General features: G+C 73.0%; 43 protein-coding genes and 2 pseudogenes (1 of these 45 running past the window's edge). 24 read left to right on the top strand and 21 right to left on the bottom strand.

Annotation, left to right across the window (positions count from 1 at the left end; all coding sequences use genetic code 11):
- Window positions 1-66: 66 nt before the first annotated feature.
- On the bottom strand, window positions 67-999 hold the full coding sequence (locus tag AB0D94_RS11595) for an NAD(P)-binding domain-containing protein (RefSeq protein ID WP_362049507.1): 933 nt from the start codon (window positions 997-999) through the stop codon (window positions 67-69).
- On the opposite strand from AB0D94_RS11595, the pseudogene AB0D94_RS11600 reads away from it, so the two are divergent.
- Window positions 886-1200: pseudogene (locus AB0D94_RS11600) on the top strand (winged helix-turn-helix transcriptional regulator); the annotation flags it as partial. The gene AB0D94_RS11595 and the pseudogene AB0D94_RS11600 overlap by 114 nt on opposite strands.
- A gap of 19 nt (window positions 1201-1219) precedes the next feature.
- On the opposite strand, the gene AB0D94_RS11605 reads toward AB0D94_RS11600, so the two are convergent.
- Window positions 1220-2221 (bottom strand): serine/threonine-protein kinase, encoded by a 1002-nt coding sequence (locus AB0D94_RS11605; RefSeq protein ID WP_362049358.1) that lies wholly within the window; start codon window positions 2219-2221, stop codon window positions 1220-1222.
- 300 nt (window positions 2222-2521) lie between these two features.
- On the opposite strand from AB0D94_RS11605, the gene AB0D94_RS11610 reads away from it, so the two are divergent.
- On the top strand, window positions 2522-4126 hold the full coding sequence (locus AB0D94_RS11610) for an FAD-dependent monooxygenase (RefSeq protein WP_362049361.1): 1605 nt from the start codon (window positions 2522-2524) through the stop codon (window positions 4124-4126).
- A gap of 34 nt (window positions 4127-4160) precedes the next feature.
- On the opposite strand, the gene AB0D94_RS11615 is transcribed toward AB0D94_RS11610, so the two are convergent.
- Window positions 4161-5642: an AMP-binding protein gene (locus AB0D94_RS11615; RefSeq protein WP_362049364.1), complete on the bottom strand. Its 1482-nt coding sequence runs from the start codon at window positions 5640-5642 to the stop codon at window positions 4161-4163.
- Between the two features lie 270 nt (window positions 5643-5912).
- Between AB0D94_RS11615 and AB0D94_RS11620 the strand changes: the two genes are divergently transcribed.
- Window positions 5913-6431: a M23 family metallopeptidase gene (locus tag AB0D94_RS11620; RefSeq protein ID WP_362049367.1), complete on the top strand. Its 519-nt coding sequence runs from the start codon at window positions 5913-5915 to the stop codon at window positions 6429-6431.
- Between the two features lie 32 nt (window positions 6432-6463).
- On the opposite strand, the gene AB0D94_RS11625 is transcribed toward AB0D94_RS11620, so the two are convergent.
- Entirely contained in the window at window positions 6464-7471 is a 1008-nt protein-coding gene (locus AB0D94_RS11625; protein ID WP_362049370.1) for a GNAT family N-acetyltransferase, read from the bottom strand.
- Between the two features lie 291 nt (window positions 7472-7762).
- Here AB0D94_RS11625 and AB0D94_RS11630 point away from each other — a divergent pair, with 291 nt between their 5' ends.
- From AB0D94_RS11630 to AB0D94_RS11650, 5 genes are read left to right on the top strand one after another with little or no spacing between them, the layout of a single operon-like run.
- Window positions 7763-9046: an AMP-binding protein gene (locus tag AB0D94_RS11630; protein ID WP_362049373.1), complete on the top strand. Its 1284-nt coding sequence runs from the start codon at window positions 7763-7765 to the stop codon at window positions 9044-9046.
- Window positions 9043-10437 carry an MFS transporter gene (locus AB0D94_RS11635; RefSeq protein ID WP_362049376.1) on the top strand — a complete coding sequence of 465 codons (1395 nt, stop codon included), beginning with the start codon at window positions 9043-9045 and terminating at the stop codon, window positions 10435-10437. Before AB0D94_RS11630 ends, AB0D94_RS11635 begins: the two co-directional genes overlap by 4 nt.
- Entirely contained in the window at window positions 10434-11579 is a 1146-nt protein-coding gene (locus tag AB0D94_RS11640) for a GNAT family N-acetyltransferase (protein ID WP_362049379.1), read from the top strand. Before AB0D94_RS11635 ends, AB0D94_RS11640 begins: the two co-directional genes overlap by 4 nt.
- Window positions 11580-11584: 5 nt before the next feature.
- A complete protein-coding gene (locus AB0D94_RS11645) occupies window positions 11585-12733 on the top strand; it encodes an acyl-protein synthase (RefSeq protein ID WP_362049510.1) in 1149 nt (382 codons plus the stop codon).
- The gene (locus tag AB0D94_RS11650) at window positions 12730-15297 is read left to right on the top strand and encodes an acyl-CoA reductase (RefSeq protein ID WP_362049382.1); all 2568 of its coding nucleotides are present in this window, start codon (window positions 12730-12732) and stop codon (window positions 15295-15297) included. Before AB0D94_RS11645 ends, AB0D94_RS11650 begins: the two co-directional genes overlap by 4 nt.
- Before the next feature lie 63 nt (window positions 15298-15360).
- On the opposite strand, the gene AB0D94_RS11655 is transcribed toward AB0D94_RS11650, so the two are convergent.
- Window positions 15361-16287, bottom strand: a complete 927-nt coding sequence (locus tag AB0D94_RS11655; RefSeq protein ID WP_362049385.1) for a hypothetical protein — start codon at window positions 16285-16287, stop codon at window positions 15361-15363.
- Between the two features lie 95 nt (window positions 16288-16382).
- Window positions 16383-16871, bottom strand: coding sequence for a GNAT family N-acetyltransferase (locus AB0D94_RS11660; RefSeq protein WP_362049388.1), 489 nt, complete (start codon window positions 16869-16871; stop codon window positions 16383-16385).
- A gap of 352 nt (window positions 16872-17223) precedes the next feature.
- Here AB0D94_RS11660 and AB0D94_RS11665 point away from each other — a divergent pair, with 352 nt between their 5' ends.
- The 5 genes from AB0D94_RS11665 to AB0D94_RS11685 all read left to right on the top strand — a co-directional run bounded on the left by AB0D94_RS11665 (window position 17224) and on the right by AB0D94_RS11685 (window position 25069).
- Window positions 17224-18207 (top strand): cyclase family protein, encoded by a 984-nt coding sequence (locus AB0D94_RS11665; protein WP_362049392.1) that lies wholly within the window; start codon window positions 17224-17226, stop codon window positions 18205-18207.
- Window positions 18208-18308: 101 nt separating this feature from the next.
- Window positions 18309-21038 carry a SpoIIE family protein phosphatase gene (locus tag AB0D94_RS11670; RefSeq protein ID WP_362049395.1) on the top strand — a complete coding sequence of 910 codons (2730 nt, stop codon included), beginning with the start codon at window positions 18309-18311 and terminating at the stop codon, window positions 21036-21038.
- A 192-nt stretch (window positions 21039-21230) separates the two neighbouring features.
- A complete protein-coding gene (locus tag AB0D94_RS11675; RefSeq protein ID WP_362049398.1) occupies window positions 21231-22781 on the top strand; it encodes a sugar ABC transporter ATP-binding protein in 1551 nt (516 codons plus the stop codon).
- A complete protein-coding gene (locus AB0D94_RS11680; protein WP_362049401.1) occupies window positions 22778-23839 on the top strand; it encodes an ABC transporter permease in 1062 nt (353 codons plus the stop codon). Before AB0D94_RS11675 ends, AB0D94_RS11680 begins: the two co-directional genes overlap by 4 nt.
- A 132-nt stretch (window positions 23840-23971) precedes the next feature.
- Complete coding sequence (locus tag AB0D94_RS11685; RefSeq protein WP_362049513.1) at window positions 23972-25069, top strand: substrate-binding domain-containing protein; 1098 nt, start codon at window positions 23972-23974, stop codon at window positions 25067-25069.
- Between the two features lie 25 nt (window positions 25070-25094).
- On the opposite strand, the gene AB0D94_RS11690 is transcribed toward AB0D94_RS11685, so the two are convergent.
- Window positions 25095-25601: a hypothetical protein gene (locus AB0D94_RS11690; protein WP_362049404.1), complete on the bottom strand. Its 507-nt coding sequence runs from the start codon at window positions 25599-25601 to the stop codon at window positions 25095-25097.
- A gap of 315 nt (window positions 25602-25916) precedes the next feature.
- On the opposite strand from AB0D94_RS11690, the gene AB0D94_RS11695 reads away from it, so the two are divergent.
- The 3 genes from AB0D94_RS11695 to AB0D94_RS11705 all read left to right on the top strand — a co-directional run bounded on the left by AB0D94_RS11695 (window position 25917) and on the right by AB0D94_RS11705 (window position 29447).
- The gene (locus AB0D94_RS11695) at window positions 25917-27269 is read left to right on the top strand and encodes a hypothetical protein (RefSeq protein WP_362049407.1); all 1353 of its coding nucleotides are present in this window, start codon (window positions 25917-25919) and stop codon (window positions 27267-27269) included.
- Window positions 27270-27567: 298 nt separating this feature from the next.
- Window positions 27568-28809 (top strand): globin domain-containing protein, encoded by a 1242-nt coding sequence (locus AB0D94_RS11700; RefSeq protein ID WP_362049410.1) that lies wholly within the window; start codon window positions 27568-27570, stop codon window positions 28807-28809.
- A 35-nt stretch (window positions 28810-28844) separates the two neighbouring features.
- Complete coding sequence (locus AB0D94_RS11705) at window positions 28845-29447, top strand: pyridoxamine 5'-phosphate oxidase family protein (RefSeq protein WP_362049414.1); 603 nt, start codon at window positions 28845-28847, stop codon at window positions 29445-29447.
- A 116-nt stretch (window positions 29448-29563) separates the two neighbouring features.
- Here AB0D94_RS11705 and AB0D94_RS11710 read toward each other — a convergent pair whose 3' ends face one another.
- The 4 genes from AB0D94_RS11710 to AB0D94_RS11725 all read right to left on the bottom strand — a co-directional run bounded on the left by AB0D94_RS11710 (window position 29564) and on the right by AB0D94_RS11725 (window position 34552).
- Entirely contained in the window at window positions 29564-30718 is a 1155-nt protein-coding gene (locus AB0D94_RS11710; RefSeq protein ID WP_362049417.1) for an oxygenase MpaB family protein, read from the bottom strand.
- A gap of 186 nt (window positions 30719-30904) precedes the next feature.
- Complete coding sequence (locus AB0D94_RS11715) at window positions 30905-32992, bottom strand: xanthine dehydrogenase family protein molybdopterin-binding subunit (RefSeq protein WP_362049420.1); 2088 nt, start codon at window positions 32990-32992, stop codon at window positions 30905-30907.
- 34 nt (window positions 32993-33026) lie between these two features.
- Complete coding sequence (locus AB0D94_RS11720) at window positions 33027-34034, bottom strand: xanthine dehydrogenase family protein subunit M (protein ID WP_362049423.1); 1008 nt, start codon at window positions 34032-34034, stop codon at window positions 33027-33029.
- On the bottom strand, window positions 34031-34552 hold the full coding sequence (locus AB0D94_RS11725; RefSeq protein ID WP_362049516.1) for a 2Fe-2S iron-sulfur cluster-binding protein: 522 nt from the start codon (window positions 34550-34552) through the stop codon (window positions 34031-34033). Before AB0D94_RS11725 ends, AB0D94_RS11720 begins: the two co-directional genes overlap by 4 nt.
- 303 nt (window positions 34553-34855) lie before the next feature.
- On the opposite strand from AB0D94_RS11725, the gene AB0D94_RS11730 reads away from it, so the two are divergent.
- The 3 genes from AB0D94_RS11730 to AB0D94_RS11740 all read left to right on the top strand — a co-directional run bounded on the left by AB0D94_RS11730 (window position 34856) and on the right by AB0D94_RS11740 (window position 40799).
- On the top strand, window positions 34856-37021 hold the full coding sequence (locus tag AB0D94_RS11730) for a hypothetical protein (RefSeq protein ID WP_362049426.1): 2166 nt from the start codon (window positions 34856-34858) through the stop codon (window positions 37019-37021).
- 80 nt (window positions 37022-37101) lie between these two features.
- Entirely contained in the window at window positions 37102-39231 is a 2130-nt protein-coding gene (locus tag AB0D94_RS11735) for a DUF4139 domain-containing protein (RefSeq protein ID WP_362049429.1), read from the top strand.
- Between the two features lie 5 nt (window positions 39232-39236).
- A complete protein-coding gene (locus AB0D94_RS11740; protein WP_362049432.1) occupies window positions 39237-40799 on the top strand; it encodes a mucoidy inhibitor MuiA family protein in 1563 nt (520 codons plus the stop codon).
- A gap of 65 nt (window positions 40800-40864) precedes the next feature.
- Here AB0D94_RS11740 and AB0D94_RS11745 read toward each other — a convergent pair whose 3' ends face one another.
- Window positions 40865-41299: a transcriptional repressor gene (locus tag AB0D94_RS11745; protein WP_362049435.1), complete on the bottom strand. Its 435-nt coding sequence runs from the start codon at window positions 41297-41299 to the stop codon at window positions 40865-40867.
- 241 nt (window positions 41300-41540) lie between these two features.
- On the opposite strand from AB0D94_RS11745, the gene katG reads away from it, so the two are divergent.
- Window positions 41541-43730, top strand: a complete 2190-nt coding sequence (gene katG, locus AB0D94_RS11750) for a catalase/peroxidase HPI (RefSeq protein WP_362049438.1) — start codon at window positions 41541-41543, stop codon at window positions 43728-43730.
- 74 nt (window positions 43731-43804) lie between these two features.
- Here katG and AB0D94_RS11755 read toward each other — a convergent pair whose 3' ends face one another.
- The 3 genes from AB0D94_RS11755 to AB0D94_RS11765 are packed head-to-tail and all read right to left on the bottom strand — an operon-like array spanning window position 43805 to window position 50936.
- Window positions 43805-44731, bottom strand: a complete 927-nt coding sequence (locus tag AB0D94_RS11755; RefSeq protein WP_362049519.1) for an ABC transporter ATP-binding protein — start codon at window positions 44729-44731, stop codon at window positions 43805-43807.
- Window positions 44732-44757: 26 nt separating this feature from the next.
- A complete protein-coding gene (locus AB0D94_RS11760) occupies window positions 44758-47625 on the bottom strand; it encodes a hypothetical protein (protein ID WP_362049441.1) in 2868 nt (955 codons plus the stop codon).
- Window positions 47622-50936, bottom strand: coding sequence for an ABC transporter permease (locus tag AB0D94_RS11765; protein ID WP_362049444.1), 3315 nt, complete (start codon window positions 50934-50936; stop codon window positions 47622-47624). Before AB0D94_RS11765 ends, AB0D94_RS11760 begins: the two co-directional genes overlap by 4 nt.
- Window positions 50937-51137: 201 nt before the next feature.
- Between AB0D94_RS11765 and AB0D94_RS11770 the strand changes: the two genes are divergently transcribed.
- Window positions 51138-51917 (top strand): ABC transporter ATP-binding protein, encoded by a 780-nt coding sequence (locus AB0D94_RS11770; RefSeq protein ID WP_362049447.1) that lies wholly within the window; start codon window positions 51138-51140, stop codon window positions 51915-51917.
- Between the two features lie 27 nt (window positions 51918-51944).
- On the opposite strand, the gene AB0D94_RS11775 is transcribed toward AB0D94_RS11770, so the two are convergent.
- From AB0D94_RS11775 to AB0D94_RS11790, 4 genes are all read right to left on the bottom strand, one after another.
- A complete protein-coding gene (locus tag AB0D94_RS11775) occupies window positions 51945-52541 on the bottom strand; it encodes a YceI family protein (protein WP_362049450.1) in 597 nt (198 codons plus the stop codon).
- A 21-nt stretch (window positions 52542-52562) separates the two neighbouring features.
- Window positions 52563-53042 carry a hypothetical protein gene (locus AB0D94_RS11780; protein WP_362049453.1) on the bottom strand — a complete coding sequence of 160 codons (480 nt, stop codon included), beginning with the start codon at window positions 53040-53042 and terminating at the stop codon, window positions 52563-52565.
- 115 nt (window positions 53043-53157) lie between these two features.
- The gene (locus AB0D94_RS11785; RefSeq protein ID WP_362049456.1) at window positions 53158-53517 is read right to left on the bottom strand and encodes a UBP-type zinc finger domain-containing protein; all 360 of its coding nucleotides are present in this window, start codon (window positions 53515-53517) and stop codon (window positions 53158-53160) included.
- 81 nt (window positions 53518-53598) lie between these two features.
- Entirely contained in the window at window positions 53599-54243 is a 645-nt protein-coding gene (locus tag AB0D94_RS11790) for a DNA alkylation repair protein (protein ID WP_362049522.1), read from the bottom strand.
- 248 nt (window positions 54244-54491) lie between these two features.
- Here AB0D94_RS11790 and AB0D94_RS11795 point away from each other — a divergent pair.
- Window positions 54492-54938: pseudogene (locus AB0D94_RS11795) on the top strand (lytic polysaccharide monooxygenase); the annotation flags it as partial.
- 159 nt (window positions 54939-55097) lie between these two features.
- Here the strand turns inward: AB0D94_RS11795 and AB0D94_RS11800 are convergent.
- Entirely contained in the window at window positions 55098-55640 is a 543-nt protein-coding gene (locus tag AB0D94_RS11800) for a DM13 domain-containing protein (RefSeq protein ID WP_362049459.1), read from the bottom strand.
- Between the two features lie 142 nt (window positions 55641-55782).
- Between AB0D94_RS11800 and AB0D94_RS11805 the strand changes: the two genes are divergently transcribed.
- Both AB0D94_RS11805 and AB0D94_RS11810 read left to right on the top strand, forming a co-directional pair.
- Entirely contained in the window at window positions 55783-56499 is a 717-nt protein-coding gene (locus AB0D94_RS11805; RefSeq protein ID WP_362049462.1) for a response regulator transcription factor, read from the top strand.
- Between the two features lie 5 nt (window positions 56500-56504).
- Complete coding sequence (locus AB0D94_RS11810; RefSeq protein WP_362049465.1) at window positions 56505-57626, top strand: HAMP domain-containing sensor histidine kinase; 1122 nt, start codon at window positions 56505-56507, stop codon at window positions 57624-57626.
- Window positions 57627-57649: 23 nt separating this feature from the next.
- Here AB0D94_RS11810 and AB0D94_RS11815 read toward each other — a convergent pair whose 3' ends face one another.
- Window positions 57650-57671: the 3' portion of an NAD(P)-binding domain-containing protein gene (locus AB0D94_RS11815; protein WP_362049468.1), read on the bottom strand. It continues 638 nt past the right edge of the window; only the last 22 of its 660 coding nucleotides appear in the window; its start codon lies off the right edge, out of view; it ends in the stop codon at window positions 57650-57652.

The raw sequence follows: 57671 nt of genomic DNA on the forward strand, positions 1-57671 counted from the left end.
GCAGCGGCGGAGACGGAGGCAGCGGTGGAGGCGGAGGCTGAGTAGTCCGCTGGACGGTACCGGCAACTATGAGTTCGCGTGCCTGATGCTCTCGAAGATCCGGGCGAAGCCTTCCTCTCCATGGCCCGCATCGATCTGACGTCGGATGAGCCGCTGGACCATGTCGACCACCTCGGTGCTGATGCCCTGGTCCGAACTGGCGGCCAGGAAGTCACCGAGGTCGGAGAACTCCAGGCTCTGCTGCCCTTCGACGGTGTAGTCCCCGCCATCGATGACCGCGGCGAACCCTTCGAAGCCGCCGGTCATGGCGGTCAGCCAAGGGGTGGCCATGGCGGCGAACTCGCCCGCCGTCACACCGGCCGGCGCGACCATGGCGGCGCCGTGCAGGAATCCGGCGTACATGACGTACATGCCCGCGAGCAGGGCGAGGTCGTACAGGGACGCCAGCCCGGCATCTTCACCGAAGTAGGTACTGGTTCCCCACAGGTCGAGCAGCGGCTTGTACTGATGGAAGACTTCGGCCGATCCGCTGTAGAGGATCGATGACCCAGGCCGGCCGATCATCGGCGGAACGGCCATGATGCCGCCGTCCAGATACGCGACCCCGGCCCGGGCGGCCCAGGCGGCCAGCTCCCGAGACTGAGCCGGTGACGTCGTGGTGACGTTGATCAAGGTTCGTCCGGCCAGGTCGTCGGAGAGCGGATCGAGCACCTCGTGGACCGACGCGTGGTCCAGCAGGCATGCGATCACCAACCCGCCGGCCCGGACCGCGTCGCCGGCCGTGGCAGCGGCCTCCGCGCCCTGCGCGACGAGGTCTTCCGCCTTCCCCGGTGAGCGGTTCCAGACCGTTGTCGCGTATCCGGCCTTCACCAGTGCGCTCGCGAGAGCGGTAAATGGAAGCCGCTGATTCTCTGGGAGCTGCAGCACCACGGGATCCGCCGGTTCGCCGAGCTCCGGCGCGGTCTGCCGGGCGTCAGCGAGAAGATGCTGATCCAGCATCTGCGGGAAATGGAAGAAGACGGGCTCGTGCATCGTGAGGTGTACCGCGAGGTGCCACCGAAGGTCGAGTACTCCCTGACGGAGCACGGCGTCTCCCTCAACGCGGCCCTGGCCTCATTGGGAGAATGGGGCGGCGAACGCATGCGGCGGATCGGGGCCGAGAAGGTCTCCGTCGACGTTGCCGGGACAGCTTCGCGGTAGAAGCGCGCGATGTTCTCGGTCAGCTCGGTGATCCGCGCCACGAGGACGCCGCGGCCGAGCTCGACCTCGTACCCGGTGACGGCGGGCCCCCGACAGAAGCCGGTGCCGGTCGGGAGGAGCGGCCCAGCAGGCGCTGGGCCAGCCCTTGGAGCAGGCCCGGCCCGGGCAGGCCGCTCGTGGACGTGGCCAGGGCGAGGAGCCGGTCCCGTACGTTCGCGGCGCCCTCCGGACGCCCTGCGGGGTCCTTCGCCAGGAGCGCGAGGATCAGCTCCTCCAATGCCGCGGGAAGCCGGGGGTTGTACCGGCTCGGCGGCACCGGGGGTTCGGAGACGTGTTTGACGAGCAGGGCGACCCCGCTCGCGGCCATGAAGGGAGGGTGGCCGGTGACCAGGTTGTAGAGGACGCAGCCCAGGGAGTACAGGTCGCTGCGGTGGTCGACGGTGAGCGCCTGGGCCTGTTCCGGGGACATGAAGGCGGGGGTGCCGAGCGCCGCTCCGGTCGCGGTCAGTGCCGTCGCGGGCGCCGGGTCGTCGAGGAAGGAGGCGATGCCGAAGTCCAGCACCTTGGCCGTGCCGTCGGCCGTGACCATCACGTTCGCCGGTTTGAGGTCGCGGTGCAGGACGCCGGCGGCGTGGACCGTCGCCAGGGCGTCGCACACCTGCGCCGCCCAGCGCATGACGTCGTCCAGGCCGGGAGGGCCGTTGCTGATCACGAGGTCCAGGGGGTGCCCGGTGACCAGCTCCATCACGATGAACAGCAGGGGGTGGTCGTCGTCGACGCGGGTGGACCCGATGTCGTGGACGGTCACGATGTGCCGGCTCTGGAGTCCGGCGACGACCCTGGCCTCGTGCTCGAACCGGGCCGCGGCGTGCGCGTACCCTTCCCGCTGCCCGCCGGCCAGCGTCTTGACGGCGACCTCGCGGCCCAGTCTCTCGTCGTAGGCGCGCCAGACCTGGCCCATCCCGCCCGCGCCGATCAGACCGGCCACGCGGTAGCGACCGGCGATCCGTGTTCCCTGCACTTTCCCCCCTCTGAGGCGTACCCCTCACGGGAATCGCCTCGGGGATCTTATGTGGGCCCGGCGGCCCGTGCCGGGGTGGGGCGAGCCTCCTGGAACGGGTGCTCGTGCCGCGACGAGGGCGTTACGGACGGTGGTGCGGAGGCGATGGCGCCAGGGGGTGTCCGCGCGCTCGCGCCGGCGTTTGCGGCGGGCTGCCAGGAGCGGAAGATTGATCTCGTGACGGCTCAGCGCCGGGTGCGGCCACCGGTCAGCGGGGGCGGGCCCGCTCCCCGGGCCCGGAACGAGCGGGAGGAGCGCGACATGTCCGTGGCGGACACCGAGGTGGAGGTGCTGATCGTCGGCGGTGGGCCGGTCGGGCTCACCGCCCGGGCGCTGCTGGAACGCTGGGGCGTACGGACCTTGCTGGTCGAGAAGCACCGCGAGCTGTCGCCCTTCCCCCGGTCCCGGCTGGTCAACGCGCGCTCGATGGAGATCTTCCGCCAGCTCGGCCTCGCTGCCGAGATCACGGCCGGCGCCTTCGCACCGGAGTTCGGTCGCGTCCGTTTCCGCGACACGCTCCACGACAGCGACTTCGCCACCGCGGCGATGGTGGGGGTCGACGCGCCGATCCCCGACAGTCCGGTGATCGGCGTGGTCACCTCGCAGGATCGGCTGGAACCCATCCTGCTCGGTGCGGCGGACGCACGGGTGCGGTTCGAGGCCGAACTCGTCGACCTGGCCGAGGATTCCGCGGGCGTCGTGGCCCTGCTCGTCGACCGCCGCAGTGGTGAGGAGACGCGCGTGCGTGCCCGCTACCTCCTGGGCGCCGACGGCGCGAACTCCACCGTCCGGCAGCGGCTGGGAATCGACACCACCGGTCCCGGAGCGATGGCGGGCTTCACCACCGTCGTGTTCGACGCCGACCTCGGCCGCTGGTGCGCCGACCAGCCCGCCGGGGTCTACTTCACCGCTCACGGATCGCTGGCGCCGCTCTATCCCGAGGGCGGCTGGGCCTGGTTCGGTCCCACACCCGACGACGCCGAGCGCGTCGACTGGTCCGCGCTCGTCTCGCAGGCCCTCGGCCCGAGCGCCGGCGTACGGGCCGACGTGCTGCGCGTTCAGCACTGGGTGATGAACGCGTTCGTGGCCGAACGCTTCGGCCACGGCCGGGTCCTGCTGGCCGGGGACGCCGCGCACGCGATCCCCGTCTTCGGCGGCATGGGCATGAACGCCGGCCTCGCCGATGTGCACAACCTGTGCTGGAAGCTGGCGGGTGTCCTCCACGGGTGGGCCGGACCAGCCATGTTGGAAACCTACGAGACGGAACGACGGCCCGTGGCCCATCTGACGCTCCGCCGAGCGGTGGCCAACACCCAACTCGCGCTCCAGGTACTGAGCCGGCGCCACGAGCAGCGCCAGGCCGGCGAAGCAGTACCTACCCAGGTCGAACTGCCCTGGTCCGACCGGTACTTCGCCCAGCTCGGCCTGGTCCTGGGCGTCGCCTACCGCTCCGGCGCCGTCCTCACCGACGGCGGCGCCCCGGGGGAGCCGACCGAGCCGACCGAGGTGGGAACGGACTACGTCCCCACCGCGGAGCCCGGTCACCGCATGCCGCACCTCTGGCTCACGCCCGGCCGCTCCACGCTCGACGCCTTCGGCGAATGGTTCACCCTGTTCACCCCGGACCCCGCCCACAGGGAGCGCCGAGCCGCCGCGGCATGGCCGCTGCGCGTCGAGACCCTCACCGGCGAGCAGAGCGACCTCTGCGGCCTCCCCCTGCACGGGGCGCTGCTCGTGCGGCCCGACGGCCACATCGGCGCCCGCTGGCGCGACCGTCCACCGGGCGATTCCGAACTCCGCCAGGCGCTCACCGCCATCACCGGCATCACCGGCATCACCGGCATCACCGGCACGGTATCCGCATAAGCGTCGCAGGCCTGCCCCTCCCCCGTCCGCTTCCTCACACCAGGCGGGCCCGCAGCTGGTTCTTGTCCGGCTTGCCCGCGGCCGTGAGGGGCATCCGGTCGATCCAGTGGACGGCGACCGGTTCGTGGACCGGAGTCAGCTCCCGCACCACCAGGCGCAAGGCTTCGGCCGCCACCGAATCGCCGGCCGTGCTTGCGGCGGCGGGGACGAGGAAGGCGTGGATCTCCTCGCCGGTGCGCTCACTGCCGCGGCCGACCACGGCAGCCTGGCCCACAGCCGGGTGGCGGGTGAGGGCGGCCTCGATGGGGGCGCTGTAGCAGTCGTGGCCGTTGACGGTGACCACGTCGTTCAGGCGGTCGACCAGGTACAGGTAGCCGTCGTCGTCCACATAGCCGAGGTCGCCGGTGCGCAGCCAGCCGTTGCACAGGGTCCGCGCGGTCAGTTCGGGGCGGCGCCAGTAGCCGGCCATCATGCCGGTCGAGCGCACGTTCACCTCGCCGACCCGGCCGGGCGGCAGTGAAGTGCCGGACGGGTCCTGGATGTCGACCGCGGTGCCGGGACGGGGCCGGCCGACCGAGCCGAGCAGGTGGGGCCGGCTCCGCAGCGCGGTGGTGTGGTCCTCGGGGCTGAGCACGGTGACCGGCCCGGACTCGATCGATCCGTAGCCCTGCCGGAGGATCGGACCGAACCGGTCGGCCGCCTCGCGCAGGCGGGCCGGGGAGGTCCGTGAGGTCCCGTAGCCGAGGGAGACCAGGCCCGGTACTCCGCGGCTGGTCGCGGGGTGGTCCAGCAACGCGTAGAGCATGTGCGGGGAGAGGTAGGTCGCGACCGGGGCGGATCGCGCACACGCGTCCAGCAGCGCCTCGGGGGAGAACTCTTCGAGCATCTCCACGCGGACCCCTTTGTAGAGGTATTCCAGGGCCAGCCAGCCGGACCAGGTCACGGACAGGTAGGTGAGGCCCGCAGGGGTGGTGCGGTCCCACTCGTGCCACCACGACCCCCGCAGGGCCTGGAGCGCACCGTACGTCCCGGCCGCACCCTTGTGCCGGCCGGTGGTCCCGCCGGTGTAGGTGATACGGGCGATGTCCTCGTCCCGTGCCCGCACCGGCAGGGGGTCGGCGGACAGTGCGCCTGCCAGGTCCATCAGGTCGTCGATGGACAGGGCCAACGGGGCTGCGATCATGGGCAGTTCGGACTCGGAGACCACCAGAGCCGGTTCGGCGTCGTGCACGATGTGAGCGAGAACGTGGTCGACGAGCCCGCTCCGCACCGGGGTGAACCGGGCGCCGAGCACGTACGCGGCCAGCCGGACGAAGAGCGCCTCCGGTCGGTCGCCGGCCACGCAGACGACCCCGCTGCCCCGGCCGACACCGAGTCCGTCCAGCGCGCGGGCGATCCGGTGGACGGAGTCCAGACCGCGGCGGAAGGTGAGCGTGCCGCCCCTGAAGGTGGTGGCGGGTCGGTCCCCGAAGCGTTCGAACGCATCGAGCGTGTCGACGACGAAGCGGGCCGGCATGGTGCGCCTCCTGGGAGCGGATCGAACAGCTCCCCTCCTTCCCTTCGGCGACGGGGGCAGAACTCAGCCAGTCGGGTGCAATGGGGTCTTCCAGACGGGCAGGGAGCCGCTTGATCTCGACCGGGCCGCGGAAGAGATCGAGCCGGAACCAGAAACACCGACCATCCGGACATCGCGCAACGCGAAGGGCGGCTCATGCCTGATCGGCTTTCCCCGGAGGAGCCCGCTCCCCACCGGCGTGTCCCGGACCTCTGTTTTCCCCTCAGGTGCGTGGCCTGGTCCGCTTATGCGGGCGACCGCGATCTGATCGGGGAGGACGACGGGGAGACCGGCCGTGGCGGCTGGCACTTCCGACGGGGCCCGAACCACGTCCACCGTGGGATCGACCTGCGGAGCGCCGTCGGGCACGAGGTGGTCGCGGTCGAGGACGGGATCGCGGAGTACCGCTCGGCCACCGTCCTGCCGGGGGTCCGCGGCTGGAACGCGGCGGGCCACCGCGTCCGGCTGAGCGGTCGCAGTGGAGCCGGGTACCAGTACTTCCATCTGGGCTCGCACATGGCGTCCACCGTCGATGCCTTTCCCCCTGGCGTCCGCAGCGGGGACGTCCACGCCGTGCGCGCCGGCGAGGTGTTGGGCTACGCGGGCCATACCGGCGGCTCGGTGGCGACCGGGCTCCTCATCCCCGCCTCCGCGGTACACCTGCACTTCCAGTACCACCCGTGGGGAGTCGACGGTGAGGACCGCAACCCCGCGCGGCTGTTCGAACGGTTGGGCGCTCCGAAGGACTGACCTCTCCTTCAGTCTCTCCTTGAGCCTCTCCTTCACCTGCCGCCGGTGACCTCACGCTCCCATTTGCTCCACGGCACGTCCGGGGTGAATTCGATCATCCGGTTGACCCGGACCATGGCCTCGTTGGCGTCCGCGTTCGACGTGTGGACCATCGTCAGGCGCGGCTCCCGCTGTCGCGCCCAGAGCAGGTTCTCGATCTTGAGGAGGAGACCCAGGCGCCGGCCCCGGTGCTCCGGCAGCACGAACGTGTCCCACTGCTCCGCGGTCCCCGGCGGGATGTCCGTGGGCTGAGCCAGACAGGTGTAGCCGACCAGGGTGTCACCGGCGTCCACCGCGGCCGTGGTGTAGCGGCGGAGGCCCAGGGCGTCGAGCACCCCCTCCAGGTCGCGGACCCGCTGGACGTCGTAGCCGGCTTGCCCCCAGGCGAGGGCGTCATGGGGCACATCGGTGGACATGCGGCCGAACGCCCGCGCGAAGTCCCGCACGTACCGCTCGGGAGTGGCGTCGACCCAGCTCACCAGCGAGTAGCCACGCGCTCGGGCACGCACCTCGCCCAGCAGCGGGGCGTAGCGGGTACGGAGGTCCTGCCCCGCCGGCAGATCGAGCCGCCAACGGCGTTCCCGGGTGACCCGGCGAAACCCCAGAGCGGCGAGGAACGCGTGGCCCGGCCCGGGCTCCGGATTCTCGATCACGATCCTGGTGCGCCCGGCCCTGTGGGATTCGTCGCTCAGGTACCGCAGCAGGGTCCGCCCCACGCCGAGCCGGCGGCTCCCGGGCAGCACCCACCCCCAGGCACAGGCCACATCCCGGTTCTCGTGGTGGAAGAGCTTCAGCCGGGCCGCACCCACGGCACGCGGTCCGTCAATCGCCAGGTAGACCCGCTCCTCACAACCCGGCCACGGAGTGCGCGGCCGACCGGTCCACACCCGCGCGGAAGGCGGCGGGGCGTCCGGGGAATCGTGCTTCTCCACGGCGTCGACCACCTCGAACCACCGCCGCAACCCGGCGCCGTCCGAGGACCCGATACGCAGAATTTCCATGTCCGTCACTCAACCCGCCTTCTTCGCCGATCACCACCGGAGCTGCCCCGTCAGCAGGGGAAGCAAAAATACTGACCAGTACAGCCGCACTGGCCGGAAATCCTGGGTCAATTTGGTGACTAGCCCGCTGATGTTTCATCATCGTGACTGCACGTCAGTTCGACGTGCGTCGAGGAGGCGGGGGCGCCGGGGGGTCCCCCGTTCACACCGGTCGATCCCGCAGGCGAGTCCTCGCTCTCGCCGCGCCCCGCCGTGGCTCCCGTCCCATTACCGTCACCTAGGCAAAGGCCCATGTCCGCCCAGCAACTCTCGGACCTCATACGTTTCGCCCGTCACAACTCGCCCTTCTACCGGGACCTCTACGCGTCCCTGCCACCGCACGCCGACCGCCTCACCGACCTGCCGGTGGTCGACCAGCAGGAGTTCTGGGAAGCCAACTCCCTGCACGAGAGCCGCGTGTTGACCGGCCCGCTCAGCGAGGCCACGGTCTACAAGACCGGCGGCACCACCGGGGCCCCCAAGTTCTCCGTCTACACCCGCGACGAGTGGCGCACCTTCGTCACCTCCTTCGGCCAGGGTCTCGTGGACGCCGGTCTGCGCCCGGGACACCGCGTCGCCGACCTCTTCTACGCCGGGGAGCTGTACGCCAGCTTCCTCTTCGTCCTCGACTCGCTCGCCCACGCGCCCGTGGACAACGTCCGCCTGCCCATCGGCGGCGGCGCGCCGCTGGAGTCGACGATCCCCACCCTGCGCGACCTCTCCGCCCAGGTGGTGGCCGGCACGCCCACCACCCTGTGCAGGCTCGCCGAACAGGTCGTCTCATCCGGTGTCCGGCTCGACTCGGTGGAGTTGCTGCTGTTCGGCGGCGAGGCCCTCTTCGACGACCAACGGCGCCTGCTGGCCAGCGCGTTCCCGCGCGCCGAGGCCCGTTCCGTCGGCTACGCCAGCGTCGACGCCGGCCTGCTCGGCCGCCCCGTCCCCGGCTCCGACGCCCGGGTGCACCGGGCCTTCACCCCGTACTCGGTCGTCGAGATCCTCGACGACTCCACCGGCGAGCCCGTCACCGAGCCGGGGCGGCCCGGCCGGGTCGTCGTCACCAGCCTCTTCCGCCGCCTCATGCCGATCATCCGCTACCCCGCCGGCGACCGGGCCGAGTGGACCGGCACCGGGCCCGGACACTTCAGGATCCTCGGCCGCGCCGAGGAGGGCGTACGGGTCGGCCCCGTCTCCCTCTACACCCAGGACGCCCAGGACGCCGTGGCCGCGGCGGACACCGCCGGGCAGGTGGTCGGCATGCAGCTCGTCGTCCGCCGCTGGGACGGCCGCGACGGGCTCGTCCTGCGGCTGGCGACGGCCCCCGGCGAAGATGCCCGCGGCGAGGCCGCGGGAGGCCGGGAAGCGCTGGCCGAGGCCGTGGTCACGGAGCTGGAGACCGTACGGCCGCTGTATCCGGACAGTGTGCGCGCCGGGTTCGTGCACCCGCTGTCCGTGGAGTGGGCACGCCACCGTGACCTCGCCGTCAACCCGCGCTCGGGCAAGCTCGTCCGGGTCCTCGACGAGAGGCCGACCGCATGACCGCCGCTCCCGCACCCGAGGCCGTGGACGAGACCGAGGCCGAAGCCGGAACCGGGGCCGCCGGGTCCGAAGCCCGCGCCGCGGCCGACGGCCGGCGCGCTCCGCTGATCCTGCGCAACCGCGCCTTCGCCGCCGTGTGGCTCGGCCAGGTCCTCACCCAGGCCGCCGTCCGCATGTTCCAGGTCGGCGTGTCCTGGTGGATCGTCGCCTACGCCGTGCGCGAGGCCCCCGGTCTGGCCTCCGGGCTGTTCATGGCGGCCTGCACGCTGCCCGCCGTGGCGCTGGCGCCCGTCGTGGCCGGGGCCGTCGCCCGGTTCGCCCACCGTTCGGTCCTGCGGACCGCCGCCGGCCTGGCCGGGGCCGCCTCCTGCGTCCTCGCGCTGTGGGCCTACGGCGGCGGCCTGCCGGTCGCCGCCGTGTACGCCGCGGCTCTCGCCCTGGCCACCTGCCAGGCGTTCTTCGACCCCTGCCTGACCACCTCGGTGCCCGAGCTGGTCGACGACGCCGACATCGAGACGGCCACCGGCTTCGAGCTGTCCACCCAGTCCCTGGCCGGGCTCGGCGGAGCGCTGCTCGGCGCCCTGACCGTGGACCGGGCCGGTGTGGCCGGGCTGGCCGTCGGCTGCGCGGCCGCCTACCTCGGCGCCGCCGTCCTCGTCGCGAGCGCCCGCTTCCGCACCGCCGCGACCTCGACGACCACCCCCTCCGCCCCGTCCGACCCGTCCGACCCGTCCGACCCGTCGGCCGCCGTGCCCCAGCGGCGCACGCTCCGCCGCATCCTCGGCGAACTGCCCTACGTACGGCGGATCCTGATCTGCTTCACCGCGGCGAACCTCTTCACCACCGCTGTGTTCGTCGTCATCCCCCTCTACACCCGCTCGGTCCTCCAGGGCGGCGGCGGCACCGTGGCGCTGCTGGAGGCCTCCCTGGGCGCCGGTGCGCTCGTCGGCGCCTTCACCGGCACCCGCGTGCCGGGGCGCCCCACGGTCGCCGGCGCCTACTGCCTGGGCCTGATGGCCCTCGCCCTGGCGCTGCCCGGGCTGGTCACGCACCGCCTGGCCGTCGCGGGCTGCCTGGCCGTGGCCGGCTGGTGCGCCGGGGCCGTCAGCGTCCGCTTCGTGGCCCTCTTCCAGAGGCTGGTGCCGACGGCGGACAAGCCCGGCTTCTTCGCCGTGATGCAGGCCGTACTGGGCGCCTCCCTGCCGGTGGCGTCCCTCCTGTTCGGCTCCGCAGGGGACTTCCTCTCGCCCCAGACGCTGTGCCTGGTGCAGGGCCTCGGCCTGGTCCCCGCCGCCTGCGCGCTGGCCCTGCTGGGGTCCCGTACCCCCGAGCCCCCGGCCGCGGACGCGGCGGCCGACCCCGGCGCCGGACCCGTAGGAGGCCAGCGGTGAATCCCGTCATCACCCCGGCCGCCCCCGCGGACATCGCCGAACTGCGCCAGCTCTACTACGCCGTCTACGGGCCGCACTACCCCGTGGCCCTCGGCACCGACCCGGCCGAGATGGCCCGGCTCATCGCGGACCCGTACTCCCTGTGGCTCGTCGGCCGCTGCGCCGACACCGGCGCCCTGACCGCGTCCGCCGCCATCCACGGCGAGGCGGGCAGCCGCATCGGCCGCCTGGAAGGCATCGCCGTCCACCCCGGGCACCGCTCGGCGGGCCTGGCAGCCGCCCTGACCGAGGCGCTGTGCGCCGGGATGCTGGACTCGGGGCGGCTGGACTCGGTGTACGCGACCGTACGCACCGTCAGCGCCGGTCCGCAGCGCGTCGTCGCGCGCAACGGCTTCCGCCCGCTGGGCGTCCTGCCCAACGCGGTGGATCTGCGCAGCCGCGAAAGCCTCGCGCTCTACGCGCGTCACTCCGCGGGTGTGCTCGACCGCCGGATCCCCGTCACCGAAGTGCCCGCCCCGCTGCTGCCGTTGCTGCGTACGGCCGAGGCCGCGCTCGGCATCGGCTACCCGGGGGTCCGCGCCGCCGCTGCCCCGCTCCCGGCGCCCGCGCCGCAAGGGGCCGTCGAGCGGCTGGAGATGATCGAGGCGCCGGCCTTCGTACGCCGCCGCTTCCGCGAGCGGTTCCCGGGCGCCGAGGGCTGGTTCTACCCGCTGCACACCCCGAACGTCCTGCTCACCCCCGAGGACGGCCGGTTCGAGGTCTACGCCTACCTCAACCGGGCCGGCGGGTACTGCTCCCTGCTGACCGCCCACCCCGACCCGGCCGCCGCGGCCGCCTACCTCGAACCCGTGACCCGGGCCCTGGCCCGTGCGGGCGCCGGCTACGTCGAGGCCCTGGTACCGCTCGCCCACCAGGAGGCCCTCTCGGCCTTCCTGGCCCAGGGGTTCGTGGCCGGCGCCCTCTACCCGGCGATGCGCGCGGACGGCGACGGCTTCCACGACTACGCCGTCCTGTCCCGTTCCAGCGAGCGCATCGACTTCCGCGGCGTCGCCGTCGAACCGCCCCTCCAGCCCTATCTGGACTGCTACGTGTCGGCCTGGGCGTCGACGCACCTGCCCACATCATCCGAGGTTGCCTCATGAGCCCCATGAACCCCCATCTCGCGCCGGTCGCCGTACCAGACCCGGCCCTCCTGCCGCACGTACAACAGCTGTGCGACCTGACCGATCCGTACGCCTGCGGCCCCGCGGAGGACGAACTGTTCGCCGCCGCCATGGCGGAGACCAACGCCTGGCACACCGAACGCTCCCCGTTCTTCCGCTCCCTGCACGAGGCCACTCCCCCGGCGCAGCCGTACCGCGCCCCGCTCGTCCACGCGAACTTCTTCAAACGGCACGAGGTGCTCTCCATCCCGCGCGAGGACGTCGAGCTGCACCTGACCTCCTCCGGCACCACCGGCCAGAAGTCGCAGATGTTCTTCGACCACTGGACCATCCGCTCCGCGCAGCGCATGGTCGCCCGGATCTTCGAGCGCAACGGCTGGATCACCCCCGAACAGGAGGTCAACTACCTCCTGTACAGCTACGAGCCGGCCCCGTCCCTGAATCTCGGGACCGCCTTCACCGACAACTACCTGTGCGATTTCGCCCCGGCGCGCAGCGTCGAGTACGCGCTGCGCAACACCGGCGGCGACCACGAGTTCGACCCCTTCGGCTGCATCGCGGCGCTGCGCCGCTTCGAGCGGGAGGACGCCCCGGTCCGCATCCTCGGCTTCCCCGCCTTCCTCTTCTTCACCCTGGAGCGGATGCGGGCCATGGGACTGCCCCCGCTGCGCCTGCCCGAGGGCTCCCTCGTCGTCCTCGGCGGCGGCTGGAAGGGGCACGCCGACCGGCGCATCGGCAAGGAGGAGCTGTACGCCCGCGTCACCGAGCAGCTCGGCATCCCGGGTGAGCGGATCCGGGACACCTTCGGGTCGGTGGAGCACTGCATCCCGTACATCGAGTGCGACCACCACCGGCTGCACGCACCCGTCTGGTCCCGGGTGACGATCCGCTCCACCCGCACGCTCGAACCCCTGCCGTACGGGGAGCGGGGCTACCTGCACCTCGTGTCGCCGTACATCACCTCGGTGCCGGCACAGAGCGTGGTCATGGGCGACCTCGCCTCCCTCCAGCCGGGCGACGCCTGCGGGTGCGAGCTCCAGACCCCCTGGTTCACCGTGCACGGCCGTGCCGGGGTGAGCCGCAACCGCAGCTGCGCGGTGGCCGCAGCGGAACTGATGAAGGGCATGGCGTGACCGTGACGGAGACCAAGGCCGCGTACGAGCACCACGACGACGGCGCGGGCGCCGCGCACCACTACTGGCAGGGCGCCTTCATCGGCGACGAGGAGGCCGGGCGCCGCCTCGCCGAGCTGCCGGCCGCCGTCGAGGCGGCGCTGGCCACGGTGCTGGAGACCGAGACAGTGCTCGCCGCCTGCGACGCCCTCGCCACCGCCCTGCGCGACCCGGCCCACCCGGTGCGCGCCCGGCTCGCGGCGCACCTGCCCGAGGGGGAGGACCCGGCCGTCCTGGCCGAGCTCGGGGGGCTCCTCGGCCGGCGCGAGCTGACCCGCAAGCTGCGCCGGGAACTCGGCAGCGCGACGCCCGGGCGGCTGGACCGGGCGGATCCGCGCGAGACGGTCTACGAGGCGTGGGCGCCCGTCGGCCTGGTCGCCCACATCGCGCCGGGCAACGCCGCGACGGTCGCCCCGCTGAGCATCGTCGAGGGCCTGCTGGCCGGGAACGTCAACATCCTCAAGACCAGCAGCGCCGACACCCTGCTGACCCAGCACCTGATGGCCGAGCTCGCGGCCCTGGACCCCAGCGGCGCACTGGCCGCGCGGGTGCTCGTCCTGCGCTTCCCGTCCGCCCGGCAGGAGTGGCTGCGCCTGATGTGCGCGCCCGCGGACGCCGTCGCCGTATGGGGCGGGGAAGGCGCCGTCGAAGGAGTGGCGGCCCATGTGCCGGCCGGCTGCCGGCTGGTGGAGTGGGGGCACCGGATCTCCTTCGCGTACCTGACGGGTGACGCCTGGTCGGATTCCGTGACGCTCGGCGCCCTCGCCGACGACGTGTGCCTGCACGAGCAGCAGGCGTGTTCCAGCCCGCAGGTGGTCTACCTCGACACCGAGGACGAGGCCGAGGTGTTCGCCTTCGCCGAGCGGTTCGCCGCCGTCCTCGCGGCCCGGCCGGCGGCCGTGACCGCTGCTTCGGCGGGCGAGGCGGGCGAGCCGGATCCCGCCGAGGAAGCCGAGCTGACCACCACCGAGCTGGTGGCCCGGCTGGAGGAACACCTCGGCCTGACCCGGGTGTTCGCCGCACCCGACGGCTCGTGGCGGGTCATGGCCGACACCCGGTCCCCGCTCACCGCCTCGCCGCTGCACCGCAGTGTGTGGGTCAAGCCGCTGCCCCGAGAGCGGATGATCGCCACGCTGCGGCCGATGCGGCGCTACCTCCAGACGGCGGGCCTCGCGGGCAGCCGCACCGACATCGCCGAGCTGTCCCGCACCGCCCTGGCCGCGGGCGTCACCCGCGTCACGCCGGTCGGCGCCATGCTGGAGAGCTACGCGGGCGAGCCGCACGACGGGGTGTACGCCCTCCAGCGCTACAGCCGCCGCGTCGCGGTCCAGGCCGACCCGGACCGCTTCGCCACCACCGCCTGCCTGGACGACCTGGCCCGGCCGGTGGTCCTGCCGCGGCCCGCGGGCCCGCTGCTGGGCAAGGAGGACGTTCAGGAGCCGGCCCGGGAGCTGGCGCGGGCCGATGCCGAGCTGTACTTCCGCAGCGGCGGCAGCACGGGCGCGCCGGCGCTGTCGGTGTTCAGTTACGACGACTACGACACCCAGATGCACGCCGCCGCGCGCGGCCTGCTCGCCGCCGGCTACGACCCGGTCGGGGACCGCACCGCGAACCTCTTCTACTGCGGCGGCATGTACGGCAGTTTCATCAGCTTCTTCTCCGTGCTGGAACGGCTGGGCGGGGTGCAACTGCCGCTGTCCGCGGGCCCGGACCACCGGGCGACGGCCCAGGCCCTCATCGACCACGGGGCCGACACCCTCTTCGGTATGCCCTCCTACCTGTGGCAGCTGCTGCACGCGGAGGCGGACGCGCTGCGCGCGTACGGAGGCCTGCGGAAGGTCTTCTACGGCGGCGAGCACTTCACGCAGGAGCAGCAGCGCACCCTGAAGGACACGTTCGGGATCGAGGTCGTCCGCTCGATCACCTACGGCAGCACCGACCTCGGCCCGCTGGGCTACCAGTGCACCGAGAGCTCCGGCGGGGTCCACCACCTGCACGCGGACCTCCACACGATGGAGATCCTGGACCTGGCCGAGGACCGGCCGGTGGCCCCGGGCGAGACGGGCCGGCTGGTCTTCACCACGCACGCACGGCGCGGGCAGCAGCTCGGCCGGTACGTGATAGGCGACCTGGGCCGGGAGATCCCGGGCCGCTGCCCCTGCGGCCGGCACGCGCCGCGCTTCGAGCTGAGGGGGCGCACCGGTGACGTGATGCGGGTGGCGACGTACTTCCTCAACCACCGCCGGATCCTGACCCTGGCCGAGGAACGGGGCGGCCTGCGGGGCGAGTTGCAGATCCGGCTCGACCGTACGGACGCGTGCGAGCGGCTGACCGTACGGGTGGAACGGGCCGGGGCGCCGGACCCCCAGCGGTTGCGGGACGTGTTCCTGACCGGCTACCCGGAGCTCGGCTCGGCGGTGACGGAGGGGCTGCTGGACCTGGTGGTCGAGCCGGTCGACGGCGCGTCACTGGACCGCAGCCCGACCAGCGGCAAGCTCCTCGCGGTGGTGGACGCGCGCCGCTAGGGCCTCGTTCGGGGGGCGTCCGGTCCTGTTCCGCGGACCAGGACCGGACGCCCCCCCGTCTTCTCAGGCCTCGCGCAGCAGGGCCGGGAGCGGAAGGGCCGCGGCGTCGTGTGCGGGCCGTGAGAGGTGGAACGCGGTGTGGTAGTAGCCGTCGCTCTCCTTGCCACGGGGGTCCTCGCCGAGGGCGGTCACCGCGTCGACGGCGTGCTGCTGCTCCTGCGCGCTCGTGAAGCGGCGTTGCCGGTACGTGGGGGCCTCCGCCTTCTCCGTGACCAGCCCGAAGGGGGTCAGTCCGTCGGCGATGCTCTGGTAGGAGCCGGTGCGCAGGACGAACGCCGCGACCCACACCTCGCGGTGGGCGGCGGACAGGAGCGGCCGGAAGGTGCGGGGGGACAGGAAGCTGGCGCCGCCGGTGACGGTGATCAGCCCCACCGTCTGCGCGGCCTTGAGGAGGGCGGCGCCGGAGGGATCCTCCTCCAGGTCCTCGGCGAATCCCTCGTCGAGCAGGCCGACGGCGAGTGCGTAGCCGATGGCGTTGGCGGCCCGGTCGAGTCCGATCATCCGTACGGCGTCGGGGCGCCGGCGGGCCGCGAAGTAGGCCCGGTCCCGCTCGATGAGCTCTGCCGTGGTGAGTGCGGCCGCCTGCGGCGAGGTGTAGTGGGCGGAGAGCTCTTCCAGGGTCAGGTCGTGGTTGAGGAGGGCCGCGTTGATGCCGTACGAGCAGCAGATGTCCAGTACCGCGAGCGGATCGCCGCCGTCGGCCCGTGTGCGGGCGGCGGCCAGGCGGCGGAACACCCCCTGTGCGTGGTGCGGCGTCTGGTACTCCCAGCGTCCGAGGTCGCGGAAGAAGTCCCTGGGGTCGGGCCGGTCGTAGATCTGGTCGAACGAAGTCATCTTCTGCTGACCGGGGGCGGCGGCCCGGGCTCCGCCCTCGCCGGTCTCCTGGCCGGCCGCCTCGCCGCTCTCGCCCGTGCTCCCCGGATGGGTCATCGCATCCCGCCCTCCTCCTGAGCCAACGCGTCCGGTCAAGCAATAGCTGCTGACCCTCGCGCGGGGAAGGGGGCACCGGCGGAACCAGCCACGGATCACGCGGTCGCGGAGGACTGACCGGCCGGGTTCCAGCGGTAGGTCGCGTCGGGCTCGTTCTCCTCGTTGCGGCTGCCGTCGTCGGTGCCGACGAGCTCGAAGCCGTGCCGCACGTAGAAGGCGATGGCGGCCTCGTTGCGCTGGAAGACGTTCAGCGAGAGGCCTTCGGGCGCGGCGGCACGCACCTCCTCCAGCAGCCGGGTGCCGATGCCCTGACGGCGGGCCCCGGGCAGCAGGTAGAGGTGCTCCAGCATGTCGTCCTCCAGGGCCGCGAACCCGAGGATCTCCTGCGCGGCCGTGCCGACGGCGACCCACACCCGGCTGTGGGGGAGCACGACGTGGGTGATCCAGGCGAGCGTGTCCTCGTCGCTGTGAATGCGCGGGAGGTAGGGCATCGCCGCGCTGCGGGAGGCCAGGAACAGCCGGGTGATCTCCTCGGCATCGGAGGGTACGGCGGGACGGAGCTCGAAGTCGGTCACTGAGGTCATGGGATCGGCTCCTCATTCTGGGGCTTTTGGACCGGGCGGGTACGGGACGGCGTTGAACTGTAAATGATCAGATGCGGCCAACAGGACCGGGGGGCAGGGGCGTAGGGGGAGCCGATCGGGACCGCCGGCTGCCCGACGCTTCGCCGCCGGTCCGACGCGGCCCGGGGGCGTCCGGATCAGCCGCATGGCCCCGCGCGGGCAGCGGCGCCGCGCCGGGGTGATCGGCGAGCCTGGGAGCAGTGGCTCCAGGCCCCGCTCCAGCCACTACGGCGACACACCCGAGGACTACTCACCGTAGCCGTCCGAGGGGCCTGGCATCCGTACGAGCCGAGCCCTGGAGCGCCGAGTACCCATGAGCAGCGATCCCGCCGATGCCCCCACTCCCCCGCCGCCCGGCCCCGGCCCCGGCCCCGGCCCCGGGGATGCCGCGGTCCCCCGCCAGGAGTTCGACGCACTCTTCGAGGCGGTCCGCACATGGGGCCGCTGGGCCGCGGCCGACCGGGGCGCCTGGAACAGGGTGACGCCGGACCACGTGCGCAGAGCCGCCGCCCTGGTCCGGTCCGGCACGGTCGTCCCCCTGGGGCGGCCGTGGGACACCCGGCCGGGACCGGACAACGCGAGGCCCGCGCTGCACTACATGTCCGACCTCGGCGACGTGGAGGCACCGGAGCCGTCGGCCTACAAGGACTTCCTCGGCGTGGACTACCACGGCAAGGGGGTGAGCCACCTCGACGCGCTGTCGCACATCGCCTATCGGGGGCGACTGTACGACGGCCGGCCGGCGCGCGAGGCCGTCGATGCCGGGGGCGCCCGCTTCGGCTCGGTGGCGGCGCTCGGCCCCCTCGTCACCAGGGGCGTACTGCTCGACCTGCCCGCCGTCCTCGGAGTCGACTGGCTGGAGCCCGGGCATGCGGTGCACGTGCACGACATCCTCGCTGCGGAGGAGGCACTCGACGTGAGCATCGGGGACGGCGACGCGGTGCTGCTGCGCACCGGCCGCTTCCGCAGACGGCGGGAAACCGGCCCCTGGAACACCGACGCGGCGAGCGCGGGCTGGCACGTGGACGCCATGCCGCTGCTGGCCGAGCGGGCCATCGCCCTGCTCGGCGGCGACGGGGACAGCGACGTGCGGCCGTCGCCGGTCGAAGGCCTGCACTCTCCCGTCCACGCGCTCGCCATCACCGCCATGGGGGTGCCGCTGCTGGACAACCTCGACCTCGAAGCGCTCTCCGCCGCCTGCGCCGAGGCGGGCCGGTACGCGTTCCTCCTCGCCGTGGCGCCGCTGAACGTCCCCGGCGGGACGGGCTCGCCCGTCGATCCGGTCGCCGTCCTCTGAGGTCCGGCCCACCGGTCACTGCTCCCGGACTCGCCCCCATAATGTGAGGAATATACTCAAATCGGGCGACCGAGAGTGCCCCGGTGAGGGGAGTGGTGCAGATGGGGGTCGTGGGAGACCACATCGGCCCTGTGCGTTCCCGTGACCGATTTCTGCATGGCGAGTCGGTCGAGGGGAGCGTGAGAAGTCCGATCCTGAGCTCGTGGCAGCGCTGCCGGCTGCTGGGGCTGTCGCCGGACCAGTCCGAGCTCCCCTTCACGGAGGACTTCGACCCGGACGGTCCGCTCGTCCGCGCCGCCGGTCCCGTGCTCGACCGGCTGCAATCGATCTTCGCGGGCAGCCAGATGAACATCTGCCTCGCCGACGGACACGGCACGGTCCTCCAACGCCGCTTCGGAGACAAGGCCCTGCTCAGGCATCTCGCCCCGATCCAGAGCGTGCCCGGCTTCGTGTTCGCCGAGCAGGTCGCGGGGACGAACGGCATCGGCCTCACCCTCGCGGAGCGGCGGCTCGTCCAGGTCTACGGCGCCGAGCACTTCGCCGAGCGCTCCCAGTCGAGCGCCTGCACCGCGATCCCCGTACGCGACCAGCTCAGCGGGCGCATCGAGGGCGTCCTGTGCCTCGGCTATCCGTACACCGACGCGGACCCCGCGCTGGTCCCGCTGGTACGCAGGGCCGCCGAGGCCGTCGAACGACGGCTGATGGAGCAGAGCTCGGCGCGGGAGCGCGGTCTGCTCCAGGCCTACCTCGACGCGGACAACCACACCGGTCCGATCGGGGGCGCTCTCGACGGGCACCCGCTCGCCATGGACGAGCTGTTCCAGAGCGAGCTGGACCAGCCCGACCAGTGGATCCTCAAGGAGAAGGCCACCGAGCTGATGTCCTCGGCCCAGCTGGCCGCCGCCGAGGTACCCCTGTCCCACGGCCGGTGGGTCACGCTCGTGAGCCGTCCCGTGACGAGCTCCTCCGGGGTGGAGGGCGTCGTCATCGAGGCGCTCCTCCCCGAGGACACGGACCGGCATGCCCCCGCTCCCACGCCCGCCCACGGCGGTGCCCCCGCTCCCGCCGCAGCGGGCGCACCGCGCACCGCCGGCTCCGCCGACGGCACGGTCAGGGGGCTGGTGCTGGTCGGCGAGCCGGAAGTGGGCAAGTACGCCGTCGCGGCGCGACGCCGGCTGGAGCTGCTGGCCGAGGCCAGCAACCGCATCGGCACCACCCTGGACGTGGCCCGCACCGCCTGGGAGCTCGCCGAGACAGCGGTCCCGCGCCTGGCCGACTTCGTCACCATCGACGTACCCGAGGCCGTACTGCGCGGTGAGGAGTCCGGCCCCACCACCGAGATGCACCGCACGGTGGTCCACGGCATCCGCGAGGACTGCCCCTTCTACCCGGTGGGCGAGCAGGTCACCCTGCGCCCGACGACACCCCACATGCGCTGCCAGGCGACCGGGCAGCCGGTGCTGGAACCCGACCTGAAGGCCGCCTTCGGCTGGATCGCCCAGGACCCCGAGCACGCCGAGCGGCTCCTCGCCCACAACATCCACTCCCTGATCACCGTCCCCCTGCTCGCCCGCGGCGTCCTCCTGGGCATCGCCAGCTTCTACCGTTCGCAGGACCCCGCCCCCTTCGGCGACGACGACCGCGCGCTGGCCCAGGAACTCGCCGCCCGCGCCGCCCTGTGCATCGACAACGCCCGCCGCTACACCCGCGAACACACCCTGGCCCTGGCCCTGCAGCGCAGCCTGCTCCCGCGCGGCCTTCCCGAGCAGGACGCCGTCGAGGTCGCCCACCGCTACCTGCCCGCCGAGTCCGGAGTCGGCGGTGACTGGTTCGACGTCATCCCCCTCTCCGGCACCCGCGTCGCCCTCCTCGTCGGCGATGTCGTCGGCCACGGACTGCACGCCGCCGCCACCATGGGCCGGCTGCGCACCGCCGCCCGCAACTTCGCCGAACTGGAACTCGCCCCCGACGAGCTCCTCACGCACCTCGACAACCTCATGGTGCGCCTCGACCGGGAGGAGGGCGGCGACAACGCCACCGACGGCAGCACCGGCATCGTCGGCGCCACCTTCCTGTACGCCATCTACGACCCCACCTCGCAGACGTGCACCATGGCCCGCGCCGGGCACCCGCCGCCCGTGCTGGTCCTCCCCGACGGCACCGTCACCCTCCTCGACCTGCCCGCCGGGCCTCCCCTCGGCCTCGGCGGCCTGCCGTTCGAGTCGGTCGAGATGCAGCTGCCCGAACACAGCCAGCTGGTCCTCTACACCGACGGACTCATCGAGGACCGCCATCGCGACATCGACGTGGCGCTGGCCGCGTTGCGCCGCGTACTGGCCGACCCGGACCGCGCGCCCGAGGACACCTGCCGAGCGGTCCTCGACGCCGTGGCACCCGAACACCCCGCCGACGACATCGCGCTGCTCGTCGCCCGCACCCACGCCCTGCCTCCCGACCGGATCGCCACCTGGGACCTGCCCGCCGACCCGGCCCTCGTCTGCGAAGTCCGGGCCGCCGCCACCGCGCAGCTGAGCCGGTGGGGCCTGGACGAGTCCGCCTTCGCCACGGAGCTGCTGCTCAGCGAGCTGGTCACGAATGCCGTCCGCTACGGCACCGCGCCCATCCGGGTACGCCTCATCCGCGACCGCACCCTGATCTGCGAGGTGCACGACGCCAGTAGCACCGCTCCCCGCATGCGCCATGCGGCCATCACCGACGAGGGCGGCCGCGGCCTGTTCCTCGTGGCCCAGCTCGCCCAGGCGTGGGGCACCCGCTACACCACCGCCGGCAAGGTCATCTGGGCCGAGTGCGCCCTCGACGCGGTGGCCTGACCTGACCGCCGCCTCGGCACCCGCCGGCTCCCGTCGGCTCCCGTCGGCTCCCGTCGGCTCCGACCGCCGACTCACCCATTCGCCCGCCCAGGTCCGTAAATGCTGCGATATGCCGCGAATCCGCCGGAAGCGCCCCGTAGACTCCCGCATGCAGTCGGGAAAGAACTCGGAGGCCGACCCCCGGAGAAGTCTGTGCATGACGCTCCCGACACCTCGACGGGCCCACCCTCCCGGTTCGGCGGGGAACCCCTCCTCCGCGTGCGCGGGCTGAGCAAGCACTTCGGCGGCACCCTCGCGCTGGCCTCGGTCGACCTCGACCTCCACCGCGGCAGCATCCTCGCGCTGCTCGGCCCCAACGGTGCCGGGAAGTCCACCCTCATCAAGGTGCTCGCCGGGGTCCACCACCCCGACGCGGGCGAGGTGACGGTCGCCGGACACCCGCTCGGCTCCCGACCCGCGGCCCTGAACATGTCCTTCATCCACCAGGACCTCGGCCTCGTCGCGTGGATGACGGTCGCCGAGAACATCGCCCTGGGCACCGGCTACCCGCGCCGCGGCGGACTGATCTCCTGGCGGAGGACCAGGGAGCGCTGCGCGCAGGCGCTGCGGCTCGTCGCCGGACATCTGGACGCCGACGCGCGGATCGCCGACCTCGCCCCCGCCGAGCGCTCGCTGGTCGCCATCGCCCGCGCCCTGGCCACCCGCGCCGAGCTCATCGTCCTCGACGAGCCGACCGCCACCCTCCCCGCCGCGGACTGCGCCCGGCTGTTCGGCGTACTGCACGCCCTGCGCGACCGCGGACACGGCATCCTCTACGTCAGCCACCGGCTCGACGAGGTGTACAAGGTCGCCGACACCTTCGCCGTCCTGCGTGACGGCCGCCTGGTCGACCGGGGTCCGCTCGCCGGCCACAGCCCCGCCCGTCTGGTGCGCGCCATCGTGGGCCGCGAACCGGCGGGCCACCGGCCCACCACCGCCCCCGCCGCCGGCCCGCCCCTCCTGAGCCTCGACGGGCTGACGACCGCGTACGCCGACGGGATCAGCCTGGACCTGCGGGCCGGCGAGATCCTCGGCATGGTGGGCCTGACCGGCGCCGGCCACATGGACCTGGGCCGCGCACTCGCCGGCGCCCGGCCGGTCCTCGGTGGGCGGGCGCTGCTCGACGGCCGGCCGTACCACCCGTCCAAGGTCTCCGCCGCGCTCGACGCGGGCGTCGGTTTCGTGGCGGGCAACCGTCAGGAGGAAGGCTGCGCCGCCGAACTGACCGTACGGGAGAACTTCCTGGCCAACCCCCGGGCAGCGGGTGTGCCCGCGCTGCACTGGATCAGCCCCCGGAGGGAGCGCGCCGAGGCCACGGCCCTGATCGACCGGTTCTCGGTGCACCCCCGCGACAGCGAGGTGCCGATCGCGACCCTCTCCGGCGGCAACCAGCAGAAGGTCATGGTCGGCCGCTGGCTCCGGGGAGGCCTGCGCCTGCTCATCCTCGAAGAGCCGACCGCCAGTGTGGACGTCGGCGCCAAGGCCACGATCTACCGCCTGCTCGACGACGCGCTGGCCGCCGGACTGGCGGTGCTGCTCATCTCCACCGATTTCGAGGAGGTCGCGGGCGTGTGCCACCGCGCGCTGGTGTTCGTACGCGGAACCGTGGCCGCCGAGCTGACCGGCGCGGCCCTCACCGTCGCCGAACTCACGCGGACCGCCTCGGCCATGCCCCCCATCACCGGAGCTGCGACGAGCCGATGAGCGTCTTCCCCTCGCCCCGATCCGTGCTGGGCCGCCTTCGCGGGCACCTCGTCGGCACCTATGGCCTGCTGGCCCTCGCCGCCCTGCTCTTCCTGGTCTTCTCCGTCGCGCTGCCCCACACCTTTCCCACGCAGGACAACATCTCCTCCATCCTCTCCAACCAGTCGATCCCCGCCATCCTGGCGCTCGGCGCGACGATCCCCATCGCCACCGGCAAGTTCGACCTGTCCATCGGCTACGGTCTCGGCCTGGCGCACGTCATGGTGCTGCAGCTCATCGTCGACGAAGGCTGGCCGTGGCCCCTCGCCTGTCTCGTGGTGGTGTGCGGAGGAGCGGCGGCCGGCGCCCTCAACGGGGTCATCGTCGAATTCGGGCAGATCGACTCCTTCATCGCCACGCTCGGCACCGGCAGCATGATGTACGCCTTCACCGGCTGGATCACCGACGGCGCCCGGATCGTTCCCGGCCCGGACGGCCTGCCCGGATCCTTCACCGCCCTCTACGACTCCCGGTTCCTCGGGCTGCCCGTACCCGCCTTCTACGTCCTGGCCGTGGCCGCCGTCCTCTGGCTGGTGCTGGAACGGCTGCCGGCCGGCCGGTACCTGTACGTCATCGGCTCCAACCCGAGTGCCGCGGGCATCCTCGGCATCCCCACCCACAGGTACTCCGTCTACGCCTTCGCCGGATCGGGCCTGGTCGTCGGCTTCGCGGGAGTCCTCCTCGCCGCCCAGCAGCAGACCGGCAACCCGAGCGTCGGGCTGGACTACCTGCTGCCCGCCTTCGTCGGCGCCCTGCTCGGGTCCACCACCATCAGACCGGGCCGGGCCAACGCCCTCGGCACCGTCGTGGCCGTCGCCGTGCTCGCCGTCGGCCTCGCCGGGATCGGCCAGCTCGGCGCCCAGTTCTGGGCGACGCCGCTGTTCAACGGCGGCACCCTGCTCATCGCCGTCGGCCTGGCCGGCTACTCCGCCCGCCGCCGGCTGCGTACCGGCGCCACCGAGACCCGCCGGTCCCTCGCCGAACCGCCGCCCGCACCGGCGAAGAACGGCCACCTCTAGTCGCCGGAAAGGTTCCCCGTGTACTCGAAGTGTTCGAAGTGCTCGCAATACCCGACGTATTCGAAGTATGCGAAGTATGCGAAGTATGCGAAGTATGCGAAACGCAGGACCGGCGTCACCGCCGCGGCCCTGCTGACCGCGGCCGTGGCCCTGGTCGCCGCAGGCTGCGACAGCGGCCCGTCGACCGGCAGCGGGCCGGCGCAGGCCGGCTGCCCCGCCGCCCTCGCCAAGGCCCGGGCGGCCGTTCAGCGGGCCGAGAACACCGACGCCTCCTGGACCGGCCCCACCAGCGGCCCCGCAGCAGTGCCCGGCAAGACCATCGTCTACGTCGCGCAGACCATGACCAACCCCGGCGTCGCCGGCGTCGCCAAGGGGCTGGAGGAAGCCGCGAAGGCCATCGGCTGGAAGGTACGGGTGATCGACGGCGAGGGCACCCCCGCCGGCATCCAGGCGGCCCTCAGCCAGGCCGTCACCCTCAAGCCCTCCGGCATCGTCATCGGCGGCTTCGATCCGCAGCTGACCGCGCAGCAGACGGCCCGGGCCCGGGCGGCGCAGATCCCGCTCATCGGCTGGCACGCGGTGGGTTCCCCCGGCCCGGACGAGGCCACCGGGCTCTTCACCAACGTCACCACGAAGGTGGAGGACGTGGCGAGGATCAGTGCGGACTGGATCATCTCCCGGTCCGACGGCGAGGCCGGAGTCGTCGTCTTCACCGACGACTCCATCCCGTTCGCCAGGAACAAAGCCGAACTGATCAAGAAGGAGCTCGCGACCTGTTCCGGCGTGGAACTCCTGGCCTACGAGAACATCCCCATCCCGGACGCGAGCAGCCGCACCCCCCAGGAGGTCTCCTCGCTCCTGTCCCGCTTCCAGAACAAGTGGACCCACTCCGTCGCCATCAACGACCTGTATTTCGCCGACGCCGCTCCGGCCCTCCGCGCGGCGGGCAAGCCGGGCTCCGGACCGCCCTTCAACATCGGCGCGGGCGACGGCGACCCCTCCGCCTTCCAGCGCATCAACAGCGAGCAGTTCCAGGCCGCCACCGTCCCCGAGCCGCTGTCCCAGCAGGGCTGGCAGATCGTCGACGAGTTCAACCGCGCCTTCGCCGGCCGTCCCGCCAGCGGCTACGTCGCCCCCGTCCACATCGCCACGGCCGCCAACAGCAGCGGCGCCACGTCCTGGGACCCGTCGGGCTACCGCGAGGCGTACCGCGGCATCTGGCACAAGTGACGGCCCCCGGCGCCGCCGGAGCCGATCACGTACCGAGCGAGGGCGGTGAGGCGGGAAGCCCGTCGCGGTTCCAGCGCAGGGCGGCGTACGTGGCCGGTAGCGCGATCAGCGCCCAGATGGCCACCGTCATTCCCACTGCCGTCCAGGCGTCCCACACACTGAGCGCGGAGTACGCCACGGCGAGCGGCACCACCACCACGACCGCGCCCTTCGCCAGGCCGAACGGGACCCGCGGTACGACGGGGCGGCCGGTGGCGAGGCAGCGGGCCCGGCGGACACTGCCGAACGCGGCGATGAAGGCCAGCATCGTCGGCCAGGCACCGACGAGCGTGAGCCCGACGAACATGGTGGCCTCGTCCGGCAGCCCGGGGAGCGTCTCGCTGACCCCGTCGTGGCTGACGGAGACCCGGACGCTGCGCCAGGTAGTGACCTCCACCTCGTCGCCAGGCTTGACGAGCCGCGACAGTTCGCCGTCCGGGTCGAGGTCAATCGGCTGGTCGGCGGGGGCCGGAACGGGGGCCAGCAACCGCATGCGAAAGACGTCCGCCTCCACCCGGCCGCTCTGGGCAGGCTCAGCGGAGCGCAGTCTCCCCCTTCGACACACGCCGCCGACCGAACCCCCTGCGACGGCAGCGCCGTCATCATCGACCCACCTGCTCCTCAGAAAGATCACCGAAGGAATCCGCCACGGCAAGCCATATGGCCGATACCTGTTGGTACCGCTCCCCGGGATGCGCTCCCGCGGCGAGCCACGAGGCCGGTCACTCCTTCGGACGCGTACCGCTCGCGTCCGCGCGCTCCCCGGGATGCGCTGCAAGGTGAAGCCATCGGCAGGAGAGGACGCGCCATGACGCACGAAGGTGCCCCGGACCCCGGCGCGGAGCCGCAGGGCGCACCCGGCGGAGACGAGGGGCGTTCCGAACTCGAGCAGCTGCGCGGCCGGGTGGCGGCCCTGGAGGCCGAGAGGACGGCCCGGGCGCCCCGGCACCGGTGGAAGTCCTTCTTCGCCGCTCTGCTCATCGTCATCGGCTGTGTCCTCGCCCCGCTCGGAGCCGTCGCGGCGTGGGCGTCGAGCCAGGTCGGCGACACGGACCGCTACGTACGGACGGTCGCCCCGCTGGCCTCCGACCCCGACGTCCAGGCGGCTGCGGCCACCCGGGTCACCGACGCGGTGATGGAGCACATCGACGTACCGGCCCTGCTGGAAGGCGCGGCGCCCGCCGACCGGCCGCGCCTGGAGAAGGCGCTCGGCGCACTCGGCAACTCGCTCGAGAACGCCGTCCGCAGCTTCGTCCACGACACATCGCAGGACATCATCGCCTCCGACGCCTTCGAGCGGATCTGGACCGAGGCCAACCGCCGCATCCACGCCACGGTGGTCAAGGCCCTCACGGGCAGCGGCGGAGGCGCGGTGAAGATCGACAACGACTCGGTGACCCTCGACCTGGCCCCGGTCGTCGATCAGGTCAAACAGCGCCTCGTCGACGAAGGAATGACGGCGGCCGCGAAGATCCCCCAGGTGCACACCGACTTCACCGTGCTGCGGGCCGACGACATCGGCAAGGTCAGAACCGGCTTCCGCCTCCTGCAGATCGCCGGCGACTGGCTTCCGGTGCTCTCGGTGCTGCTGGTCGCCGCCGGTGTGCTCCTCTCCCGCCACCGCCGCCGCGTCCTGGTGACGGCGGCCCTCGCCTTCGCCTTCGCCACGCTCCTGCTCGGCGTCGGCCTGACCGTCTTCCGCGTGGTGTACCTGAACGCGCTGCCGGACAGCGTCTCGCAGCCCGCGGCCGGGAGCATCTACGACGCGATGACGCGCTACCTCCGTACGACGGTCCGGATGACCGTGGTCCTCGGCGTGGTGATCGCGCTGGCCGCCTGGCTGACCGGCCCCGGCCGCTGGGCCACGCTCGTACGGCAGCTGTGGCACTCGGGCATCGGCGCCGTCCGCTCCACGGCGGACCGCGCGGGCCTGCGCACCGGCCCGGTCGGGCCGTTCGTCCACCGCCACCGCGGCCGGATCACCTGGGTCCTGGTCGCCGCGGCCGTACTGACCTTCGTCCTGTGGAGCTACCCGACCGGCTGGGTCATCGTCGGCATCGCAATCGCGCTCCTCTTCGCGCTGGCCGTGGCGGAGTTCCTCGGGCAGAACGGGACCGGCCGGAGCACGGCGCACGACAGGAAGGCACGAAGCGCCACCTAACGGGAATACCCGCCTGGACCCCTCAGGTGCGCGGCGCTCACCCGCCCCTTTGCTACTTCTGAGTATCTACCCGGTCATGTAGCGTCCGGAGGCGCTTGATCCGTTTCGGCGTTCCCGACCCGCGATGAGGACTCATGACCGCCATGTTCGACGCCCCGATCACCGTTGTCGTGAGCCGACGGTTCAGTGAGAACGCCGCCCGTGGCGCGCTTCGGGGCCCCGGCTCCACGAGCGGTGCCGTCCCACCCTCCGCCGGCGGGAGGCCATCTCGAATAACGAATGGAGGAGCGCTGGTCCCTTGAGATTCAGGATCAATCGCTCGAGCAACCCCTCCGAGTTCCCGACCCGGCCGGATCCGGCCCCCGCGCAGGCCCCGTACACCGTGGAACCCGAGGCCGCCGAACCACCCTTGTCGGCCCACGAGATCGACCTCATACGCGCCTCCGTCTCGGTGGTCGAGCCGCTGGCCGTGGAGATGACGGTCTACTTCTACGCGATCCTCTTCGCCCGCTACCCCGAGGTCCGCCCCATGTTCCCGCCGGGGATGGACGCCCAGCGCGGCCGTCTGCTGCGCGCGCTGCTGCGCATCGTGGACCTGGTCGACGACCCCGGCAGCCTGGTCCGCTTCTGCGGCCACCTCGGACGCGACCACCGCAAGTTCGGCACGCTCAGTGCGCACTTCCCGGCCGTGGGCGAATGCCTCCTCGCCTCGCTCGCCCGTTACGCCGGCCCCGCCTGGACCGCGGAGATCGCCGCTGCCTGGACCAAGGCGTACGGGGTGGTCGCCGAGGTCATGATCAGTGCGGCCGAACAGGACGAGGCGGTACGGCCCGCCGTATGGCCCGCGACGGTGGTGCACCGCGTCTCGCGCGGGAACGGCATCGCCGAGATCACCGTCCGCCCCCACCTGCCCTACGAGTACGCCGCGGGCCAGTACGTCAGCATCGAGACCCCCTGGTGGCCGAAGCACTGGCGCTACTACTCCCCCGCCAACGCGCCCCGCGAGGACGGCACCCTCACCTTCCACGTGCGCGCCGTGGCCGGCGGCACGGTGAGCAACGCCCTGGTGCACCGCGCCGTGGTGGGCGACGTGGTCCACCTGGGCGCCCCGCTGGGAGACATGGTGCTGGACGCCGCCGTCCACCGGGACCTGCTCTGCGTGGCCGGCGGCACCGGCCTCGCCCCGATCCGGGCCCTCGTCGAAGAGGTGGCCCGTCGCGGCGGGCACCACCAGGTGGACCTCTTCCTCGGTGCCCGCACCGGCGCCGAGCTGTACGGGGTCGACGACATGCTCCGGATGGCCCAGCGGCACCACTGGCTGGCCATCAGGGGGGCGGTCTCCCACGAGTACATCCCCGGAATCAGGGGGTCCCTGCCGGAGGTGCTGGCCGAGTACGGACCGTGGTACCAGCACGACGTCTACCTCAGCGGCCCGGCCCCGATGGTCATCTCCGCCACCGAAACGCTCACGCTCGGCGGCACCTCGCCCGACCGCATCCATCACGACCCGTTCGAGACGCCCGTCCTGTCCCTTCCCTGAGCCACGCGCCTCCCCGTCCTGCCAGGAGAACACCCGTGACCTTGCCCCCGCCACGCTTCGGATCAGCAGGTGAACACCAGCTGCAGCAGCAACTGGGCACCGCCGAGCGCGCCGCCCGCTTCTACGACCAGCAGGTACGCCCCTGCCTCACCCCGGAGATGCGGGACTTCATCGGCTGCCAGACCATGCTCTTCCTGGCGACGGCCGACTCCCACGGAAACTGCGACTCCAGCTTCCGCGCCGGGCCGCCGGGATTCGTCCACGTGATCGACGACCACTCGCTCGCCTACCCCGAGTTCCGCGGGAACGGTGTCCTCGCCAGCGCGGGCAACATGACGGAGAACCCCCACCTCGGCCTGCTGTTCGTGGACTTCACCCACCACCACGTCGGACTTCACGTCAACGGCGTGGCCCAGCTCTACACCGACGCGGGCCTTCGCTCCCTCCACCCGGACCTGCCCACCGGCCTCGCGCCCGGGCGCAGCCCTGAGATGTGGGTCCGGTTGAGCGTCGAAGAGGCCTACATCCACTGCTCCAAGTACATACCCCACCTGGAGCCGGCCCCCCGTCCCGCCGGACATGACGCCGCGCGCCCCAAGGACGCGCAGTATTTCACCGGGCTCGGTACGCCGGGCTGAACCGGCCTTCGTGGACAGGGCCCTGCCCCCGCCGTCGTGCGGCGGGGGCGGGCCGCGGCCGGCCCGGCGCGGGCGGACCGGTCAGGTCAGGTCAGGTCAGGTCAGGTCAGGTCAGGTCAGCGGTTGTCGTGGAGTTCCTGGTGCATCTGGGGCTGGTCGTCCTGGTCGTGTGTGAGGGCGAACTTCTGGACCTCGTTGAAGCCCTTGGAGGCGATCCCCACGATCTCCTTGTACGGGTTGACGCCGACGGTCTTCTTGGCGGCGCCGCCCAGCAGGCCGCCGGCGGTGCCGCTGAGCAGGCCGTGCCCGTCGGAGAGGGGGTCGGCGACGGCGCCGAGGACGCTCTTGGGCAGGCCCGCCATGTCGGCGTACTTGTCGGACAGGGCGTGGCGGACCATCGCGATGAACGCGTCGTGGGCGCCCGGCGGGTAGAACTTCTTGTAGAAGTCGACGGCCTGCTTGGTCATGAAGACGCCGTCGTCGGTCTTGCTCCACTCCTTGTCGCGGACCTCGTTCCACAGGGCCCCGACCTGGTCCGCGTCCTTGGGCAGCAGCCACTTGTCCGGGGTGCCGAGGTAGTGGTTGACGTAGTGCCAGGCACACATGAACCCGTGGGCATCGCCCTTGGAGACGTCGATGCCCAGACGGGCCATGGCCTGGAGGATCTGCGTGGAGAACACGCAGGCCGCACCGGTCGTGTACTTCTGCGAGACCGGCTCGCCCCACTTCGCGTAGTCCCACTCGCCGCTCTTCTTGTGGAGCTGGCGCACCGAGGCGTGGACGAGGCGCACCTTGGTCACGTTCGCCGCGAGGGTGCCGTCGCGCATGGCGTTCTTGTTGCCCATGTCGATGAAGAGCCGCGAGGACTGCGACAGCCGCCTGCCCGGGCCCTCGACGCCGCCGAGCCGGCCGGTGGAGCGCAGGGTGAAGGCGCCCGTCGGCGAGAGGTAGGTGCCGATCAGGCCCACCGTGCCCTGGAGCATGGAGACCTCGCCGTGGTGGTGGGCGAAGAAGCTCTCCGCCGCCTTGACGTCGGCCTCGGACCAGTCCGGCGGCGCCGCCGCGGCCTCCTTGAGGAACTCCGCCAGGCGCGGGGGCAGTTCGGAGAGGTCCTGACCGGGCTTGAGGGTTCCGATGGTGCGGAACAGGGCGTTGACCCCGTCGATCTCCTTGTTCTTGATCAGGTCGGAGACGAGTTGGTCGGCCTTCGGGTCACCGACCTTGTTCGCCGCTTCCAATTCCGCGGCGATGGTGGCTGTCGTCAGTCCCATGCAGGGACTCCCTTCACAGGTTCGGGAAAGAGCTTCGCAGCCACGGCGCACCGGTCGGCCGTCACGGGTGGCGGCGGCCCGGTGACGCGCGGCCCGGGCAGTCAGGATGCTTCCGGTCCGCGGGGGTGCCCCGGAACCCCCGCGGCCTGCGGGATCGTTTTCCCCTCACCCGAACAGAGCCGGGTGTCAGCCGAGCGCGGCCAGGACGCGGTCGGGTGTGAGCGGCAGGCTCCGCAGGCGCCGCCCCGTCGCGTGGCACACGGCGTTGCCGATCGCGGCCGCCGTGCCCACGATCCCGAGCTCGCCGATCCCCTTGCTGCCCATGGGGTTGAGGTGTTTGTCGTGCTCGTCGATCCAGTGCGCTTCGATGTCGGGTACGTCGGCGCTCACCGGCACGTGGTAGGCGGCCAGGTCGCTCTCCGCGAAGTCCCCGTGGACCGGGTCCACGGTGCTCTGCTCGGTCAGTGCCATTCCCGCTCCCATGACCATGGCGCCGACGAACTGGGACCGCGCGGTCACCGGGTTGAGGATGCGGCCGGCGGCGAAGACACCGAGCAGGCGGCGTACGCGTACCTCGCCGGTGACTGTGTCGACCTGGACGTCGGCGAAGTGCGCACCGAACGCATGGCGGGCGTACGGGGACTCCTGCGCCGCCGACTGGACGGTGTCGGCGGACGCGGACAGTCCCGCGGCGGGCAGCGGGCCGTGGTGGCGGGCCAGGCGGGCCACCAGGGCCGCGCAGGCGTTGTGCACCGCCCAGCCCCAGGAGGCGGTTCCGCAGGAACCCCCCGCGAGGGACGCCCGCGGCAGCCCGGTGTGGCCGATGGCGACGGTCACCTCCTCCGGCGGCACCTGGAGCGCGTCGGCGGCCACTTGGGTGAGGACGGTACGCGCGCCCGTGCCGATGTCGGTGGCGTTGACCTCGACCACGTAGGTGCCGTCGGGCCGGGCGTGGGCGCGGGCGGTGGAGGGGGCCACGAGGTACGGGTACGTGGCGGCGGCCACCCCTGTCCCGCACAGCAGCGGCCCGTCCCGGCGCGGCGTGCGCAGCGAGGCCCAGCCGAAGCGGTCGGCCCCCTCGCGCAGGCATTCCACGAGGTGCCGGCTGCTGAAGGGGCGGCCGCTGTCGGGTTCGCTCGCGGGTTCGTTGCGGACGCGCAGCTCGATGGGGTCCAGGCCGAGGGCGTCGGCCAGTTCGTCCATGGCCGATTCCAGCGCGTACATGCCGGGGGCCTCACCGGGGGCGCGCATCCAGGAGGGCGTGGGCACGTCCAGGGCGACGGCCCGGTGCGTGGTGCGGCTGTCCGGGGCGGCGTACATGACGCGGCCGGGGACGGCGGCCTGTTCGACGAATTCCCTGATCCGGGAGGTGTGGGTGGTGACCTCGTGGGTGAGCGCGGTGAGGGTGCCGTCCTGGCGGGCTCCGAGGCGGACGCGGTGGAGGGTGGGCGCGCGGTGCCCGACCGCGGCGGACAGCTGGCGCCGGGGCAGGGCGAGGGTGACCGGGCGGCCGGTGTGCCGGGCGGCCATGACGGCCAGGACCACGTGCGGGCGCGGCGTCCCCTTGCAGCCGAAGCCGCCGCCCACGTGTTCGGACACCACCGTGACGCGGTCCTCGGGAAGGGCGAAGAGGGAGGCCAGCGCGGACCGGACCGGTCCGGCTCCCTGGCTGGAGTCGTGCACGGTGAGATGGCCCCGCCCGGCGTCCCAGTCGGCGGTGGCCGCGTGCGGCTCCATGGGGTGGTTGTGCAGTGGGGGCACCGTGTACGTGCAGTCCACCCGTACGGGAGCGGCGGCGAAGGCCGCGTCCGGATCCCCGTGCTCCCGGTGGCCGGGGTGCCCGCCGTTGGCCTTCTCGGGGGTGTAGGCGCCGGGGTGGTCGGTGCGCAGGCCGACGTCGTGTTCCTCGGTCGCGTAGCTGATCCGTACCTCCGCCGCGGCGGCCCGGGCGGCTTCCAGGGACTCGGCGATCACCAGCGCCACGTACCAGCCGCGGTGCGGGACCTGGGTGTCCTGCAGCACCCGGAGCGTGGGGTCGTCCGAGGGGCCGAGGCGTGGTGCGTTGTACGCGGTGAGGACGTCGAGCACGCCGGGGAGCTCCAGGGCCGCGTCGGCGTCCACGGCGGTGACGCGGCCCCGGGCGACGGTCGCGGGCACGGGCCAGGCGTGGACCCGGCCGGGCGGGGCCTGGTCGGCGGCGTACCGCGCGAGGCCCGTGACCTTCTCCGGTCCCTCTGTCCGTCCGGCCGGGGTACCGAGTGCCGCGTACCGCATGGGTCTGCTCCTCGTCGGGTTCGGCGTCACAGCACTAGGAGGTGACGGGGCGTGCGCCCGCACGGCGGGCGAGCGTGGCGAGCGCGTCGCACGCGAGGTTTCCGGCGAGGGCCACCTTGTAGGCGTTGTCGCTCAAGGGCTGGGCCCGGGCGAGCTCCGCGTCGACGGCCTCCCGCAGGACGGCTGCCGTGGGCTCGGCGCCGGCCAGCCGGGCCTCGGCGGTGGCGGCCCGCCACGGCCGGTGGGCGAGGCCTCCGAAGGCGAGGGCGACGCGCCGTACGCGACCGTCCTCGAGCTCCAGGGCGGCCGCGACCGAGGCCAGCGCGAAGGCGTACGAAGCCCGGTCGCGGGCCTTGCGGTAGAGGGAGGCCGCGCCGGGGGCAACGGCCGGCAGGAGGACCCCGGTGACGATCTCCCCGCTGCGGATGACGGTGTCCTGCTCGGGACGGTCTCCGGGCAGCCGGTGGAAATCCGTGGCCGGCACCGTACGGGCGCCCTGTTCTCCGTACAGCTCGATGCCGGCGTCGAGCGCCGCCAGGGCCACCGCCATGTCGGAGGGGTGGGTGGCGATGCAGTGGGCGGAGTGGCCCAGGACGGCGTGATCGCGGTGGACCCCGTCCCGGGCGCCGCATCCGGTGCCGGGCTCGCGCTTGTTGCAGGGCTTGGAGACGTCCTGGAAGTAGGAGCACCGGGTGCGCTGGAGCAGGTTGCCGCCCGTCGTGGCGACGTTGCGCAGCTGTCCCGAGGCACCGGCCAGCAGCGCCTCGGAGAGGGCGGGGTAGCGGGCGCGCACCACCGGGTGTGCGGCCACGTCGCTGTTGCGGGCCATGGCGCCGATGCGCAGCGTCCCCTCGGGCAGCTCCTCCACGTCGTGCAGCGGGAGCCGGGAGAGGTCGATGAGGGCGGGGGGCGTCTCGACGCCCAGCTTCATGAGGTCGACGAGGTTGGTTCCGCCGCCGAGGTAGCGTGCGCCCGGGACGCGGGCGTGGGCGGCGGCGGCCTGCTGGAGGCTGGTGGCCCGCACGTAGGCGAAGGGCTTCACGCGATCACGTCCGTCACGGCGTCGACGATGCGGGGGTAGGCGCCACAGCGGCACAGGTTGCCGCTGAGCCGTTCCCTGATCTCCGCCGGCGTCAGCGTGACGGGGCCGGGCTCGGACAGGGATTCGGCCGGGGTGGCGTGCGAGGGGTGGCCGGCGGCGGCTTCCTCGATCGCTCCGACGGCGGAGCAGAGCTGGCCGGGCGTGCAGAAACCGCACTGGAAGGCGTCCCGCTTCAGGAATGCCTCCTGGAGCGGGTGCAGGCCGTCGCCCGCGCCGTCCGCGAGTCCTTCCACGGTGGTGACGTCGGCGCCGTCCTGGGCCACCGCGAGCAGCAGGCAGCTGTTCGCCCGCCGCCCGTCGACCAGCACCGTGCAGGCGCCGCACTGGCCGTGGTCGCAGCCCTTCTTCGCTCCGGTCAGCTCCAGGTGCTCCCGCAAGGCGTCGAGCAGGGTGACACGGTGGTCCAGCCGGAGGGCGTGGGCCGTACCGTTGACCCGCAGGGTGACGCGGGAACTCAGGCCCCGGACCGCCTCAGCGGCCGCGCCAGGACCCGTACCGGCACCCTCGTCGTGCCGGGGGTCGGCGTCATTCGTCACCGCGTTCTCCCTCCGTGCCCCTTACCGGCCCCCGTCCCGTCTCGTGCACAGCCTGGTCCATCCCGCACGCTCCGGCATCCCGAGGGTCGGATGTCCCGCCGCGGGGAGAGCAGAAGAAGGGCTGAGCGACCCGCCTGGCCGATCGGCCCGCCACGCCGCCCGGGCGAGTGTGCGGAGGGCGGATCGCTGGCGCATCGGTGCCCGCGGGCGCGAGGATGACCGGCCATGGGGAGTTGGGCGAGCCGGGGGCTGGCGGCCGTGTGCGGGGGCATCATGGCCGGGCTGGTCTGGATGGCGTCGGACAAGGGGTGGGCCGCGGCGGATCCGGCGGCGAGCGTGGTCGGCGCGCTGGTGGGCACCGTCGGGCTGGTCTTCGCCCTGTACTCATGGCGGCGCGGCGCTTGGGTGCCCGACGTGCAGGCCGTGGCGGGTCGGCTGGCGAAGCAGGTGGTGCGCCTGGAGCAGGTGGAGTACCGGCAGCTGCTCGGAGGGGACGTGAGCTCCCTCATCGACGTCGAGTTCACGACGCGTGTGCACGGGCGGGTGGACGGCGTCACCGAGGAAGGGCGCGTGGCGGGGATCGCCGCGTACTACCGGGAGCTGAGGCCCGGCCGCATGGTCATCACCGGCACCCCCGGCACGGCGCCGGACGGGCCGTCAGGCACCGGTGGGGACGCCGGGACCGGAAAGTCGGTCGCCTTACTGGTCCTGCTGCTCGGCCTGGCGCGGACGCGGCCCGCCGACGAACCGGTGCCGGTGCGTCTGTCCGCCGCGGCGTGGCCCGGCACGAGCATCGACGACTGGCTGTACACCCACCTCACCGGCACGTACCGGATGCGACCCCGCGATGCCAGGGCGCTCCTGGCGGCGCAGATGGTCCTGCCCGTCATCGACGGCCTGGACGAGACCGACGGCACCAGCGCACCCGGCTACACCTCACGCGCCGCCCTCCTGCTCAAGCAGGTCAACACCCATCAGAGCGGCGACCGGCCCGGGCCGGTCGTCCTCACGTGCCGTCACGGTCACTACCTGGCCCTGACTGCCGTCGAAGTCCACGCGCAGGCCGTGGCCGTGGTCCAACTCGCACGCGTCGAGGCGGGTCGGGCCCGGGCCTTCCTCGGTCAGCGCGTGGCCGACACCCCGGCCGGGAGGACGCGCTGGGACCCCGTGCTGAACGCCCTCGACGGCACGGCAGGGACCTCCTCCGCTCTGCAGCACGCCCTGGACACCCCGTGGAGGCTCAGCCTGGCGGCCGTCGTCTTCCAGGAGCGCGACCCCGGCGGCCGCTACGTGCGCGACCCCCGCCGGCTGCTCACCCTGGCCGAAGGGAGCACCCTCAACGAGTACCTCCTCGACCGGTACATCGCCGCGGCCCTGCACACCCACGCCATGGACCAGCGCTCACGCGGGCCGGCACGGGACGCGGAGACGACGTGGAAGTACCTGGCGGTGCTGGCCGCCTACCTCGACGCCAATACGTCGTACCGCAGCCTGGCCGGCCGGACCTTGTCCGCCACCGACCTCGTCCTCCACGATCTGTGGCCACTCACCGGCCCGGAGCGCACACGTCGTGCCGATCGCATCCTCACGACCGTCCTCCTGCTCGTGCCCGTGGCCGCATTCGCCGCCCTGGTCATGGTGCGGTCCCCGTGGTCGATGACCGCGTGGATCGCCGGAGCCTGCGTGCTCCTGATCCCGGGCTGGGCGGTCCTGAGGGGCGAGGCATGGCCGACGCCGAGCAAGGTGGGTGTGCCTCGTTGGCGAACGCTCACCGGGCGACGCGAGGTCGCCTTCAGGTTCAAGGTGCTCCTCGCGAGCGCACTCCTGGCCTCGCCCGCCGCCGGACTCTCGCTGGGGCTCGCCACCGGATTCTTGCTGGGGCCCGGGTACGGGTTCCGCACGGGGCTCAGGGCCGCTCTTGACATCGGGCTCTTGATCGGGCTCTTCGGCGTCCTCGGGATCGTACTCGACGCGAGCGAGCAGGAGCCCTTCACGGACCCCCGCCAGCCCGTCCGACGCGACCGCAACAGCTGGCTCGTCCTGGGGATCGGGTTCATGCTTCCCATCGGCCTCTTGGAGGAACTGACCGACGTCGACGGGCTCGCGGCCATGGGGCGGGGGCTCGCGATCGCGCTGCTGCTGACGCTGATCCTCGGACCGGCGTTCGGACTCATCGGGGGTCTCTGCGGCGGAGTCGGCGGCCGGGCGTGGGTCCGCTACGTCGCCTTCCGGCTGTGCGCACGTGGTCAACTGCCCTGGCGGCTCGGAGACTTCCTGCACCACTGCTACCGGATGGGCATCCTGCGGATCGCCGGAACGGCCTACCAGTTCCGGCACCGCGAACTACAGGACCACCTCGCCACCCGCCCCGGTCAGCCTCCTCGCGGATGAGAGGAGCATGGCCCGGGACGTGATGCGCCGGCCGCTCGGCGTAGGCTTCGCTCAGCATGGATGCGGCGGGGGCGGAGCACATGACGGCAGAGACAGCACACAGGTGGGCGGCGACCCTCGATTCGGTCGTGGTGTACGCGCAGGGCGCGGTCTGCCGCCGCCTGGCCCGGGGCATGGTGCCGCCTGACGGCCGGGTGCGGGTGACGGGACTGCCCCGCTCGCTGGATCCCGGCTCGCTGCGCGCCCGTGTGCTGGGCGCCTCCGGGGTGCGCGTCACCGAGGCCCGGGTGGAAGTCGAGGCCGAGCCGCTCGGTACGGGCACGCCCCACGCGTTGCGGCGCGAGGTCGAGCGGCTGAGCGACGCGTACGCGGCGGCGCAGGGACGCCGGGACCGGCAGTTGAGCCTGATCGAGGAGGTCAGGGCGCTCCACCCGGTCCCACCCGCCCGCAGGCGCGATGACCCGCACCGCCGCACCCCGGTCGACGCGTGGCTGGAGCTCGCCGACTTCGTCGAGGAGCGGCTGACGGGACTGCACACCCGCCTCGTCGAGCTGGAGGAGGAGCTGCGCGACGTCGAGCACGAGCTCACCGTCGCCGCCGACAGGCTCGCCCGCGCCTCCACCGACGCACCGTCAGCGCACGTGGAGACCACGGTCTGCGCGGTCCTGACCCTCGACGGGCACGGCGCTGCTTCGGCTGACGCGGAGGTGGAACTGGAGCTGGAGTACGGGGTGCCGGGCGCCGTCTGGGTGCCGGCCTACCGGCTCACGCACCGTCAGGGCGACGGCAGCGGCCGACTGGTGCTGCGCGCCTCGGTCGCCCAGCGGACCGGCGAGGACTGGACCGGGGTGCGCATCGCCCTGGCCACCGCCGATCTCCGGCGCCGCACCGACCTGCCGAAGCTCCGCTCGATCCGCATCGGCCGGCGTCAGCCCGCCCCCGCGCCTTCCGGCTGGCGCGAGCCGCCCGCCGGGCTCGCCGACCTGTTTGCCGGGTACGAGGCGGCCGGCCCGCGCCCTGCCGCTCCCGCGGCGACCCCGGCGCCTGCGGGTGTCGCCGCCCGCCCCGCTCCCGCGGCCGCCGCGGGCGGATCCGCGTACGGTTCGGTTCCGCCCCCGCCGCCTCCCCCGGCGCCGGCTCAGCCGGGCTACGGCGGTCCGCCGCCCGCGTTCCGGATGCCCGGCGGCGCGGACGCCCGCTCCACGGAGGTCCTCGGCGGCGCGATGTCCCCCCTCACGCAGGCGGCCCCCTCGCGGCCGGGCGCCAGGTCGCGTACCGGCGCCGGGGCCTTCGCCGGGGCCCCCGTACCCATGGCGCCCGCGGGTTCTGGCCGGGCTGCGCCGCCGCCCCCTCCGCCGGCGCCGGTGACCGGTCCGCCGCAGCCCAGCGGCGCCGAGCTCGACTACGCCGCCCTCGTCCTGTGCGGCCCCGGCGAGCAAGGCGGTCGCCGGGGCCGGCTGTTCCCCGGCTCCCCCGTCGACCCGGTGGCGGCCGAGTACCGCCGCCGGGCCGAAGCGGTAGCCGAGCTGGCGCTGCCCGGACATGCCGTGCGGCCCCGCGAGTCGGCGGGTTCCTTCGACCACCGCTTCGATGCCGCGGCCCGCGCCGACATTCCGTCGGACGGCACCTGGCACACCGTCACCGTCGGCGAGATCCCGGTCGGCCTGCGCACCGAGTACCTCTGCGTGCCGTCCGTGGAGCAGACCGTGTACGCGACGCTGGTGCTCTCCAACGCCACCGACCAGGCGCTGCTGGCCGGCCCGGTGGAGGTCACCGTCGACGAGGAGTTCCTGCTGACCGCCGCCCTGCCCACGCTCGCCCCCGGCGGTGTCCGCCGGGTGGGGCTCGGGCCCGCCGAGGGCATCCGGGTCACCCGCCGCACGAACCTGCACGAGTCGACCGCCGGCCTGCGCAACAACATCACCGTGCTCGACCACCGCGTCCACGTGGAGCTGGCCAACCGGCTCGCGCGGCCCGTCACCGTAGAGGTCCGCGAGCGGGTGCCGGTCACCTCCGAACCGGACGTCCGGATCGAGGAACGGGCCGACTGGTCGGCACCCGAGGAAGGCACGGGGCCCGAGCAGCACGCCCTGGGCACCCGCCTCTGGCGGCTGGACCTGCCCGCAGGCACCACTGCCGCCCTCGACGGCGGCTACGAGATCCGCATCCCGACCGGCAAGGCCCTGGTCGACGGCAACCGCAGGAGCTGACCGCCATGTCCACGGCCCCGAAGCCGATCGCCCTCCCCGTCACCGCCGTCACCTGTCTGGAGGACCGCGCCCACGTCGAGCGCACCGCCGTACTCGACCTGGAGGCCGGGGTCCAGCGGCTGCGTCTCGGACCGGTCAGCGCGCTGGCCGTCGACCGGACCCTCCATGCCGAGCTGACCGCCGCTTCCCCCGCGACGGTGCTCGACGTGCGGATCGTCCGCAGCTGGACGCCGCGCGGGCCGCTGCCGTCCGCCGACGACGACTCCGCCCTGCGCCACCGCGTACACGCCCTCGAAGAGGAGCAGCTGGCCCTGGAGCAGCGACGCGACCGGCTGCACTCCCGCCTCGACCTGCTCGGCCGCCTCGCCGCCGATCTGCTGCGGGACATCGGCGAAGGCGCCGGCTGCGGGGAGCCCGACAGGACCCGCTGGGCCCTCGAACTGGACCGGGTGGACGGTGAGCGCGACGCGCACGGCGAGCAACTGCGCACCGTGGAGGCCCGGCTGGCCGCCCTCGCCGCCGAACTCGGGGAAACCCAGCGGGCCATGCGGCTCTCGGAGGACGAGCCCGCCGAGCTGGTCGGCCACATCGAGCTGACCGTGGAGGCCGCGGCCGCCGGGCCGGCCGAGCTGCGTCTGAGCCACCTCACCCCGTGTGCGCTGTGGCGGCCCGCCTACCGGGCGGTCCTCGACGGGGACTCCCTGACGCTGGAGACCGATGCGATGGTCTGGCAGCGCACCGGCGAGGACTGGTCGGACGTACGCCTGACCTTGTCGACCGCGCGCTCGGCGCTGGCCACCGATCCGCCACGGCTGGGCGAGGACCGGCTGACGCTCAAGGACCGCTCCGCGGCGGAGCGCCGTACGGTCGACGTCGAGCTGCGCGAGGAGGAGATCGGGACCCTCGGCCCGGCCCCGGTGCTCGGCCTGCCAGGCGTGGACGACGGCGGCGAGGCGCGCGTGCTGAACTCCCCCGCGCCGGTCTCCGTGCCCGGGGACGGCCGCGCCCACCGGGTGCCGCTCTCCGTCTTCACCACGGCCGCGAGCAGCGAGTACGCCTGCGCACCCGAGGTGTCGCCGCTGGTCACCCAGGTGGTCCGGTTCGACAACCGGTCCGGCCACGCGCTGCTCGCCGGGCCCGTGGACCTGGTCCGCGGCAGCGGCTTCAGCGGCCGAGGCACGCTGGACTTCACCGCCCCCGGCGCCCCCGTAGAGCTCGCCTTCGGCAGCTGCGACGACCACGGGGTGGTCCGGCAGGCGCAGGAGTCCCGCGATTCCGCGGGCATCATGCAGCGGACCGTGGTCACCCGCACGATCCGGCTGCACCTGTCCCGGTTCTCCGCCCCCGGGGAGCACGACGACCGGGTGGTCGTCCTCCGGGAGCGGATCCCGGTGTCCGAGGTCTCGGCGGTGGAGGTACGCGTGCGCAAGGACGCCTGTTCCCCGGCGCCCGACGCGGTCGACGCGGAAGGCATCGCCCGCTGGGACATCACCCTGCCGCCCGGCGGGCGGCGCACGGTCACCCTGGTCTACGAGCTGTCGGCGAGCGCGAAGGTCGCCGGGATCTGAGCAGGGGCGCGTCTTTCGGATCCTGTCGGCCCGGCAAGATCCGAAAGGCCCGTCCGGGACACGACTCAAGGGCTGTCCCCCGGGCCCCGGCGGGCGCACTCGGGGCACAGCCCGCGGTAGGTGACCTCGGCCTCGGACACGGTGAAGCCGAACCGCTCCTCCTCCGGGAGGCCGGCCAGCGGGTCGCCGGTCATGTGGACGTCGCGGATGAGGCCGCAGCCTGAGCACACCAGGTGTTGGTGCGGGTGGCGTGCATTGGGGTCGTAGCGCTTGGCGCGGCCGTCGGTGGAGACCTCCGCGACCTCGCCGAGGGACACCAGCTCGCCGAGGGTGTTGTAGACGGTCGCCCGGGCGATCTCCGGCAGCCGCTGCGCCGCGCGGGCGTGCACCTCGTCGGCCGTGAGGTGCACGTGCTCGCCGTCGAGGACCTCCGCGACGACGCGCCGCTGGGACGTCATGCGCCAGCCGCGCCCTCGCAGTCGCTCCAGCAGGTCACTCATATCGGCTCACCTTTTCAGGCTCGGCGGAATAACAGAAGTTTATCCGGCGCATGTCCGGCTTCATGTCACCCTTTGGCTTTGACCGATTGTTGTACGGGGGTGCTCTGCGTGTTCTCGTAGCGGTGCGGTCTGCGGTGCGCGACCATACGGACGCCGATACACGCTCTCGACTCGGAAAGCAGACGGCGTCAAGAGCAAATCAGCCAGCAGAGGGAACACCGAGACAGGAAGAAGGACGGACGTGTCCGGCAGCGAAAGCGAGAACCCAGTAATCCCCTCCCCGGCCCCCACGGCGACCCGCCCCAGGGGGAACCGGGACTGGTGGCCGAATCAGCTGGACCTTCAGGTTCTCCATCAGCACTCCCCCCGGTCCAATCCGATGGGTGAGGAATTCGACTACGCGGAAGAGTTCTCGACCCTGGACCTCGACGCGCTGAAGCAGGACGTCTTCGAGGTGATGACGGCGTCGCAGGAGTGGTGGCCTGCCGACTACGGCCACTACGGGCCGCTCTTCATCCGGATGAGCTGGCACGCCGCGGGAACGTACCGCATCGAGGACGGCCGGGGCGGTGGCGGCTCCGGCGCCCAGCGCTTCGCGCCCCTCAACAGCTGGCCGGACAACGCGAGCCTCGACAAGGCGCGCCGTCTGCTCTGGCCGGTCAAGCAGAAGTACGGCCGGAAGATCTCCTGGGCCGACCTTCTGGTCTTCGCCGGCAACTGTGCGATGGAATCAATGGGGTTCAAGACCTTCGGGTTCGGCTTCGGGCGCGAGGACATCTGGGAACCCGAGGAAATCTTCTGGGGACCCGAGGACACCTGGCTCGGAGATGAGCGGTACAGCGGCGACCGGGAACTCTCCGGTCCTTTCGGCGCCGTGCAGATGGGATTGATCTACGTCAATCCGGAAGGGCCCAACGGTAACCCGGATCCGATCGCTGCCGCCCGGGACATTCGCGAGACGTTCGGCCGTATGGCGATGAACGACGAGGAGACGACCGCGCTCATCATCGGCGGCCACACGTTCGGCAAGTGCCATGGTGCGGTCGATCCCTCGTACATCGGCCCGGAGCCCGAGGCCGGCCCCATCGAGCAGCAAGGGATCGGCTGGACGAACACCTACGGCACCGGCAAGGGCGCCGACGCGCTCACCAGTGGGCTGGAGGGCGCATGGACCACCGAGCCGACGAAGTGGGACAACGGGTACCTGGACAACCTGTTCCGGTACGACTGGGAGCTGACGACGAGCCCGGCCGGTGCGCAGCAGTGGACTCCCAAGGATCCGTCGGCCCAGGGCACCGTGCCCGATGCCCATGATCCGTCGAAGCGGCACGCTCCCATGATGCTGACGACGGACCTCTCGCTGAAGCTGGATCCGGTCTACGCGCCGATCGCGAAGCGCTTCCACGAGAACCCGGACCAGCTCGCGGAGGCCTTCGCCAAGGCCTGGTACAAGCTGTTGCACCGCGACATGGGCCCCCTCTCGCGCTACCTCGGCCCGTGGATTCCCGAGCCGCAGCTGTGGCAGGACCCCGTACCCGAGGTCGATCACGAGCTGGTGACCGGCGGGGACATCGCCGCCCTCAAGGGCACGATCCTCGCCTCGGGGCTGTCGCTCCCCCAACTGGTCACCACCGCTTGGGCGTCGGCGGCGAGCTTCCGCGGCACCGACAAGCGCGGCGGGGCCAACGGGGCACGGATCCGGCTCGCGCCGCAGAAGAGCTGGGAGGTCAACGACCTGCCCGAGGTGGCCGAGGCGGTACGGACCCTGGAGCGGATCCAGCAGGACTTCAACTCCTCGCAGACCGGCGGGAGGAAGGTTTCGCTCGCCGACCTGATCGTCCTGGGCGGCTGCGCTGCCGTCGAGCAGGCCGCGAAGAACGCCGGGCACGACATCACGGTCCCGTTCGCACCGGGGCGCACGGACGCCTCGCAGGAGCAGACGGACGTGGAGGCGTTCGCCGTACTCGAACCCAGGGCGGACGGGTTCCGCAACTACCTGCGGGCGGGAGAGAAGTTGTCGCCGGAGACCCTCCTGCTGGACCGCGCCAACCTGCTGAACCTGACCGCACCGGAGATGACGGTTCTGACCGGCGGTATGCGGGCCCTGAACACCGGTTTCAAGGGCTCCTCCCACGGGGTGTTCACCGACCGGCCGGAGACATTGACCAACGACTTCTTCGTCAACCTGCTGGACATGGGTACGGAGTGGAAGGCGTCGGCCTCGGCCGAGAACGTGTTCGAAGGCCGGGACCGCGCCACGGGCGAGGTCAAGTGGACCGCCACCGCCGTCGACCTCGTCTTCGGTTCGCACTCCCAGCTCCGGGCCATCGCGGAGGTCTACGCCGCCCAGGACGCGGGAGAGAAGTTCGTACGCGATTTCGTGGCGGCCTGGGACAAGGTGATGAACCTCGACCGGTTCGACCTCGCCTGAGCCCGGTGTCCCGGTCGGCCGCAGCTCACCGGCCGGCCGGGACGCCGTAACGGGATACGGCCGGCCCCCACGCCCTAGCTGCGGTCCGGGCGCAGTTCGATGCGGTCCGGGGCCAGGTCGACCGCCACGCGGTGCTCCATGCCCAGGGCCTCCAGGAACTTCGGGGGCAGCTGGACGCGCCCGGAGCGGTCCAGGACCACGTACTCGCGTTCGCTGATCGATTCCTCGCCGTGCTCGTCGGTGACGAGGCGGCGCAGGACCTCGCTGCTGGTGCGGCCGTCGCGGATCGCCACGGTGCGGCGGACCTCGCCCGCCACCATGGGGTCGTGCGTCACGATGACCACCGTCACGCCGAGTTCCTTGTTCACCGTCCGGAAGGTGTCGAAGACCGCCGCGGCCGTCTCCGAGTCCAGTTCGCCCGTGGGTTCGTCGGCCAGCAGCACCTTGGGGTCGTTCGCCATCGCCACGGCGATCGCGACGCGCTGCTGCTGGCCGCCGGACAGCTGCGCCGGGCGCCGGTGCGCCAGGTCGCCGATCCCGAGGGCGTCCAGGATCTCCGCGACCCGGGCGGAGCGGCGTGCGCCCGCGCCTCGGCGTCCGCCGCCGCCCTTCAGCTGCATCGGCAGGGCCACGTTCTGGGCGGCCGTCAGGAACGGCAGCAGGTTGCGGGCCGTCTGCTGGAAGACGAACCCGACCGCTTCGCGCCGGTAGCGCAGCCGGTCGCGCGCCGACAGTTCCAGCAGGTCGTAGCCGGCGACCGCGGCGCTGCCCGCCGTCGGGACGTCCAGGCCCGCCAGGATGTTCAGGAGGGTGGACTTGCCGCTGCCGGAGGCGCCTACGAGGGCCACCAGGTCGCCCTGGTCGACCGTCAGCTCCAGCCCTTGGAGGGCCTGCACCTCGATCCCGTCCGTGCTGAAGATGCGGACCAGGCGGTCGCAGGCGATCGCGGCGTCCGCCGCCGGGGTACGGGGCTCCGCGGCGGCCGTCGCCCGGCGGCGCAGCTCCTCGTACGTCGGCTGGTCGCTGTTCAACTCTGGTCTCCCGCTCTCAACTCGGTGGTGATCTGCCGTCGCCCGGATGTCGCCGCCTCGACGAGCACGGCGGCGGCGACCAGCGCGGCGAGGCCTAGGGCCTGGGTCAGTACGGGGCCCGCCGTGAGCCGTACTCCGGTCGGCACGCTCGCGCCGACCAGCGTGGACAGGTCGATCGCCGGGCCCAGCAAGGCCACCGCGGCCGCCGCCACCAGCGCCCCGCCCAGCGCCGCGGCCAGGGTCTGCGGCAGGGTCTCGGCGAGGATCAGCGCGACGCCCTGCCGGCGGCGCAGCCCCATGGTGCGCAGCCGGGCCAGCAGCGCCGCCCGTTCGGGGACGGTCCGCATCAGCGTCAGCAGTACGGCGAGCAGGGCGAAGCCGGCCGCTCCGGCCACGCAGGCCCAGAAGAGGCGCTGTGCCGACCGCTGCAGCGGATCGGCGCCGAGCTCGGCGACGGCCTCGGCGCTGGTGCGCACGGGATACACCTCGTCGGCGGGGTCCGCGGCGGGTGCCGGAGCCTGGGCCTGGGCCGTCGAAGACGCCGGCGGGAGTGCGGACCGGACCAGCGCGCGCAGCCGGTCGCCGTCGACGGTACCCAGACCCACCCACTGGTTCGGGCGGCCGGCGCCGATGAGGGCCGTCGCCGGGCCCGCGGGCAGGACGACGATCGCGGCGTCCCGGGCCGGCCGGACCGGGGTGCAGTCGATCACGCCGGCCACCCGTGCCCGCAGCTCTGCGCCGTTGCCGGGCTGCACCGTGTACGTGCCAGGGCCGGCCAGCTGTGCCAGGCCGGCGCTGAACAGCGCGGGCACGGGCGCGTCGGCGGACTGCGAGCCGCCCGCGGTCAGCAGGGCGGGGTCGAAGGAGCCGCAGCCGAGGGCACGGGACAGCTCCGCGTACGCGGCCGGCTCGGCGACGATCACGGCGACCTGGCTGGAGCGCTGCTTCGTGCCGGTGACCGAGGAGTCGTGGTCGACCCACAGCGGTACGGACGTCCGTACGCCCGGCAGCTCGCCCGCGGCCTTCGCGAGTCCGTCCGGGAGCGAGGTCTCCCCGGACGCGGAGATCGCCGCGTCGCCGCCGACCGCCAGCCGGGCCACCCCCAGCCGGTTCGAGTCCACCGAGTTCAGGACGGCGGCCCCGAATCCGCCGGTGGTGATGGCGAGGAGCAGGGCGACCGTCGGCAGGACGGAGGGACCGGTCCGGCCACGGGCGTGCGTCCCGGCCGCCCCCTGGCCGCGGGCGGCCCGCGCCAGCCCCAGGAAGCCGACCAGTCCGGAGCGGCGGCCGGCCGCCCGTGCGAGCCACCCGGTCACCACCGGCTGGAGCCGGGCCAGCAGCAGCCCGCCGCACAGCGCGAGCAGCAGCGGAGCCGCGATCAGCAGCGGGTCCGGGTCGCTGCCGGCCGGGGCGACGCCGCGGCGGCGGACCTCCAGTACGGCCGCGCCGGTGGCGATGACGACGAGCAGTTCGGCCACGGGCCGGCGCCACCGCCCGGCCGGGCGCGGCGGGGACAGCAGTACGGCCGCCCGTACCGGGAAGGCCAGCAGCGCGAGCATCGCGACGACCGCGGCTGCGAGCAGTGTGGGGGCGAGCCGGGGCGTGGGCAGCAGCAGTACGGCGAGCGCGGTGGCGGCCGTGGCGGCCGGCAGCACCGTGACGGCGCCCTCCCCGAGGAGCCGGCCGACGATGCCGGCGCGCGAGCCGCCCCGGGCCAGCAGCAGCCGCAGTTCGGCGTCGCGGCGGTCCGCGGCGAGCGCGCCGGCCAGGCACAGGACGACGAAGGCGACCCCGCCGACCCCGGCGGGTCCGATCAGGGCGAGCGGCGCCGCGGCCTGCCGGCGGTCGTGGGCCTGCTCGAACAGTTCGGGCAGCCACGAGGAGGTCCGTAGCCGCTCGCGGCGGGTCTCCCTCACGAGGGTGGCGGCGGTGGGACCCGCCATGTAGGAGGCGATCTCCTTCGTCGTGGCGTCGAGCCGGTCGGCCCGCAGGCGGCCGACGTCCACCGGAAGCCGCCAGAAGTCCTCGGCGGTGCGGCCCCAGGTGTCCATCCGGCCGAGGTCCCCGGCTCCGATCAGGGCGTCGACGTCCCAGGCGAGGTTCTCCCCGATGCGGTGCTCGCAGGCGCTCGGGAGGCAATCGAGGTCCGCCCAGAAGTCCTCGGTGCGGTCGGTGACCGCGTAGAGACCGACGACTTCCACGGACGGCGTGCCGTCGGCCAGGGGCGCGCTCTTCAGGACGGATCCGAGGCGGGCGCCGAGGGTCTCGGCGGCGGGCTGCGAGAGGGCGACCTGCAGCGGCGGGTCGTAGGCGGTGGCGCCCTCCGGGGCACCGGCGGACGGAGTGCTGCCCGGCCAGCGTCCTTCCACCAGCTTCACGTGGGCCTGGGCTTCTTGGACGTACAGCAGCGACATCCTGGGCGGGAATCCGGACGGGCGGGACAGTTCCGGATTCAGCAGCGGTAGCCGCTTGGTGGTCCGCGTGCCGTGGACCACCGCGTCCGTGTCGACGTGGAAGGTGGATCCGGTACGGGCGAGCAGGCTCTTCAGCGTCCCGTCCAGGGCCTGGGCGCTCTGCCCGGACACCGGAGACGGCGCGGTCACCTGCAGACTGGTGCCGGCCTGGCCGCTGCCCTCCAGGAAGGACCTCAAGGCCTGGTCGGCGCCCCGGTCCTGGGCCCGTGGCAGCGCGGCGGCCAGCAGGACGGCGACGAACGCCAGCGCGGCGGCGAGCAGGGTGCCCAGTGGTGCCGCCCGCAACCGGGTCCGGACCCACGGCGCGGGCCGCGGCCCGGACCGCGGGGCCTCGGCGGACGGCGGGCCGGCGGACAGCGGCCCGGAGGGCGACGGCGGCGGGGTGGTCACATGTCCTCCACGGGGCGCAGCCGGGCGGCGATGTCGCGGCCCCGGGGGCCGCTGAGCAGGGCCGACAGCAGGGGAACGGCAGCGATGGCGGCGACCGTCAGCAGGGTCTGCCAGAACGGCATGTCCACCCGTACGTACGGGAACGGCCGCCCGGCGGCGGGTGTCAGCACGACCAGGGGCGCCATCAGATGGACGAGGGCGACACCGAGTCCGGTCCCGACCGCGGTCCCGATGGCGATCAGCACCCCGCCCTCGGCGGCGGACGCCCGGGCCAGCGAGCGGCGCGGTGCGCCGAGCGCGAGCAGGACCGAGAACTCCCGGCCGCGCACGCGCCGTTCGGCGGCGGCGGAGGTCGCGAAGCCGATGGCCGCCAGGACGGCGCAGGCGGCGGCGAGGGCGGCCAGCGCGCCCTGCGGGCCGGCGCTCAGCGGGTCCTCCAGCAGGCGTGCGGTGATCTCCTCGCGCAGTTGTACGCGCTCGGTCCGGGCCCCTGCGCGCAGTTCGGCTGCCAATCGGGCCGGGACCGGGTCGGCGGCCGAGGTGGCGGGCAGCCACCACTCGGTGGGCGGGGCCGGCTGCTGACCGGCGGACTCCAGCAGGAACCGGCCGAGCGTGCGCAGGTCGACGGCGAGTGCCGTCCGTCCGGCCACCGGGAGGGAGTCCACTGCGGCGGTGATCCGCATCGGGACCGTCGCGCCGTCCAGTGTGACGGGGACGGTCTCGCCCACGGAGGCGCCTATGGACCGCAGGTAGCCGGTGGTGGCGACCGCCGGGACCGCGGCGGCGGGAGGCGCGGCGGGCGCCGGGAACAGCACGGCGTTGACGCCCTTCTCGGTGCCGGCCCCGCCCCAGTAGCGCACCTGCAGCAGGTCCGTGGAACCGGCCGGTACCGGGGACAGTACGGGGGCCCGCAGCGAGCGGGGACCTTGTGGGGGCGCCGACTGCCAGCCGCCCGTGGCCGCGGGGGCGGGCGCGGCGACCGCTGCGGCGGCGCCGTCCACGGTGTCGGAGACGGCGATCCGGCGCAGCGTCAGTTCGCTGCCGTCGCCCGCGGGGCCGCCGTCCCCGGCGTACGAGAGGCGTATGCCCGCCAGGGTCAGGGGGGCCGCGGCGGAACCGACCGGGGCACCGGTCAGGGTGTCCAGGGAGACCGGGAGGGTGGCGTCGCCGCTGTTGGGCAGCGTGACCGAGGGCGTCCCGTGGATCGCCCCGAACCGGTCGCGCAGCAGCAGGCTCACGGCTGCCCAGCCCGTACCGGCGGACCGTACCGTCACGTCGAGGTCGATCCGGCGGGGGGAGCCGGGCAGGGCGACGCCGGGGGCCGGTGCGGAAGCTGTTCCCGCACCGGCGGCCGCGGACCCCGCCGGGGTGTCCGGGTCGGCCGCGGCGAGCGGGGCGAACAGCTCCCGCATCCCCTGGCCGCCGCGCAGGTCCGCGCGCAGCGGCACCCGTTCGCCCGCCTCGGCGGCGTCCAGCGCGAGGAGGTCGGCTGCGGCGCCGCCCGGCAGCGCCTGCTCCCGGCGGACCACCGGGATCAGCCGGTCCCCGCCCGGCAGTGCCCCGTAGCGTCCGCCCTGGCCCATCGGGGCCATGCTGCTCCCGGAGATCCGCAGGCCTCCCGCGGTCGCGAACTCGGCCTGGTCGCGCTGGGACGCGGACCAGGCGGCGTGCTGGCCGAGGGCCAGGATCCCGCTGGAGACGGCGAGGACGAGCAGCAGCACGGGTCCGGTGGCCCGGCCGGGCCGCCGGGCGAGCTGCCAGCCGAACAGGGCCGGGGCAAGGCTCCGGCCGCGCGCCGCCAGCCGTCCCCCGGCCCGCGCCGCGAACGGCAGCAGCCGCAGGACCAGCAGCGTGCCCCCGCACAGGGCCAGGGCCGGGGCGGCGGCCAGGACCGGGTCCACGCCGAGCCCGCCGCCGGCGGGGGTGGCGGGCACGGGCGCGTCCGTGGCCCCGTACTGCGAGAGCTGCTGGTAGCCGAGGACGGCGAGGGCCACCACGGCCAGGTCCACGCCGGAGCGGGCGGCGCCCGTCACCAGGGCCTGCCTGCTGCCCACGCGGCGCAGGACGGCGGCCGAGGCGCCGCGCAGGACGGAGGGCAGGGTCGTCAGCAGGACACAGGCCAGGGCGCAGCCGGCCGCGACCGGCCAGACCAGCCAGGTGTCCGGGATCTCCAGGTGGACCCGCCCGAGCGGTCCGAACCGGCTGAACAGGCGCAGCAGGGGCGGTGTGAGCAGTGGCGCCAGGACGGCCGCGGGCAGGGCGAGCAGCAGCGACTCGGCCGCGCTCAGCGCGCCGAGGCGCCGGCGGGAGGCGCCGCGCGCGGTGAGCAGGACGCGTTCCGGCTCCTGGCGGGCCGTCAGGATGTGGGAGACGAGGAGCAGTGCGGCGGTCGAGAGGACGGCGAGCTGGAGCGCGCCCGCCACCAGGGTGGACCGGGCGACGAGCATGCCGGAGTCCAGCTCGGCCAGGAGCCGGGGCAGTTCGGTGGCGGCGCGGAGCGAGGTGGTGCGCTCCAGGGCTTGCCGCGCGGGGTCCGTCGCGGTCCGGACGGCCTCGGCCTCGGACGTGCGGAGGGTCCGCAGGTCCGGAGTCAGCAGCGTGAGGCGGTAGTTCTGCAGGAGGCCGCCCGCCGTGAAGGCGCTGTCGTCCACGAGGAGCGGGCCGTAGGTGGCGAAGGTGTCGGTCTGGACCTCCCGGCCGCCGAGCGGGTCGAGCCGCCAGTACCCGGCGTCCGGATCGGCGGCCCGGTACACGCCGGTGACCAGCACGGTCAGCGGAGGCCCGTCGAACCGGTCGTCCAGCCGGACCGGCGCGGGCAGCGCGGACTCGGCCAGGCCGAGCCGTGCCAGTGCCGCGCGCGGCACGGCCACCTGCGTCGGCGCGCCGGCCCCGGTGGCTGCGGCCGGCCCGGGCCATTCACCGGCGAGCAGGCGTACGTGCTCCCGGCCGAGCGCGGCGAGCAGGGTCAGGTCGGCGTCGCGGCCCGAAGCGGCGGCGCCGGGAAGTCCGTACGAACGGCTGTGGGCCACGCTCTCGGAGGCCACCGGAAGCCGCCCGAACACCTCGTCCGCGAAGGTCCGGACGGACTCGTCGTCCTTGGCGCGGGCGGAGGCGGGATGGCCGCTGGTGATCACGACGGTGGTCCGGGACCGTTCCGGTCCGGTCAGGGCCCGCCGCAGCCCCTCCTCCCCCACGCCACGGGTGAAAGCCGTCAGCGCGGTCAGCGCGGTCGCGGTGATCAGTACGGTGAGCAGTACGGCGACAGCGAGCGGCCATCGCCCGCGCAGTCGGCGCACGACGAAGCCGAGCACTGTGCAGTTCCTCCCCCACCCGGACCCTCGGTACCGGATAGCGGACGATGCTGTCAGATGTGGGCGATAGAGGGAAGGGGCTTGCGTGAATGGTGTGACAGATGCGCAAATGCGATCAGATAGTTGCAGCCGCAGCTGCGGCAGGTGCGGGGCGCGCGGGCGGGCGCCCGGCGCGGACAGCTCGACGGGGGAGGAAATGCGATGAGGGACCAGCAGGAACGGGTGGCGGTCGCGGCGGCTCGGGAGGCCGGCGGCACGCCCATCGTGGTGGTGGACGACGTGCGCCACAGCTTCGGCAGCGGACCGCAGGCCGTCCACGCCCTGCGCGGCGTGTCCTTCGAGGTCCGCCGCGGCGAACTCACCGCCCTCAGGGGCCGGTCGGGCTCCGGCAAGACCACCCTGCTGAACCTCGTCGGCGGCCTCGACACCCCGACCAGCGGCCGGATCGCCCTCGACGGCACCGACCTGGCGGCCCTCGACGAGCCGGGCCTGCTCGCCCTGCGCCGCGACCGCATCGGCTTCGTCTTCCAGTCCTTCGGCCTGATCCCCGTCCTCACCGCCGCCGAGAACGTCGGCGTACCGATGCGCCTGCGCCGCGTCCCCGCCAGGGAGCGCGAGGAACGCGCCCGGACCCTGCTCGCCCTGGTCGGGCTCGCGGACCACGCCGAGCAGCGCCCCGGCGAACTCTCCGGCGGCCAGCAGCAGCGCGTCGCGGTGGCCCGCGCCCTGGCCAACGACCCCGACCTGATCATCGCGGACGAACCCACGGGCCAGCTCGACTCGGAGACCGGCCGGTCGATCATGGAACTGCTGCGCGCGGTGGTGCGCAGCGAGTCGGTCACCGTCCTCGTCGCCACCCACGACCCCAACCTGATCGAACTCGCCGACCGGGTCGTGGAACTGCGCGACGGCCGCATCGTCGAACCGACCGCACCTGCCGCACCTGCCGCACCTGCCGACCCGACCGCATCGGGCGCGTAAGGAGAGGCCCGTTCCGGGAACGACGCGTCAAGCCGTGCTGTCCTCGGCCCCGTTGCTCTTCGCTCCACTCGGTTCGAGGACGGCCTCGACGTCGACCATGACATCGACCATGGAGCTGACGACCACTCCCCCGCGGTCGACCACGTCGTTCCAACTCACCCCGAAATCATGGCGGTTGACACGCGTCGTGGCGAGGAAGCCGGCGCGCCGTCTGGGCCCGAGGTCCCGCCCGTCCTCCCACCAGGGGGTATCCCACTGTCCGAGGTAGGTGACGTCGAAGGTCACGGGGCACGTCACGCCGCGTACTGTGAGCTCTCCGGTGACCTCGAACTCGGTTCCGCTCACCTGGTGGACGCGCGACCCGGCGAACGTCCACGTCGGGTGGCGCTCGACGTCGAAGAAATCAGCGCTGCGGAGGTGGGCGTCGCGCTGGGGCTGACCGGTGTACACCTGGGTCGCGTCGACCGTCGCCTCCACGCGCGCCTTCTCCGGCTCGTCGGGATCGACCTCCAGCACGCCGTGCACGTTCTTGAGCTGCCCGCGTACGTAGGTGACCATCATGTGCCGGGCGCGGAACTCCGCCGCGGTATGACCGGGCTCGAAGAACCATCTCGTCATGGCCATGTGCGCCCCTGACCCGGCCGGTCAGCGCGTACGGCAGTGGCGGGGGCCGGTGTGCCCGTGGTGTGCCGACCGGTGTTGGTTCACGCCGTCGACGATGAGGGAGACGCCGATGCCCAGTATCCAGATGTCCTTGGCCAGCACGGTTCCCTGCTCGGTCGGACGCAGGCTGCCTTCCTGCCGCATCCCTGGCGTACGCAGGTAGAGCCCGACCGTGCCGACGGAGAACGCGGTCAGCGCAACGCCCGCGACCGCGGCGGGGACGACCGGCAGGAGCAGCGCGGCGGCGATGGCGAGCTCCCCGGTGGAGAGCAGCCGGACGAACTTCTGGGCGTCGCACTTTCCCAGGAACGGGTAGGCAGTGGCGGCGAACTGGTGCAGCCCCTCGGCGGTGGCCTCGTCCGCACCGCGTTTCGAGAGCCCGGAGTTCAGGAAGGACGTGCCGGCCGTGAGCCTGAGCGGAAGTTGCCGCGCCGCGGAACGCCATGCCGAAGCGGATCCCATGCCGAGCCTCCCAACATTGACCCCACCTACCACCCTGCCATCCGTTCGAACCGTGTCAAACGGGGGTGATCCCCCCGCCGGTCCCCGGAAGGCCCCGGAACCCTCCGGTGCCAGGTCAGTGCAGGTGGAGCTGCCAGTCTGCCGGGACCTTGCCCAGCGGCCCCGGGGTCGGCTGCGAGGCCGGGTGCGAGGTGGGCGGTGTCAGGGGCGGACCCTCGTAGTACTCCTCGGTCTCGATGTTCCAGAACCAGGACTCGCCGGGCTCGAAGCTCGTCAGGAAGGCGTGCCCGGACGCCCGGGCATGCCTCGTGCCGTGCTGCGAGGGCGAGGAGTCACAGCACCCGATGTGCCCGCACGCCGCGCAGCGCCGCAGGTGGAACCACCACCCCGGGCCGTCGCCCGCCAGGCACTCCACGCACCCGTCCCCACTCGGCCGCGCGTTGAGATCGATACCCGGGATCTGCTCGTGAGACATGGGCTGCGCCTTCCTGGCGAGAGGGTTGCACCCCCGTTGGGCCTCGTCCAGCGTAATCGGCACGGATCAGGCCCGCAGGCCCTACGTTGCCTGCTGCCGGCGCACCATCTCGGTGATCCAAACGGGCGCGAACGGAGACGTGCAGCCCGGGGAGGTCGGGTAGTCCTTGAGCACCTCCAGGCGCTCACCGATGTCCAGGGCACGGGCGCGGTGCTCGGCGTGCTCGATGCCGATCTGGGCCAGGCAGTGGTTCATCGCCCACTGCAGGCGATCGGGGGCGTCCTTCATCTCCGCCTCGATGACGTCGAGCAGTCCTGCGAGGTCGAGGCCCTCGGGCTTCTTCGCCACGCGTTCGGTGGTCAGTGCCCAGCCGGCGCTCGCGACCACCGGGTCCGGGTCGGTGGACCAGGCCAGGCGCAGCTCTTCGGCGTGCGGGTTCTTCTTCACCACGTAGTTCACGAGCCAGTCGTGCACCTTGGGTGTGCGCGCCCCGCGCAGCATGGCGTCCAACTCGTCCCGCCCGAAGGCCTTCGGGCGGCAGATCAGGAGCGCCAGCAGTCGCGCGGCGGTGTCATCCGTCTCCCAGAGGCGGACCGCGAGTTCCTGCTGCGTCTTCAGCCGCTTCGCGAGCGCACGCAGCTTGCCGAGGTTCACACCGTGGTCGTCACCGTGTTTCTCGTTCACGGCGCGTACCTTCGGGTCCTCGAGTTCGGCCAGCTCTGCCATCACCTCGGCCACCAGCGACTCGGCCACTGCAGCCTCCCGTCCGTCACCTGCGGGATTCAGCCTACGACGGAAATCGGCCTCCTGTCGTACACGCTGGACGCCGCATCCAGGCCGGTCCTGTTCCGGCGCGACCGAAAACGGCCCCTCGCCGCGCACCCGCTGAACCGCGTTCACGGCGCCCCCGTGAGCCCGGTGAGCCGCAGCGCCGCCTGCACCCCCGACACCGGCCGGTACACCGGCTCTCCCGCGTGCGAGGCGGCGCTGGCCGCGAGCCGGGCGCAGGGCTGGACGAGTGGGACAACATCCGGCTCAGGGAGGTGAACGGCAAGGACCGCGAGCGGATTCCCGACGGGAAGCTGTGCAGCGCGGGCATCGACCGGTTCCGCGGACTGGACCTGCCGCGCGGCGACTGGCCGGTGACGCGGATGACGGCCGGGTCCCCGTACACCTTCCGGTACCGGGCCGCGATCCCGCACGCGGGCCGGTTCGAGCTCTACCTGACCCGGCCGGCGTAAGACCCTTCCCAGCCGCTGAAGTGGTCCGACCTGGAGCCACAGCCCTTCCTGACGGTCACCGACCCGCCGCTGACCGATCAGACGTACAGCTTCACGGGACAGGTGCCGGCCGGCCGGACCGGACGGCATCTGATCCTTGCCGTCTGGCGCAACACCCAGCTCCCGGACACCCATTACTCCTGCTCGGACGTCCACTTCCCCGGGGAGCAGGCTGCCGCAGCCACCGCGCCGGTCACTGCGGCGGCCACCGACACCCCGATCGCGTTGGCAGCGGCCGCGCACGTGCCAAATGCGGACACCATCCATGAGCCCGCCCGAGCTGTCGGCCCGGGCCGCGGCTCACGCCTTCGCGAGGGCTGCGGCTCCGAACGAGACGTCGAAGCGGTCGCACCAGATGCTCACGCTCGTGTACTGGGCGAGGTCGACACCGGGCGGCAGCTCGTAGTTCTGATCGCCCTTGTTGCCCTTGAGCTTGCCCAGGGTGAGGTACTTGCCGTCGTCGAAGACGCGCCAGCCCGCCACGCCCTCCTTGACCGGAGCATCGCTCAGCAGCACCCGCAGGTCCGGGCCGTTGCTGGTGTCGAGGTTCTCCAGGCGCAGCGTGTGGGAGCCGTCGGCCAGCCTGACGACCTTCACCGTTCCGGTCGTCGCGTGCTCGTGGCTGATCAGCTCGCCCGAAGCGACCGTCCGCGGACCGGCCGCGGAAGCGGAACCCCCGCCCGGCCCGGCCGGAGCCTTCGGCGCGGCCGCCCCGGCGGGCAGTGACTCGCGCACGGTCTCGTCCTGCCACAGCTTCCACGGCTGGAACCAGTACAGCCCCGCGCCCAGCACCACCGCGCCCGCGATCACCGCTCCGACCAGCAACCGGCCTCGACGCCTCATGTTTCCCACTGCCGTGCCTCTCCCTCTCGGATCCGTCACACGTATTCAACGCGGTGCACGGCGGCGGAGCCATATCCGCACCGATGACGAAACCCTTACGTCCGCGCGTGGAGCCGGCTGCGCGACATGCGAGGCTGGCGGCATGCACGCCGAACCACCACGCCGGATCCTCGTCGTCGATGACGACCCGACCGTCACCGAAGTCGTCACGGGGTATCTGAAGCACGCCGGCTTCCTCGTCGACCATGCCGCCGACGGACACCGGGCCCTGGTGTGCGCCGCGGACGGCCGCCCCGACCTCGTCGTCCTGGACCTGATGCTTCCCGGCCTGGACGGCATCGCCGTGTGCCGCGCCCTCCGCGAGAGTTCACCGGCGCCCGCCGTCATCATGCTCACGGCACGAGGGGACGAAGAAGACCGCGTACTCGGCCTGGAGGTGGGCGCCGACGACTACGTCACCAAGCCCTTCAGCCCGCGCGAACTCGTACTGCGGGTGGCGGCCGTGCTGCGCCGCCGCACCGCCGCCGCGGCCGCCCCCGGAGCCGGCACCCTCCTGCGTGCCGCGGACCTGGTGGTCGACCCGGACGCTCGTCGAGCCGTCAAGGGAGGGGACGAACTCGCCCTGACCCTGCGGGAGTTCGATCTGCTCGTCTACCTCATGCGCAATGCAGGTCGGGCCGTCAGCCGGGAGCAGCTCCTGCAAGACGTGTGGGGCTGGGGGTTCGGTGACCTGTCGACCGTGACCGTCCACGCGCGACGCCTTCGGACCAAGATCGAGGAGGATCCGGCGAGCCCCAGACTGCTCCGGACCGTCTGGGGTGTGGGCTACCGCTTCAACTCCTCCGAAGGGAAAGGGTGACCACGATGGCGGAGGGGGACATGGTGCTCATCGCCCTGTACGCCCTGGGTGGCGCGGCCGCGGCCGGTGTGCTCGGGGCCGGGGTCCTGCGTGCCGTACGGCACCGCTCGACGGCGGTGTCGCTGGCGGTCGTCGCAGCCGTCTGCGTGACGGCGATGCTCGCCGGGACGCTCGCCGTCGCCCGGGCGATGTTCCTGTCGCGACACGACCTGACCGTGGTCACCACGGTCGTCGCCATGGCGGCCGTCGTCTCCTTCGCGGTGGCACTCGTACTGGGTCGATGGGTGGTCGCGCGCAGCGCGGCTCTGACGCTGGCGGCGCGTTCCTTCGGTGACGGCGGCTCCTTCGCCGCTCCGGACGCGGCCGGGACGGCGGAACTGGATGCCCTGAGCAGGGAACTGGCCGCCACCAGTGCCAAGTTGAACGCATCGCGCGAGCGCGAGCGGGCCCTGGAGACCTCGCGGCGGGAACTCGTGGCGTGGATCTCGCACGACCTGCGGACTCCGCTGGCCGGCGTACGGGCGATGGCGGAGGCCCTCGAGGACGGCGTGGCCACCGACCCCGAACGGTACTTCCGCCAGATCCGGACGGAGGCGGAGCGGCTGAACACCATGGTCGGCGACCTCTTCGAACTCTCCCGCATCCATGCCGGGGCACTGTCGCTGACGCGGAGCCGGATGTCGACGTACGACCTGGTGGACGACGCGCTGGCCGGCGTCGACGCGCTCGCCCGCGAGCTCGGGGTCCGGCTCGTAGGGGAGCAGGTCGCGCCGGTGCCGATCGAGGTCGACGGCAGGCAGATGACCCGCGTCCTGTGCAACCTGCTGACCAACGCCCTGCACCGGACTCCGGCCGACGGCACGGTCGCGATCGCGGCGGAGTCCGGGGCGGACGACACGGTGGTGGTCTCGGTGACCGACGGCTGCGGCGGCATCCGCGAGCAGGATCTCCCCCGGGTCTTCGACACCGGCTGGCGCGGCACCGAGGCGCGCACGCCCCCGGGCGGGGCGGGCCTCGGCCTGGCGATCGTACGGGGCATCGTAGAGGCGCACGCGGGCCGGGCGAGCGTACGCAACGTGGCCGACGGCTGCCGCTTCGAGGTGACCCTCCCCAGGGCCGGGGCCTGACCGGGGCGCTGCCCTGGACTGCCTCACGCACTCTCGGCTCGTGGA

Source organism: Streptomyces sp. NPDC048255, from assembly GCF_040652415.1.
Lineage (GTDB): Bacteria > Actinomycetota > Actinomycetes > Streptomycetales > Streptomycetaceae > Streptomyces.

Coding starts and splice junctions, on each gene's coding strand:
- AB0D94_RS11595 (WP_362049507.1), bottom strand. CDS start 999: ATGCTGGATCAGCATCTTCTCGCTGACGCCCGGCAGACCGCGCCGGAG.
- AB0D94_RS11610 (WP_362049361.1), top strand. CDS start 2,522: ATGTCCGTGGCGGACACCGAGGTGGAGGTGCTGATCGTCGGCGGTGGG.
- AB0D94_RS11615 (WP_362049364.1), bottom strand. CDS start 5,642: ATGCCGGCCCGCTTCGTCGTCGACACGCTCGATGCGTTCGAACGCTTC.
- AB0D94_RS11625 (WP_362049370.1), bottom strand. CDS start 7,471: ATGGAAATTCTGCGTATCGGGTCCTCGGACGGCGCCGGGTTGCGGCGG.
- AB0D94_RS11630 (WP_362049373.1), top strand. CDS start 7,763: ATGTCCGCCCAGCAACTCTCGGACCTCATACGTTTCGCCCGTCACAAC.
- AB0D94_RS11635 (WP_362049376.1), top strand. CDS start 9,043: ATGACCGCCGCTCCCGCACCCGAGGCCGTGGACGAGACCGAGGCCGAA.
- AB0D94_RS11645 (WP_362049510.1), top strand. CDS start 11,585: ATGAACCCCCATCTCGCGCCGGTCGCCGTACCAGACCCGGCCCTCCTG.
- AB0D94_RS11655 (WP_362049385.1), bottom strand. CDS start 16,287: ATGACCCATCCGGGGAGCACGGGCGAGAGCGGCGAGGCGGCCGGCCAG.
- AB0D94_RS11660 (WP_362049388.1), bottom strand. CDS start 16,871: ATGACCTCAGTGACCGACTTCGAGCTCCGTCCCGCCGTACCCTCCGAT.
- AB0D94_RS11665 (WP_362049392.1), top strand. CDS start 17,224: ATGAGCAGCGATCCCGCCGATGCCCCCACTCCCCCGCCGCCCGGCCCC.
- AB0D94_RS11670 (WP_362049395.1), top strand. CDS start 18,309: ATGGGGGTCGTGGGAGACCACATCGGCCCTGTGCGTTCCCGTGACCGA.
- AB0D94_RS11680 (WP_362049401.1), top strand. CDS start 22,778: ATGAGCGTCTTCCCCTCGCCCCGATCCGTGCTGGGCCGCCTTCGCGGG.
- AB0D94_RS11690 (WP_362049404.1), bottom strand. CDS start 25,601: ATGCGGTTGCTGGCCCCCGTTCCGGCCCCCGCCGACCAGCCGATTGAC.
- AB0D94_RS11695 (WP_362049407.1), top strand. CDS start 25,917: ATGACGCACGAAGGTGCCCCGGACCCCGGCGCGGAGCCGCAGGGCGCA.
- AB0D94_RS11710 (WP_362049417.1), bottom strand. CDS start 30,718: ATGGGACTGACGACAGCCACCATCGCCGCGGAATTGGAAGCGGCGAAC.
- AB0D94_RS11715 (WP_362049420.1), bottom strand. CDS start 32,992: ATGCGGTACGCGGCACTCGGTACCCCGGCCGGACGGACAGAGGGACCG.
- AB0D94_RS11730 (WP_362049426.1), top strand. CDS start 34,856: ATGGGGAGTTGGGCGAGCCGGGGGCTGGCGGCCGTGTGCGGGGGCATC.
- AB0D94_RS11735 (WP_362049429.1), top strand. CDS start 37,102: ATGACGGCAGAGACAGCACACAGGTGGGCGGCGACCCTCGATTCGGTC.
- AB0D94_RS11740 (WP_362049432.1), top strand. CDS start 39,237: ATGTCCACGGCCCCGAAGCCGATCGCCCTCCCCGTCACCGCCGTCACC.
- AB0D94_RS11745 (WP_362049435.1), bottom strand. CDS start 41,299: ATGAGTGACCTGCTGGAGCGACTGCGAGGGCGCGGCTGGCGCATGACG.
- AB0D94_RS11770 (WP_362049447.1), top strand. CDS start 51,138: ATGAGGGACCAGCAGGAACGGGTGGCGGTCGCGGCGGCTCGGGAGGCC.
- AB0D94_RS11775 (WP_362049450.1), bottom strand. CDS start 52,541: ATGGCCATGACGAGATGGTTCTTCGAGCCCGGTCATACCGCGGCGGAG.
- AB0D94_RS11780 (WP_362049453.1), bottom strand. CDS start 53,042: ATGGGATCCGCTTCGGCATGGCGTTCCGCGGCGCGGCAACTTCCGCTC.
- AB0D94_RS11785 (WP_362049456.1), bottom strand. CDS start 53,517: ATGTCTCACGAGCAGATCCCGGGTATCGATCTCAACGCGCGGCCGAGT.
- AB0D94_RS11790 (WP_362049522.1), bottom strand. CDS start 54,243: ATGGCAGAGCTGGCCGAACTCGAGGACCCGAAGGTACGCGCCGTGAAC.
- AB0D94_RS11800 (WP_362049459.1), bottom strand. CDS start 55,640: ATGAGGCGTCGAGGCCGGTTGCTGGTCGGAGCGGTGATCGCGGGCGCG.
- AB0D94_RS11805 (WP_362049462.1), top strand. CDS start 55,783: ATGCACGCCGAACCACCACGCCGGATCCTCGTCGTCGATGACGACCCG.
- AB0D94_RS11810 (WP_362049465.1), top strand. CDS start 56,505: ATGGCGGAGGGGGACATGGTGCTCATCGCCCTGTACGCCCTGGGTGGC.